Below are 57,671 nucleotides of genomic sequence, written 5' to 3'. Positions count from 1 at the left end.
CCAGGCGCTGCTCCAGCTCGTTCACGGTGCCGATCACATCAAACTCCTGACGCGAGCAGGTCGGACAGGCAATAAAGTTGATACCGCGAGAACGAATGCGCAAAGACTTGAGGATATCAAAACCGACCTTGATCTCTTCAACCGGATCGGCAGCCAGTGAGACACGCAATGTATCACCGATGCCCTCGGACAACAGCATACCCAGGCCAACCGCAGACTTCACGGCTCCGGCACGCAGGCCACCGGCTTCGGTGATCCCCAGGTGCAGCGGCTGCTTAATTTGTGCCGCCAGCTTACGGTAGGATTCAACGGCCAGGAAAACATCCGAGGCCTTGACGCTGACCTTGAACTGATCAAAATTCATGCGATCAAGAATATCGACATGACGCATCGCCGATTCTACCAGAGCATCCGGCGTCGGCTCACCGTATTTCTGCTGGATGTCTTTTTCCAGCGAACCGCCATTGATCCCGATACGGATCGGAATGTTCTTGTCGCGTGCACAGTCAACCACGGCACGGATACGGTCTTCACGACCGATATTGCCCGGGTTAATACGAAGACAGTCAACACCATATTCCGCCACTTTCAGGGCGATACGGTAGTCAAAATGGATATCGGCGACCAGCGGGATATTAACCTGCTGTTTGATCTGCTTGAATGCTTCGGCCGCATCCATGGTCGGCACCGAGACACGGACGATGTCCGCACCAACGTTTTCCAGGGATTTGATCTGCGCAACAGTGGCTTCAACATCAGTTGTACGCGTGTTGGTCATCGACTGAACAGCTATTGGGGCGCCATCACCAATTGGGACATCCCCGACATAAATCCGGGTTGACTGACGACGTTTAATTGGAGATTCGTTATGCATTACATTTACTCTGTTTACTGCGGCAGCTTCAATCGGGCTACTTTACCAACCGGGTACTTGCTTAGATCCACCGGCTCACCTTTGTAGCTTATTTTAACAGCACCCGGTGCACCTAGCACCAGTTTAAATGGCGCAGGGCCATCTAAATTCAGCACATCACCCGACTTCTTGATGCCGGTATCGAGTCGCTTGCCGTTGGCATCACGGATATCGACCCAGCAATCGGCACTGAATGTCAGGATCAAATCTGACTCAACAACCGCCACTTCAGCATCTTCTGCTGTTGTCTCGGGCGTTTGCAGTGAAGCCAGGCTATCTGCACTGTCGGTTTCTTCAACATCGATCGCCTCAGATTCGTTGCTAAAGCTATCATCAAAACTGGTTATCGGCTCTACGGATTCATTCACGACAACCGTGTCAACTGGCTCTATCGTCTCAATAACCGCCCCTTCTGCCGCAACACTGATATCGGCGGAAGAGAGCTCGGCATTGCTGATTGCCGATGAGTTTGCACTGGCAAGGGATTCATCCAGCGGCTGCCCCTGTTGTTCGGCAAGGTTCAGTGCCTCTGTCTCTTGCTCCATCTGCAAGCTCTGCCACCACCAGATGCCGGTCAGACCGACAAAGATGACCGCCAGCGCCCAGGTCAGGCGCATGATGCGGTTATCATGGGCTTCCCGTTTGGTGCGGCGGGAAAAGCTCTGCATCTCATGGTCTTGGTGCTGAGCATGGCCATGCTGATCAAGCTTGGCTAGCACCTCGGCTTCATCCAGTCCGACAAACTTGGCGTAGGAGCGAACATAACCACGCGTGAACGTGGCAAGCTGTGACTGTTCAAAATTATTGTCTTCGATGTCATTGATCACCGAGAGGCGAAGCCTCAACCGGTTGGCAATATCCTTCTGTGAATAGCCAAGCTGTTCACGAGCTTGACGTAGCATATCCCCCGGACGAATGACTTCTTCTGTTGATAGATCTTCGTTCTGTTCAGTATTCATTGGCTAGATATTTTTGATATTGCTGTGAGTTTGGGTAGTGCTCTTTGAGCAGACTGGCATACTTCTCGACATAAGTTAAGCGTCCGGCCTCACTTTCAAGCTGAAGCAGCAGCAACAGGCTGTCTGCATTGTACCCATACCTCTTATTAAATTTAAAAAGCATGGCGCGCGCATCATTCAAATTGTGGGAGTCTATTTCAAGCTGCGCCAGCTGTAACATTGATTTCGGTTGAAAAGGCTCATAAGCCAGAGCCTTTTCAAAGTACCCTTTGGCTTGCAGTTTATCGCCGCCTTTAAGACTGCAAAAAGCGGCATTTTCATAACTGGCCGAAGTTTGGTAGTAATTAGGTTGTTCGATGGCTTTCTCAAAGACAGCGATAGCGTCATCGTAACGCTGCTGACTACACAAGAATACACCATAGTTATTCAGTACATCGCCATTTTTCGGCGAATCACGCAGTGCCTGCCTATACATTTTCTCAGCGGCAGCCGGTTCATCAACTTGCTGATAATAATAGGCCATTGCATTTTGTGCACGATAATACCGCGGCGCGTAGTCAAGCGCCAGCTCAAGGTTATCACGAGCACGCTGCCATTGCCCAGATTCCAGATAGCTAAGGCCAAGAGAGATCCTGGCCTCAGACACTTCAATTTTATCTATCTCATTTCTATTGCCGGCTTCATCGACTGTGACACAGCCTATTAACAAGCTACACAATAGAGGGGACATCGTCCACCGTACCATATTTTCCCCAAGCTAACGTCCATGTTGCACCGATACGCGAGGCGAGCGAGTAGCCACCGGGTATCGGCCTTTGCAATTAGACTGCTTTTACAGGGATTTGTTCACCATTTTGTTGCTTGGCTTTTGTTCGTTTCGTGCGGTCAATCACATCACCAACCAATTGTCCGCATGCCGCGTCGATATCATCACCGCGGGTTTTACGTACGGTCACGGTAAAGTCATACTCCATCAGGGTTTTCATGAAGCGATCAATGCGCGAGTTGCTTGGTTTCTTGTATGGCGAACCCGGGTACGGGTTGAACGGGATCAGGTTAATTTTCGCCGGGGTGTCTTTCAGTGTTTCGGCCAGCTGACGCGCGTGGTCCATATCGTCATTGACATGATCCAACAGCACATATTCAACGGTGACACGGCCACGGTTTGCATTCGTTGAATCAACATAACGACGCACCGACTCAAGAAACGTCTCGATGTTCCAACGATCATTAACCGGCATGATTTCCGAGCGCAGCTCATCAGTCGGGGCGTGCAGCGAAATGGCCAGTGCCACATCAATGTTACCCGTCATCTGGTCTAGACCAGAAACAACACCGGAGGTCGACACTGTTACGCGACGCTTGGACAAACCAAAGCCCAGGTCATCGAGCATGATTTCCAATGCCGGGATCAGGTTCTTCATATTAAGCAGCGGCTCGCCCATCCCCATCATAACGACGTTGGTAATTGGGCGGCGACCGGTTTCCTTCTCGACCCCGATCTCTTTGGCTGCACGCCAAACCTGGCCAATAATTTCTGACACACGCAGGTTACGGTTAAAGCCTTGCTGCGCCGTTGAACAGAATTTACATTCCAGGGCACAGCCTACCTGAGAAGAAACGCACAGCGTTGCACGGTCTTCGTCCGGGATATAAACCGTTTCGACATCCTGATCACCCACACGCATCGCCCACTTGATCGTACCGTCAGACGAGTGCTGGGCCTCAGAGACATAAGGCGCACGGATTTCGGCGACACGCTTTAGCTTTTCGCGCAGCTTCTTGTTGATGTTTGTCATTTGATCGAAGTCATCACAACCGAAATGGTAGATCCACTTCATGATCTGATCAGCACGGAATGGTTTTTCACCAAGCTCGTCAGCGAAATACTTACGCAGACCCTTGCGATCGAAATCCAGCAGATTAGTTTTGACTGTTGTCATCGGTTGTTGCCTCACTAAAAAATGACTGATTCTGCGCCTTGGCAACCTAAAGTAGGGAGGTTGCATGTAACAGGACAATTCAAGGCGCGAAATTGTACAGCCTTTACTGCTTAGTTTCCACTTGTTACCCATAGGGATATCTTAGCAGTTCCCCTGTCCCGCAGCCTAAAAACACCAACGGGAAGCCTAGGCTTCCCGTTAATAATCTGTTTTGATTAAAATTTAACCGCGCATATTAATCACGAGGGCAAATTTCATCCTCGGCAAAGAAATAAGCAATTTCGCGCGCGGCGGATTCAGGGCTGTCAGAACCATGCACCGAGTTATGGCGCAGGCTAAGAGCAAAGTCAGAACGGATTGTCCCGCATGCAGCCTCTTCAGGGTTGGTCTTACCCATTAACTCACGGTAACGCACAATCGCATCTTCTCCTTCCAGTACCTGTACCAGCACCGGACCCGATGTCATAAATGCGACCAAATCATCAAAGAAAGGCTTGCCTTCATGCTCGGCATAAAAACCCTGGGCTTTTTCTGCATTGAGACGCACCATCTTGGCAGCAACAATTTTCAACCCGGCATTTTCAAAACGCTGATAAATCGCCCCAATCAAGTTACGCTTTACCGCATCAGGCTTAACGATGGAAAACGTTCTTTCAATTGTCATTATTATTCTTCCTTTTGAATCTGTTCATCAATGTGACGTGAATCTTGGGGGGAGACACGAACAACTCCCCCTTCACAATACCGCTATAGCAGCAAGGCTGCAATGTTAGCAACCCCGAGACCCGTTGCTCCGGCCGCCCAGCGACTGTCGGCACTATCCCGGAAACACGCAGCCAAATCAAAATGGATCCAGCGGCTTGAACCGGTATCAACAAAACGTGACAGGAAGGCGGCAGCATTCGATGCCCCTCCCATACCGCCGCCCTTCTGTGCCCGGCTGTTGGCCGTATCGGCATAGTAAGACGGGCAGTTTGCCTGATGCCACTTTTCCAGCGGAAGTGGCCAGGCCGGTTCGCTAACTAGCTCTGACAACTGCTGCGCATGTTGCAACAAGTCCTTATCAAGGCCGAACAATGCATTGTAATCGGTTCCGACTGCCATCATCGCCGCACCGGTGAGTGTTGCGGCATCGATAATCAGCGGCGCCTTGGTCTCGCTGGCTGCTATCAACCCGTCGGCCAATACCAAACGTCCTTCAGCATCGGTATTGACCACTTCTACGGTCAGCCCATTCTTGTACGTTAACACATCCCCCAGCTTATAGGCGTTACCCGCGACCATGTTTTCTGCGCAACACAGGATCAACCTCACACGTTGGCGCAAACCTTGCTCAATCGCGTAACCAAGTGCCGCTGTGACGGTAGCTGCACCGCCCATATCGCACTTCATGGTCACCATGCCGGCACTCGATTTCAGGCTGTAACCGCCTGAGTCGAAAGTGATCCCCTTGCCCACCAGGCACGCTGCAACCGGCGCGTCAGGATCGCTTGTCGGGTTGAAATCCAGCGTCAGCATCACCGGCGGACGGCTGCTGGCACGACCGACGCTGTGCGTGCCAACCCAACCGTGATCCAATAGCTGATCACCGACCAGCAGCTCATGGCTGATTTTGTCTCCGGCAATGGAAGTAAGAAACTCAACCGCATCCGCAGCCAATTTTTCCGGGTACATATCTTCCGGGGTCGCATTAACCACCTGGCGCACCCAGTCGCTACATTGGCGACGAGCATTGAGCAACTCAAGCTCGTCTTCATCAATGGATGCCCACTTCAGCTCTACAGGCTTCATCGTGGCAGCAAAACCGCAATAGAAGGCCCATTGGCGCTCGTAGCTCCAGCCATCACCTTCAAGGCTTGCCTGAATAGCTCCCTGCGATTGCAGCTGGCGAGCGGCCTGCTGAATACGACGCAGCGGGTAGTCGCCGCTAAAGTGGATCACGGCACCGTCTTCTTGATACGACAGCAGCGCTTTCTCGCCCCACGCACCTGCGCTTGGCTCTGCCGAAAGTGAAATCCTTAACATAAACTCTCTTTCCGTTATAAGTAACAAATCACCGCCACGAGCTACGTAGCGGTGATTTGCCAACAAGTTAATGTAACGACGCTATGGCTTATTCTTCGTCGCTGAGGATGTTTGCCAGGGTGCGTACGCCCATACCTGTGGCACCAGCCCCCCACTTGTCATTGGCCGTTTTGCGGTATGTACCGCTGGCATCAATGTGCATCCAGCCGTTTTTGTAATCTTCTACGAAATACGACAAGAATGCGGCCGCGGTGCTTGCTCCCGGCAGAAAATCCCCCATCGACACATTCGACAAATCGGCAAAGTTCGACGGCATCATGGCACGATGATGATCGGCCAGCGGCAGCGGCCATAACCCTTCCAGCTCATCACTGGCTGCCATCAAGGCACGCTGTGCCAAATCGTGGTCAAAGCTGAACAATGCATGATAGTCGTTACCCAACGCATTTTTCGCCGACCCGGTCAGGGTCGCGCAGTCGATGATCACTTCAGGGTTCTGCGAGCTGGCGTAAATCAGACCGTCAGCCAGTACCAGTCGCCCTTCGGCATCGGTATTGAGGATCTCTACCGTTTTACCGTTCTTATAGGTAATGATATCGCCCAGCTTGAAGGCTCGGCCAGATACCATGTTCTCGGCACAGCACAGAATTAGCTTAATACGTTTTTGGGTGCCGCGGGCAATCGCCAGAGCCAAACCGCCGGTTGCCATGGCAGAGCCGCCCATATCGGCCTTCATTGCCGTCATGCCGCCAGATGGTTTCAGGCTGTAGCCGCCAGAGTCAAAAGTAATCCCTTTACCCACCAGGCAAGTGTGTACCGGCGCATCGGCATCACCTGTCGGATTATAGTCGAGGCGCAGCATCGCCGAAGAGCGCTCGGAGCCGCGGCCCACGGTATGGATACCGTTCCACCCCTCGTCGAGCAAATCATTGCCCTTGATGATTTTGTAGGTCACATGCTCCGGTGCCAGCGACTTAATAAATTCACCCGCACGTGCGGCCAGCTGCGAAGGGCGAACGATTTCAGCCGGCTGGTTGATAATTTCACGTACCCAGTTCGTCGCTGTCAGGCGAGCCTGAAGTTCTGCCTCTTCTTCCTCGCCCAGTCCGCTCCATACCACTTCGTTGCCCGACTTGGCATTGCGGTGCCCCTGAATAAATGCCCAGATACTCTCCAGATCCCATTCATCCCCTGCCAACGTAACCTGCTTGATACCCTGTGCATCCAGCTTCCGTCCTGCGCGCTGAATCGCGGCCAACGGGTTCTCAGCCGTCAAATGAACCATTGCCCCTTTGGCTTCAAAGGTCACAAGTGCATTTTTGCCCCACTTCTCATCGGCAACTTCCTGGGATAAAAATACGAACATATTGGCAGACATGAATTACTCCTTGAGTTCTGCTATTCACCGCAATGACCGGGCCACTGCTCAATGAATACCAATTATAGGGTATAGCCGACTCCGAAAACCGACTCAGCCCCAGCTTCTGTATCGTGTTCAGGCAACAAAATGATGACATCGCTGTTACCACACCTAGAGAAGTTATGGGGGCATAGTCTTGTATTGCAAGGGAGTTATCGGCTGTAAAATAACAAAGCAGGCCATTAAGCCCGTCAATTCTCGATATCATGGTTAATCATTTTGTGAAAAACCAAATATTCAGAAATTTTCGTTACTTTGCCTTGGCATATCGAAATAAACAAGGTGTTTACATCAAGAGTAAGAGCGAGATCGTGTTGCAGATGGGACTTGTTGAATAATGGGCCGGGTAAGAAACAATATTAAAAAAGGCGGGAGCTATCGAATGGTCAGTTTGCTTCTTCAATCCAGCACATCTGCACCGCCTCGAGAATACGCTCGTTGCAATGCTCAGGGTCGTCATCAAAGTCTTCCAGTGCCAATATCCACTCCCTGAGATCGGTAAACCGGACGGTCACCGGGTCAATATCCGGGAACTGTTCAGCTAGCTCAATGGCCAGCTCTTGCGAGTCAATCCATTTCAAACCCATCACATTCACCTGCTATCAACCAAGAAGGAATACTATATTGTAGCCTGTCTGCCCACTGATGAAGTATCAATGAACAGACAGGCAGGCCGAGGCCTTAGTGGTTTTCCGACGCCAGATTCAGGGTGTATTTCGGAATTTCCACCACCAAATCTTCATCAGCCACCACCGCCTGGCAACCCAGGCGTGACTCTGGCTCAAGGCCCCATGCCTTGTCCAGCATATCGTCTTCGAGCTCTTCACTCTCTTCCAGAGAGTCAAAACCTTCACGAATAATCACATGGCAAGTAGTGCAGGCACAGGATTTCTCACATGCGTGCTCAATGCCGATACCATTTTTCAGCGCAACATCCAAGACGGTTTGGCCGCTCTCTGCTTCCAGTACTGCGCCCTCCGGGCAAAGTTCTTCGTGGGGTAGTACAACAATTTTAGGCATGCCTAAACCTCATCAATCGAATGACCGGCCAGTGCCTGACGAATAGATTTGTCCATTCGGCGAGAGGCGAATTCCTGGCTAGCTTTATCTGTTTTCTTAATACCTTGCTCAATCGCATACGGATCGGTGCCCTGACGCAATTGAACCAGCTCCATCATGACAGCTTCTAACTCGTCACGTTCTTCTTTTGTCAGCAGGGTATCACCGTCTGCTGCCAGCGCTGTGATCAATCCTTCGAGAACGCGGTCCGCTTCAACCTGCTGCTCGGCAAGCGTGCGGGCATCTTTGTCTTCCTGCGCATGGGTCATCGACTCACGGATCATAGTGGCGATTTCATCATCCGTCAGACCGTATGACGGCTTCACCTGAATGGATGACTGCACTTCGCTGCTCTTTTCCATTGCCGTTACCGATAGCAGGCCATCAGCGTCAACCTGGTAGGTCACACGAATATGCGCCGCACCCGCCGCCATGGCAGGAATACCACGCAGGGTAAAACGAGCCAGCGAGCGGCAGTCGCTCACCATTTCACGTTCACCCTGGACAATGTGCACTGACATTGCGGTCTGACCATCTTTGAAAGTGGTAAACTCTTGCGCCCGGGCAACAGGGATAGTGGTGTTGCGAGGAATAATTTTCTCGACCATTCCCCCCATGGTTTCGATACCCAGTGACAGCGGGATAACATCCAGCAGCAACATATCGGAGTCCGGTTTGTTGCCGGCCAGAATATCCGCCTGGATAGAAGCACCAATTGCAACCACCTGATCCGGGTCAATCGAGGTCAACGGATCTTTGCCGAAGTAGCTGCCGACCATTTCACGGACCAGCGGCACGCGCGTCGACCCGCCGACCATAACCGTTTCAATCACTTCGTCGATTTCAATCGATGCATCCTTGATTGCACGGCGGCAAGCCATCAGGGTTTTCTTCACCAACGGCTGGATGAGCGCATTGAACTGCTCGCGGCTAACCGTTCCCTGCCAGTCCAGTACATCAATCTCGGCTTCATCGGCATCGCTCAGTGCAATCTTGGCCGCCGTTGCCGCATCATGCAGAGCACGTGACTGCTGCGCAGAAAGCTGGCCGTCAAACCCGGCCTGCTCGGCAATCCACTCAGCCAATAGATGGTCGAAATCATCGCCGCCCAGTGCCGAATCACCGCCTGTCGCCATCACTTCGAAAACACCTTTCGACAGGCGAAGGATAGAAATATCAAACGTACCGCCGCCAAGATCGTAGACCGCAATGACACCTTCCTGGCCGGAGTCCAGGCCATAGGCAATCGCAGCCGCTGTCGGCTCGTTAAGCAGGCGCAGAACGTTCAGGTTCGCCAGCTTGGCCGCATCTTTGGTACCGGCACGCTGGGCATCATCAAAATAGGCAGGAACCGTGATCACCACCCCTTCCAGATCACCGCCCAGGGTCTCCTTGGCACGCTCACTGAGCGTCTTCAGGATCTCTGCCGAGACCTGGACTGGGTTCACAACCCCGTTACGGGTAACGAGCTGAGGCAGGCCATTATCGGTAGCCTGATACTGGTAAGGTAGCTGCGGATAGCGCTGCTGAATATCAGCCAGAGAACGGCCCATCATACGTTTTACGGAGAAAATCGTATTTTCAGGGTCCTGCTGAGCCAACGCCCTTGCTTCCTGGCCAATCAGTACTGCATCGTCTTCGCCGTAATGCACCACCGACGGCAAAATAGCCCGGCCCTGCGCATCCTGTAACGTTTCCGGAACGCCGCTGCGAACCGCAGCCACGAGAGAATTTGTGGTACCCAGATCAATACCCACCGCCAGTTTGTGTTGGTGCGGTGCTGCACTTTGACCTGGTTCAGCAATCTGTAACAGTGCCATTATCGTTCCTGTGGAGTTAGTGCTGGAATCGGGAAAGGATCAGTCGAACAACGTTTCTTCAAGGCGCTCAACTTCGTTACGCAGCTTATCAATAAACTTCAGCTTGCGCACGGCATCCGCTGCTTGTTCCCAGCTTTCATTATTTAATAATTGCTCTAGATCCGCCAACTGCGACTTGTACATCGCCGACGCCTGCTGCTCAAAGTCAAACAGCGCCGACTCAGGATCAGTGGCATCAGGGATTTCTTCAAGAGCTTCACGCAGTTCCATCTGCTGCATCAAAAATTCTGGGTCTTGCAATGTCTTGTTCTCGCCGCGAATATCCACATGCTTCTCAGAGAGCATATATTCTGCACGAGCAATAGGACTTTTCAGCGTTTGAAAGGCATCGTTAATTTGCGCAGCTTTCTGGACCGCCATTAAACGGTCTCGCTCAGAGGCGACTGCGAAATTGTCAGGGTGGAAACGACGTTGCAGTTCCCGGAACTGAGTTGAAAGAAGGCTACCATCCAGTTCAAACTGGAAAGGTAGCCCAAATAATTCGAAATGATTCATATAGCGTCTGATATCTATAGAGACCGAACCTGATAACTAAACAGCTAGCTATCAGGCTCAGTTGAAACAGCGATTAGACGTTGAAGCTCTCACCACAACCGCACTCGCTTGAAACGTTCGGGTTGTTGAACTGGAAGCCTTCATTTAGCCCTTCTTTGGCAAAATCCAGCTCGGTTCCGTCGAGATAAACAAGGCTCTTGGCATCAATAATGATTTTAACGCCTTTCTCTTCGAATACCGTATCCTCTTCATTCAGTTCATCAACGAACTCAAGGACATAAGCCATTCCTGAACACCCTGAAGTACGGACACCTAAGCGCAGGCCAATGCCTTTGCCTCGGTTCTCTAGGAAAGTAGCTACGCGACTTGCCGCCGCTTCAGTAATAGTAATGGCCATACAACAACCCTCAGGAGATTAATTTTCTTCGTGTTTCTTCTTGTAATCGCTAACTGCGGCTTTGATTGCATCTTCAGCAAGAATCGAGCAGTGAACTTTTACCGGTGGCAGCTCAAGCTCTTCTGCGATCGCCGAGTTTTTGATTGAAGCCGCCTCGTCCAGGCTCTTTCCTTTCACCCACTCGGTGATCAGAGAGCTTGACGCAATCGCCGAACCACAACCGTATGTTTTAAACTTCGCATCTTCGATAATGCCTTCTTCAGTCACTTTGATCTGAAGTTTCATCACATCGCCACACGCTGGTGCACCCACCATGCCGCTACCGATGCTCTTGTCGTTTTTGTCAAATGAGCCCACGTTACGCGGGTTCTCGTAATGATCGATGACTTTTTCGCTATATGCCATGATATATCTCCTCGAATACGTTATGACCGCAAGATTAGTGGTGTGCCCACTCGACTGTGTTCAGGTCAATGCCTTCTTTATACATATCCCACAACGGAGACATTTCACGCAATTTCTCAACCGCACCGCGGATTTGCGAAACTGCATAGTCTACTTCTTCTTCCGTCGTGAAGCGACCGAAAGAGAAACGAATTGAGCTGTGTGCCAGTTCATCGTCCAGACCCAGCGCACGCAGTACATACGAAGGTTCCAGGCTGGCAGACGTACACGCCGAACCAGAGGACACCGCAAGATCTTTCAGTGCCATCAGCAGGGATTCACCTTCAACGAAAGCAAAGCTGATATTCAGGTTGTTAGGCAGGCGTTGTTCCATATCACCATTGATGGTCATTGCTTCGATGTCTTTGACACCGTCAAGCAGACGGTTACGCAGCGCGATCGCGTGCTGGTAATCTTTGTCCATATCTTCTTTGGCAATACGGAAGGCTTCGCCCATACCCACGATTTGGTGGGTCGCAAGAGTACCTGAGCGGAAGCCACGCTCATGACCGCCACCGTGCATTTGTGCCTCTAGGCGGATACGTGGCTTACGACGCACATACAGTGCACCGATACCCTTAGGGCCGTAAATTTTGTGCGCAGACAGTGAAATCAGGTCGACTTTCATTTCCTGAACGTCGATTGGCAGTTTGCCAGCAGACTGGGCGGCATCCACGTGGAAGATAACTTTCTTCTCACGGCACATCTCGCCGATAGCCGCGATGTCCTGAATAACACCAATTTCGTTATTTACATGCATGATAGATACCAATACCGTGTCTTCACGCATTGCATCACGTAGCTTTGCCAGATCAATCAGGCCGTTTGATTCAGGCTCGAGGTAGGTGACTTCATAGCCTTCACGCTCAAGCTGACGGCATGGATCCAGAACGGCTTTGTGCTCTGTCTTGCAGGTAATAACGTGTTTACCTTTCTTACCATAGAAGTGCGCAGCACCCTTAATAGCCAGGTTGTCAGATTCAGTAGCACCTGAGGTAAAGACGATTTCACGCGGATCTGCATTGAGCAAATCAGCAATATTTTCACGTGCCGTATCGACTGCTTCCTCTGCCTGCCAACCGTAACGGTGAGAACGAGAAGCCGGGTTACCGAAGTTACCATCCATAGTCAGGCATTGCATCATCTTCTCGGCAACACGGGGATCTACTGGGCAAGTAGCGGAATAATCAAAATATATTGGCAGTTTCATCTTCTTCTCCGAAAACACGGACGTCTAGTCTCTAGGAGCGAACATCGACACCTATAGTGGCGCTGTCGTGTGTATTATTATTTACAAATGATGCTTTATGTCGACCATGATCCTGGCGATCAGAGATTTCCTGTACATCATTGTCTTTCATCAACTCGCCAAGAGTGATGTTGTTCAAAAAACCGCTGATCCGGGAGCTCAGGTCGTGCCATAGAGTATGTGTCAAGCAGCGTACACCGCCCTGACAATCCCCTTTTCCGTGGCACTTGGTGGCATCAACCGATTCATCAACAGCTGCAATGACCATACCTACTGCAATGCTGTCCGCATCTTCACCCAAGCGGTAACCGCCACCGGGACCACGAACACTGGCAACCAGGCCAGCCTTGCGCAGGCGAGAGAAAAGCTGTTCCAAATAAGACAGTGAAATTCCCTGACGCTCTGAAATATCAGCCAGAGGAACAGGACCATCTTGAGAATGCAGAGCCACATCTAGCATGGCTGTTACTGCGTATCTTCCTTTTGATGTCAATCTCATAACACACCGCTACCCACTTATATGTATGGGAGGAGTGTCGCATACCTGACTAAAACGGTCAAGTATTTACCTGACTGTTTTAGTCAAGCTTTTAACCATAAGGTTTATACGTCTATTTGCCGCGACTTTCTAGCGATTTTTCGACTGAGGATAAGATACCTCGCAGGATATTCAACTCCTGCTGCTCAGGGCGAGCACGGGTAAATAGTCGGCGCAGCTTCGCCATCACCATTCCCGGATGTTTCTTATTAATAAACTGGGTCTGCGTAGTGACTTTTTCAAGGTGCTCATAGAACATTTCCAGTTCTTTGGCTCGTGGATATTCTTCTACCTTGCTATCACCATCGTATTTTTGCTGCTCGAGGTACGCCATACGGATCTCGTAGCTAACCGTCTGCACGGCCATCGCCAGATTCAGCGAACTGTAGTCCGGGTTAGCCGGAATATAGACATGACAATGACATTTTTGCAGCTCTTCATTGGTCAGCCCCGTCCGTTCACGACCGAACAAAATAGCGACATTGTGGCTGCCGGCCTCGGCAATCGACTTGATCCCACATTCACGCGGGTCGAGCTGCGGCCACTCCAGGGTACGAGAACGTGCGCTCGAACCGACAACCAGGCCGCAATCAGCAATCGCTTCATCCAGGGTCGGGACAATTTTCGCATTTTCGACAATATCAGCTGCACCGGCAGCCAGCGCATACGATTTTTCGTCGATTTCACAAGCAGGATCGACCAACACCAAATTGGTCAGGCCCATCACTTTCATCGCTCGGGCAGCCGAACCGATATTACCCGGATGAGAGGTACCCACTAAAACAACACTGATTTTATCTAACATGAAAAAGCTATATCCGACGAATTCTTAAAGCGGGAGGATTTTAACACACCCTCTCCAAAAATGGAGAAAACATGTAAAAACATTATATCTATGACCGGTATTTTATTCCTTTTAGTGCTAACGCAGAAAGGAAAAACCGTTCCGGGCAAAAAATAACCACTTCCTTTTTGCCCTAGCTCTGATATACTCGCCGCCGCTTTTTAGTTCTTTAACATCCGTTGGGAAGATCCTATGCATCCGATGCTTAATATCGCCATTCGCGCTGCGCGAAAGGCTGGTGACCATGTCATTAAATCTCTAGAAAAACCTCAGTCAATTGAAGTTGCCAATAAAGGTAATGATGTTGTTACCAATATCGATCAAGAAGCAGAAGCTATCATCATCGATACTATCCTTAAGTCTTACCCTGATCACTGCATCATCGGTGCAGAGACTGGTAACAAAGAAGGTAAAGACAAAGAGTGTCAGTGGATCATCGACCCAGTGGATGGCACCAAAAACTTCGTTCGCGGTTTACCTCACTTCGCAATCTCTGTAGCACTACGCATGCGTGGTCGTACAGAAGTTGCTGCTGTTTACGACCCAGCTCGTAACGAACTATTCACCGCAACTCGCGGCTCTGGCGCTCAGCTTAACAGCCAACGCGTTCGTGCTTCCCAGCCACGAGATCTGAGCGGAACAACACTGGCAACAGGCCTTCCTTTTGCAGCCAAGCAACACGCCGAAAGCTACATGAAGATCCAAAACGCATTGTTCATCGAATGTGACGACATGCGCCAGTGTGGTTCAACAGCACTGGATCTTTGCTACCTGGCAGCTGGCCGCGTTGACGGTGTATTCAAGCTAGGCCAGAAACCTTGGGAACTGGCAGCAGGTGAACTAATCGCACGTGAAGCAGGTGCTATCTGTACTGACTTTACCGGTAATACTAACTACCTGACGTCTGGCAACATCGTTGCTGGTAACGCTCGCGTAGTGAAGCCAATGCTTGCTAAGATCCGTGAACATGGCAGCGATGCACTGACTAAGTAATTTTTGGTTACTGACCAAAAACAAGCCCCGCCAGCGACGCTGACGGGGCTTTTTCTTTATCTGGAACTAAGTGCTTTCATTTTATACAGTTAGATATACAGTATAACGAACTCTTTATGATACTCTGCACCTATTTAGAAAACTGTATTCTATTAGGTGATATTGATGCCCGCACTCAACGCACGCCCCCTGCTAATCAGCAGCCTATTGGCCTGTTCGCTACCCTTGCTGCTAACTGGCTGTGAACAACACTATGACACGCTCGAAGCAATTCCCTTCGCCGACCAAAACTTCCGTGCCTGCGTACTGGAAACTGGCGAGAGCTACCCTGACGATATCACCGAGCTGAATTGTGAAGACCTTAACATCCGCTCGGCTGCCGAGGTGAAGTACTTCGAAAACCTTCGTAAACTGTCACTCGATGACAACCAGATCAATTCTCTGGATCTGTCTGATAATCCCGAGCTACGCTACCTCGACCTCAGCGATAACCAGCTCAACGCCCTGGATCTTTCAGAAAACCATGCCCTGCGTGAAATACGGCTAAGCGATAATGACATTGATAACCTCATACTCCCTCAGTCCGAGCGCCTGGAAAAGCTGTTCCTGAATGACAATGAACTCGACACATTGACTGTTTCCCAGCTTCCCAAGCTACGTGCGCTGCTTGTTGCTGACAACGAGCTGCAAACATTGGACTTATCGAACAATCCTGCGTTGACTGAACTCAATGTCAGAAACAACGCCCTGACCGCCCTGGATCTCTCCCACAATACAAAGCTCAACCAGTTGCTAGAGCAAGGGAATCCAATGAACGGTGGCAAGCAACGTCCGGTCAGCGAGTGGCAGGCCAAATAAGGATTTGCAAAGACTGAGCCGCAGATACAAAAACGGAGCCTTGCGGCTCCGTTTTCCATTCAGTGTGTTTCACACAATACCTTACGGCATCGCGTCAAACTCTTCACCTTCTTTGTCTACCTGCGGTGGCATCAGGTGCTCACGGGTAATACCCAGTTTAAGCGCCAGCGCCGAAGCAACGTAGATAGAGGAATACGTACCGACAGTGATACCGATCAGCAACGCCGCGGCAAAGCCGTGGATCATGCTACCGCCTTTCAGGAACAGGGCAATAACCACGAATAGCGTTGTTGCCGAGGTGATCAGGGTACGGCTCAGCGTCTGGGTAACCGAGCTGTTCATCACCTCGATTGGCCCGCCCTTACGCATCTTACGGAAGTTCTCACGGATACGGTCAAATACAACAATGGTATCGTTGAGCGAGTAACCGACAACCGTCAGCAAGGCCGCAACAATCGTCAGATCGATTTCAATCTGGGTGAAAGAGAAGATACCAATGGTGATGATAACGTCGTGTGCCAGTGCCATTACCGCACCTGCTGCCAGACGCCACTCAAACCGCATCGAGACATACAGCAGAATACAGATCAGCGAAACAAGAATCGCCAGACCACCGGCTTCGGCCAACTCGTCACCGACGTTCGGGCCAACAAACTCAATGCGGCGCATTTCAACGTTTTGGCCAGTGCCGACTTTCAGGGCATCGATAATCTGGTTACCCAGCTTCTCACCCTTTGCATCTTCACGCGGCTGCAGGCGGACCATCACATCACGTGCCGTACCGAAGTTCTGCACAATCGCATCACCAAAACCGGCACTTTCCAGTGAATCTCGGATTTTGACCAGATCAGCAGGCTGTTCAAAACCCACTTCGATCAGTGTACCGCCGGTAAAGTCGAGGCCCCAGTTCAGTTTCTGAGTGGTAACCGTCGCGATTGCCGCAACAATCATAAGAATCGACAGGACAAAAGTGCCTTTCGACCAGCGCATAAAGTCGATCACTTTATCCGCTTTCATTATTTGAAACATGTCAGCGTCTCCTTAGATCGACAGTTTATCGACGCGCTTACCGCCGTAAACAAGGTTGACCATCGCACGGGTTCCGACGATCGCCGTAAACATCGACGTCAGGATACCGATAGACAGGGTCACCGCGAAGCCTTTAATTGCACCTGTGCCCACGGCAAACAGAATGATTGCAGTGATCAGGGTGGTAATGTTGGCATCGGCAATCGTACTCAGTGCATTGGCATAACCTTGTTGAATGGCATGCTGAGGACTGCGGCCCTCACGAAGCTCTTCACGGATACGCTCAAAAATCAGTACGTTGGCATCGACAGCCATACCGACGGTCAGAACAATACCGGCAATACCCGGCAAGGTCATGGTTGCCCCCGGGATCATCGACATGACACCGATAATCATCACCAGGTTCATCAGCAGGGCCATATTGGCAAACAGACCGAAACGACGGTAGTACACCAGCGTAAACAGCATAACGGCAACCATACCCCAGATCATTGCCTGAATACCCATATCGATATTCTGCTGACCCATTGACGGACCGATAGTGCGCTCTTCGACAATCGAAATCGGCGCAATCAAGGCTCCGGCACGCAGTAGCAATGCCAGGTTATGCGCTTCGGACTGAGAGTCAATACCGGTAATACGGAAGTTACGACCCAGTGCCGTCTGAATGGTCGCCTGGTTGATCACTTCTTCGTGTTTCTCAAGAATCACTTTGCCGTTGGCATCGCGATCGCCGCTGTCTTTGTACTCGGTAAACACGGTCGCCATCAGCTTGCCCACATTATTACGCGAGAAAGCTGTCATCTTGCTGCCACCTTCGCTATCGAGCGAGATGTTAACCTGAGGACGGCCATATTCATCAGCACTTGAGCTTGCGTCAGTAATATGAGAACCGGATAGAATCACACGTTTTTTCAGCACAGCCGGACGTTGGTCACGGGTGTATTTCACCTCGCTGCCAGCCGGTACACGGCCAGATACAGCAGCAGCCACATCTGCAGTACTATCCACTTCGCGGAATTCCAGTGTTGCTGTCGCACCCAAAATTTCTTTCGCGCGCGCAGTATCCTGAACACCCGGTAGCTCGACAACGATGCGGTTTGCACCCTGACGCTGTACCAGTGGCTCGGCAACACCCAGCTCGTTCACACGGTTACGTAGAATAGTGATGTTCTGGTCAACGGCGTAGTTGCGAATTTCCTGAAGGCGCGCCTCAGTAAACTGAGCCGAAAGCACAAAACGGCCATTGCTGTCGCTATCGGTGAACAACATATCCGGATGAAGCTTGGACAGCTCGATTTTAGCCTGAGCCAGCTGCTCTGCATTACGCAGGCGAACTTCAACCGAGGTATCGGTCTTACTGATAGCACGGTAACGAATTTTCGCTTCGCGAAGCTCAGTACGGAAGGTTTCTTCCTGCTGACCCAGCAACTTGTCCATTGCTGCATCCATATCGACTTCCATCAGGAAATGCACACCGCCGCGCAAGTCCAGACCCAGTTTCATTGGGGTGGCGCCGATGGATTCAAGCCAGTCAGGAGTCGATGCTGCAAGGTTTAGTGCGACGACGAAGTCATCACCAAGCTGTTCATTGAGAATATCGCGGGCACTGATCTGAGTATCAGTATCGTTAAAGCGGACAAGTACAGTACCGTTTTCGAAAGCGACAGATTTGTAAGAGAGTTGATTTTGATTTAAATCTTCGGTGACTGCATCCAGCGTTGACATATCTGCCGAGGCGCCACGCGCCCCGGAGATTTGAATTGCCGGATCTTCACCGTAAACATTGGGAAGTGCATATAGCAGCCCGATGAGCAGTGTAAACACCACCATCAGGTTCTTCCACAAGGGATAACGGTTTAACACTGCTGTGATCCTTCAGAGCAAAAAATTACAGAGATTTCATTGTGCCTTTTGGCAGAACTGCAGAAACGAAATCTTTTTTGATTGTTACTTCAGTTGTGTCATTCAGCGCAATAACAATGTAGTCGTTCTCGTCGGAGACCTTAGTGATTTTACCCACCAGACCACCATTGGTTAGCACTTCGTCACCTTTGCCCATGGAAGACATCAGGTTCTTATGCTCCTTAACGCGCTTCGCCTGCGGACGGTAAATCATGAAGTAAAAAATAACTGCGAACAGACCCAGCATAATGAATAGCTGCATACCGCCGCCCTGTGGTGCACCTTCAGCCGCGGCATGTGCCTGAGAAATGAAAAGACTCATTTATTAACGTCCTCGTTTATTGTTAAGCGTTTTTCAACGGTGGAACTTCACGGTCTCGACGCGCGTAGAACTCTTCTACAAAGGCATCGAAACGATCTTCTTCAATCGCCTTACGGATACTTGCCATCAAACGCTGGTAGTAACGTAAGTTGTGGATTGTGTTAAGGCGCGCACCCAGAATTTCATTACACTTATCCAGGTGATACAGATACGCCTTCGAATAGTTGCGACAAGTGTAACAGTCACAGTGCGGATCGAGAGGGGTTGTATCTGTTTTATGTTTCGCATTGCGGATCTTGATCACACCACCGGTTACAAATAGGTGACCATTACGGGCATTTCGGGTCGGCATCACGCAATCGAACATATCGATACCGCGACGAACACCCTCGACCAGGTCTTCCGGCTTGCCAACTCCCATCAGATAGCGAGGCTTGTCTTCCGGTAGCTGAGGACACGTATGCTCAAGCACACGGTGCATATCTTCTTTTGGCTCACCAACAGCCAGGCCGCCTACGGCATAACCATCAAAACCGATGTTAGTCAGGCCTTCAACAGAAACATCACGCAAGTCTTCATATACACTACCCTGTACGATACCGAATAGCGCATTTTTGTTACCAAGTTTGTCAAAATGGTTGCGGCTACGCTGTGCCCAGCGCAGAGACATCTCCATCGACTTCTTCGCTTCGTCGTGTGTTGCCGGGTACGGCGTACACTCATCGAAGATCATCACGATGTCGGAGCCCAGATCTTTCTGGATTTCCATCGACTTCTCGGCATCCATGAAAATCTTGTCGCCGTTCACCGGGTTACGGAAGTGAACACCTTCCTCGGTAATTTTACGGATATCGCCAAGGCTGAATACCTGGAAGCCGCCTGAATCAGTCAGGATCGGGCCCTGCCACTGCATGAAGTCATGCAGATCACCATGCATTTTCATTACTTCCTGACCCGGACGCAGCCAAAGGTGGAAAGTATTACCCAGAATAATCTGAGCACCGGTATCCTGAACTTCCTCCGGTGTCATACCTTTTACCGTGCCGTACGTGCCGACAGGCATAAATGCTGGTGTTTCAACAGTACCGCGTTCAAACTGCAGGCGACCGCGACGAGCACGCCCCTGAGTTTTATCTAATTCAAATTTCACAAAGCCTCCAAAAGCCAGAGAAACAATCTGACATCAATTCCCATAGTGGGATTCAAGCACAATGGGCCATTTGCCTAATGCGCCTCTTTTGCATTTCTCGCCACGCCATAAAGCCTAGCGGAAGAAAAAATAGTGTCATGACAAATCACATCCGGATCTGCCGCGACATCTTGTCTGTGCTATAAAGCCGACAAAGGCTGCGATTTTAACAAAAGCAGCCTTAAGAGACACTGACTTAACCAATTAAGTTCAGTTATTTGTTCTTACGAGTGATAAACATCGAGTCACCGTAACTAAAGAAACGGTATTTATTTTCAACAGCCTGCAGGTAGGCATTCATCGTGTGCTCGTAACCGGCAAAGGCACTGACCAGCATGATCAGCGTCGATTCCGGCAGGTGGAAATTGGTAACAAGTACATCCACCAGCTGGAATTCATAACCAGGGAAAATGAAAATATCAGTATCACCGAAAAACGGTTTCAGCTCAGTACCGTTCTTTACTGCATCCTGTGCCGCACTTTCCAGCGAGCGAACAGACGTTGTGCCGATAGCGACGACACGGCCACCGTTAGCCTTGGTTTCGTTGATCGCCGCAACAACCTCTTCGGGTACCTCGACATATTCAGCATGCATGTGGTGGTCATTAATATTATCCACCCGTACCGGTTGGAAGGTGCCCGCACCGACATGCAGGGTAACAAACGCAAAGTTTGCCCCTTTGGCCTTTATGGCCTCAAGAATTTCATCGTCAAAGTGCAGTCCGGCAGTCGGCGCGGCTACCGCGCCAGGTTTGGCATTATAGACCGTCTGGTAGCGCTCTTTGTCTGCATCCTCATCCGGGCGGTCGATATAAGGTGGCAACGGCATGTGGCCAACCTCTTCGAGAATTTCCAGCACCGTCTTGTCACTGTCAAAACGAATTTCAAACAGCGCATCATGGCGTGCCACCATTTCAGCCTGGTAATCATCATTCTCACCCAGCAGCAGCTCGGTACCCGGCTTCGGCGACTTGGATGCACGCACATGAGCCAAAATACGCTTGTCATCCAGCATGCGTTCGACGAGGACTTCCAATTTGCCACCTGATGCCTTACGGCCAAACAGTCGGGCCGGGATCACCCGGGTATTGTTAAATACCAGTAAATCACCAGGCTGAACCAAATCCAGCACATCTTTAAAGCCTTTGTGCTGCACCTCACCGGTATCACCGGTCAGCTGAAGCAAACGGCTGGCAGTACGCTCAGGTTGTGGATAGCGAGCAATTAGCTCGTCAGGAAGGTCAAAGTGGAAATCAGATACTTGCATCATTCAGGCCCTAAATTACAGCAGGCAGCTAGTATAGGCTGCCCGACTGCAATATCAAGCAAAGATGACCACGTTCAAGAACGCAATCGTACGCTTCGCGCCTAAGCCGTGCTGAGCCGTCGTAAATACCCGACAAGCAGCAAGAACCACAATACGGTCCAACCCACACCGCCCCCGCCGCCGCCACTGTCGGCTGGAGCAGGCACCTCAATATCGGACCCAGCCCCTGTAAAGTCACTGGCAAACGGGTTGACCTCAAACACCGGCATCGTCAGGCTGCGTACCGATATTCCGGCCTCACCTTCAATCCAGCTGATATAATCGGCTACCTCGGTATAAACGCCAGGTACCGGACCGGCACAACCATTACCGAAGCTGACAAGCCCGACAAGGCGTAAGCCAAAGTCACTGTCACTGGCTGATTGCGGGTCCTGCCATACCAAAGGCCCGCCCGAATCACCGAAACAGCTGTCTCGAGCCAAATCCGGTGATGTAGAGCCCGCACAAAGAAAGATGGGGTAATCACTGGTGTTCATGTTGGCACCCCATTGAGCGTCGCAGGTTATATCGGGAACACCGGATAACAGCGTCTGCCTAAGCCGTGTCGCACCGGAGTTTGAATCCTGCGGATCAGTTGTTCCCCAACCGGAGACAAGCAAGTTCGCTTCCCGTACATTGTTGGCGACCCAGCCGTTATCAAAAGCCGTATCAGCCCTGTCCTGAGTCGTTCTATCTGCCACCTGAATCGGGATTGCCGTGCTGGGCAGCGGGCTGGCCAGTTTAAGTAGCGCAATATCATTAGTAAAACGGGAAGAGTTATAGGAAGGGTGAATAACGAACCCTGTCACCGAGGTCGCATTCGAGTTGCTCGCGGAAAAAACACTGACAATCCCACCCCATACCTTAATATTTTCAGGGGTAGCGACTGACGAACCATTTCGAAGGCAGTGAGCTGCAGTCAGCACTAAATCAGCACTGATCACCACACCGCCACAAACAAAGGTGCTCTCGCCTCCCTCCCCGTTAGGAAACGTCAGGTTCAAATATGCCTGCCAGGGAATTTCATTATCAGCAGACTCAATTCCGCCGATAATTTTGGCTGTCACCTTATTTTCATTGTCTTCGGCTTCAATGCCGACCGCCTGAAAAGGCAGCATTACAGTCCAACATAACAACAATCTTATCAATAGCATACGCATCAATTAATACCTATGTGGAATGTTGTTTAATGATTATATGACACAATTTGGCGTTTAACCCGAGAAACACATATATGAAACATCGCTATAACTTGTGAAATATTTGACTAGCGTCATAGGTAGTCAGGCAGGGATTAGCTACATTCAAAGAGCAAGCTAAGTGAAACCGGTAAGTTGACGATAAATGGATGAATAACTAGTCGCTACGGAGGCTTATATGTTTACTGTCGCAGATATGATGACACCGCACCCGCATACCCTAACCTCTGCCCATACGTTGGCCGATGCAAAAAAACTCATGGAAGAGAAAGGAATTCATCACGTCCCCGTTACGGACAAAGACAACCACCTGATAGGTCTTGTCAGCCAGCGTGATATTCTTTCTGCTCAGGAATCGAGCCTTGAGCAAATTCATCAATCAAGCTTTATCTCTGCGCTTGATATTCCTCTCGAGCAATGTATGCACAGAGATCTAAGCAATGTTGAACCGCATGCCGGGCTAAAAGAAGCCGCAATCTATATGCAAAAACATAAAATTGGCTGTTTACCGGTTTTGCACCAAAATAAACTGGTCGGGATCATCACGGATTCTGATTTTGTTGCTATTGCAATTAATTTGCTTGAGATACAGGAAGAAGTGGAACCGACAGAACAAGGTGACGCCAATTTCTATTAGGATGGTATGAATTTTCTTGCGCATCTCCACCTTGCCGATCGCTGCTGCAGCCATATGGCGGGCAATTTATTGGCTGATTTTGTCCGCGGCGATCCCTATCACCAGTATCCCCTGGCGGTAGCTGACGGCATCAAGCTCCACCGTTTTGTTGACAGTTATATCGACGCCATGCCTGAAGTGCTGCAATGCCGGCAGCTCTTCACTAAAGATACCAGGCGCGTTAGCGGTATTGCCCTCGATATTGCCTGGGATCACTTTCTGGCCAAACACTGGCCGCTCTATCATCCCCTTGCGCTACCGGATTTCGTCTCACAGGCCCGGCAACAGGTTGAACAGTATCAGGATAACCTGCCCGACAGCTATCGACTGACCATGTCGCGTATGTGGCAGCAACAATGGTTGCTGCAGTACCGGGAGCAAGACACGATCACCACAGCGCTGGAACGAATGGCTCTCCGGCGCCCCAAACTACACCAGTTAGCGAATTGCCCAGTGCTGATAGACAGGCATTACAACAGCCTTGAGCAGCAATTCCATGCCATTTACCCGCAAGTGATCCGGGCGACACACACTTACCGTTCTCAGCAATAGCCCCCAGCAGATAAAAAAAAGGAGCGCCAAAGCGCTCCCGAGGTCATAACATAAGAAGAGGTCTTTCTATTGTTATGTGTCACATCAATCTCTGCAGCAATAGCTACGGATAACCCCAAAATAACAACGAGTTGCTAGGATAAAACGAATTTAAAACTGATCTTCCTCTGTCGAGCCTGTCAGAGCCGTCACGGAAGACTGACCTCCCTGAATGGTATTGGTCATCTTATCGAAATAACCGGTGCCGACCTCCTGCTGGTGAGCAACGAAGGTGTAGCCCTTCTCAGCCGCCTCGAACTCAGGACGCTGTACTTTCTCGACGTAGTGACGCATGCCTTCACCCTGGGCATAGTCGTGAGCCAGCTCGAACATGTTGAACCACATGTTATGGATGCCTGCCAGCGTAATAAACTGGTACTTGTAACCCATATCAGCCAGTTCCTGCTGGAACTTGGCGATAGTTTCAGCGTCCAGGTTTTTCTCCCAGTTAAACGATGGCGAACAGTTGTAGGCAAGCAACTGATCCGGGTATTGCTCATGAATCGCTTCGGCGAACTTGCGCGCCTCTTCGAGACAAGGCGTTGCCGTTTCACACCAGATCAAATCTGCATACGGAGCATAGGCCAGGCCACGGGCAATCGCCTGGTCAATACCGGCGCGAACCCGGTAAAAACCTTCAGCGGTACGCTCGCCTTCAATAAAGTCCTTGTCATACGGGTCGCAGTCAGAGGTCAGCAAGTCAGCCGCATTGGCATCAGTTCGGGCAATGACCAGCGTGGTCGTGCCTGCCACATCCGCCGCCAAGCGGGCTGCCACGAGTTTCTGTACCGCCTCCTGGGTAGGGACCAGTACCTTGCCGCCCATATGACCACATTTCTTCACCGATGCCAGCTGGTCTTCGAAGTGCACCCCTGCGGCACCAGCATCAATCATATTGCGCATCAGCTCGTAGGCATTGAGAACGCCACCAAAACCGGCCTCGGCATCGGCAACAATCGGCAGGAAGTAATCAATACCGTCTTCCGGGCTACCACCGTTCGACCACTGGATCTGGTCAGCACGGCGGAAGGAATTGTTGATGCGTTTCACCACTGCCGGCACCGAGTCAACCGGATACAATGACTGATCAGGGTACATGGTCGAAGCCGTGTTGTTATCGGCAGCAACCTGCCACCCTGACAGATAAATGGCCTCTATACCGGCTTTCGCCTGCTGGACCGCCTGACCACCGGTCAGCGCCCCCAGGCAATTTACATATCCTTTCTTCGCCGAACCATTGACCAGATCCCAAAGCTTGTCAGCGCCGCGCTGAGCGATTGTGTTGGCCGGTGCAAAAGAACCACGCAGGTTAATCACCTCTTCGGCTGTATAGGTACGCTTTACGTTTTTCCAACGTGGATTCTCAGCCCAATCTTTTTCAATAGCTTCAATTTGTTGCTGGCGAGTCAATGTCATAATGATGTCCCTCGTTTCATTTGGCGATAATCCGTTTAACGTTTTCGTTATCGGTAGACTTCTTTTCTCAGGCTTGTTCAGGCACTGCCAACAACACAACAAGCAGTTGCCCGTTTTTTACTGTCATTCTGCTACTTCAGATACTCATAACCGGGCAGGGTCAGGAAGTTCACGAGCTCGTCACTGGTCGTTAACTGCGACATCAACATCGCCGCTTCCTGGTATTGCCCCTGATTGAACATGTCAGTGCCCAACTCCTGTTCGAGCACGACCATTTCTTCGCTTAGCATCTGCTCAAATAAGGACTTGGTAACCACTTCCCCATTGCTCAATGCCTTACCGTGCTTGATCCACTGCCAAATCGACGCCCGGGAGATTTCTGCCGTGGCAGCATCTTCCATCAGACCATAAATTGGCACGCAGCCGTTGCCGGAAATCCAGGCTTCAATGTATTGCACCGCGACTCGAATGTTATGGCGCATGCCCTCATCGGTCCGGTCCCCGTCACACGGTGCCAATAATTCCTCAGCAGTAATCGGCGCGTCGTCTTCGCGACTGACATCCAGCTGGTTTTGCCTTATGCCCAATGTGTCATCGAAAATGGCACGGGCCGTATCTGCCAGGCCAGGATGGGCAACCCAGGTGCCATCATGGCCGTTGTTGGCTTCCAGTGCCTTGTCGGTTTGGATCTTGTTGAGCACCCATTCATTGCGCTCCGGATCTTTCGACGGGATAAAGGCGGCCATTCCTCCCATTGCAAACGCGCCTCGGCGGTGACAGGTACGGACCAGCAACCGGGAATATGCGTTCAGAAACGGTTTCTCCATCGTCACCACCTGGCGGTCCGGCAAAATCCGATCCGGGTGGTTTCGCAGTGTTTTGATGTAGCTAAAGATATAGTCCCAGCGCCCGCAGTTCAGACCGACAATATGATCTTTCAGGCTGTATAGGATCTCATCCATCTCAAATACCGCCGGCAGCGTTTCTATCAGCACCGTGGCTTTTATCGTCCCTCGCGGCAAACCAAACTCATCTTCGGTAAAGCTAAATACATCGCTCCACCACGCTGCCTCCTGGTAGGCCTGCAGCTTGGGAAGATAAAAGTAAGGGCCGCTGCCTTTTGCCAATAACTGCTTGTAGTTATGGTAAAAGTACAAGGCAAAATCAAATAAAGATCCGGGAATTGGCTCGCCCTGCCACAACAGGTGCTTCTCCGGCAGATGAAGGCCCCGGACCCGGCAAATCAAAACAGCCGGATCATCACCGAGCTGATACTCCTTCCCTGTTTCCGAATTGGTATAGGCAATCGTGCCGTTGACGGCATCGCGCAGGTTTCGCTGGCCTTCCAATACTTCATCCCAGGCCGGTGCAAACGAGTCTTCAAAGTCAGCCATGAACACTTTGACGTTGGCATTAAGAGCATTGATCACCATCTTGCGATCAACCGGCCCGGTAATTTCAACCCGGCGATCCTGGAGATCGTCCGGGATATTACGGATGGTCCAATTCCCAGCGCGAATATCAGCGGTATCTTCGAGAAAGTCCGGTAAGCCGCCGGCATCTATAGCCAGCTGACGACGCTCTCGGGCAGCCATCAGCTCCGGGATACGTGACGCAAAGCGCTGCACCAATCGCTCCACGAACTGAAAGGCATCTTCACTTAAAATCTCTTTCTGCTGCTCAGTTAATAGCGTTTGCAGAGATAGCTTTACTTCATGGTTAGGTGGCGTTTGTGTATCCGTCATTTTTCGCTCCCTTGCAGCTGTAACTTAATCACCACTTTTATCAGCAGTCAGTATCAGGGTTATTCTGACACCCGTTGTCTTAACGCTTTATTTACGTTGCCGCAACAAATTGGCAATTGCAAATAACCCCGTTTACGAGGCTAAAGAACATTGACCATCTACCTCTTTAAAATCAACAGCTTAATCAAAATAGAGCAATAACTCAAAACACTGAATTAAAACAATTTTCAGGGAAATACTCGGTTTTTAGCAGGAAAGACAAATTGGCGGCAAAATGTAACCAGTTACGTAATTAAATTACAAAACAAGCCAATTCAAACCTCTGTGTAAAAAGGCGTTTCAAACATGGCAATGAGCTAAACACGGGCTACTATCGATTAAATAACAACCAGTTATTCAACAGTGTGAAACCATTTTTATACATTGGTGGAATAGTTGCGTAATCAATCAATTTCATTTATTCGCAAAACGAAACAGAATAAACCTACAAAACGCCTTGTTTATAAAGGAAAAAATGGGATTTAAATATATCGCTTGAAGTGCAGGATTTAGAATAAAGTGCTGACAGAACGAAAAATCTGCCAGCACATTGTCGGTAAGGCTACAAAAGCCCCTCAACAATCTCGGCAAGTCGATGGAAGGTACGACTGCGGCTCGAGGTAGGACGCCAGACAAGGCCGATTTCTCGGTAAGCCTCCTGGCCAGGCGGTTCAATGATCACCAGGTTCTGATTATCCAAAATCCCATGATCGATGGCCATCTGTGGAATGAAGGTCGTCCCCAATCCATTCGCAACCATTTGAACTAAGGTATGTAGGCTAGTGGCTGTAAACGGATTTATCTTCTCCTTACTGGTCAGCTTACAGGCAGAAACTGCGTGCTCAGTCAGGCAGTGCTCTTTCTCTAGCAAAAAGACCGACTCATCCGGTAAGTCCGCATAGCGTAACGGCACATTGACCTGCTCCGCCTGATTCTTGCTGATAACCATCTTGAAGGCATCACGCCCCACTGTCTGACTGTGCATTCCGTTGATTTCAACCGGCAGTGCCAATATCAGTACGTCCATCTCGCCATTGCGGAGGGCAGCCAGCAGGTTGGTGGTCGTATCTTCACGCAATAACAGGTTAAGGCTTGGGTGCAGGCGGTTCACTTCCTGGACAAGGTCACACAATAAGAAGGGAGCAATGGTGGGAATACAGCCGACCCGCAGCTGACCGTCCATACCGTCACCGGTACAATTTGACAGTTCCATCAAGTCCTGACTGCGGGCAAGCAGTTCCCGGCTTCGGATCACTACGTCTTCACCCATAGAGGTAAACACCAGAGACTTGTTATCACGCTCGATAAGCTGGCAACCAATGAGTTCCTCGAGGTTCTGAACCCCCGAGCTTAATGTCGACTGACTGACAAAGCACTTCTTGGCAGCTTCACCAAAATGACGGGTTTCAAATAAAGTTACTAAATAATGTAGCTGCTTGAGAGAAGGAAATTTATTCATCGCATTTTTCGATTACATCAATCTATTTATTCCGCTTTTTCCAATCTAACAGTTTCGTTATAGTTTGTCTCGTCCAAACACGGAGCCAACCAAGAAGGTCGGCAACAACCGAATATTTCAGGAGCACCATAATGGTACTAGTAGGTCGTCAAGCACCAGATTTTACTGCTGCAGCTGTTCTAGGTAACGGCGAAATCGTTGAGAACTTCAACTTTGCAGAGTTTACTAAAGGTAAAAAAGCGGTAGTTTTCTTCTACCCACTAGACTTCACTTTCGTTTGCCCATCTGAGCTAATCGCTTTCGACAAGCGTTTCGAAGATTTCCAGGCAAAAGGCGTTGAAGTAATCGGTGTTTCTATCGATTCTCAGTTCTCTCACAATGCATGGCGTAACACTGCTGTTGAAGACGGCGGCATCGGTCAGGTTAAGTACCCTCTAATCGCTGACGTTAAGCACGAAATCTGCAAAGCGTACGATGTAGAGCACCCAGAAGCAGGCGTTGCTTTCCGCGGTTCTTTCCTAATCGACGAAGACGGTCTTGTACGTCACCAGGTAGTTAACGACCTACCACTAGGACGTAACATCGATGAAATGCTACGCATGGTTGACGCACTAAACTTCCACCAGAAGAACGGTGAAGTTTGCCCGGCACAGTGGGAAGAAGGCAAAGCTGGTATGGATGCATCACCAAAAGGTGTTGCTGACTACCTATCTGAGCACACTGCAGACCTAGGTAAGTAATTACCCATTAACACCATGCTCACGGTGTTAATTAGGCAACAAACGCAATAGCGTAAAGCCAAAGTCAGCCAATAGGCAAAAATAGAATGAGGCCCGGACACACCGGGCCCTTTTTGTTTCTCTTATCCCTTATCCCTTATCCCTTATCTCTTATCTCTTATCTCTTATCTCTTATCTCTTCATATTGTTGATCTGATTAATCCTCCGGCAAGCAAAGATCCACTACACTGCTTCCATCATCTACAGCCCTGATTAACCGTCATGAAAATTCAACACCTAGAAGTTTGTATCGATAATATCGAATCGCTGCATTACGCCCAGCAAGGCGGCGCAACACGTATCGAGCTCTGCTCGTCTCTTGCACTCGGCGGCCTGACTCCAAGTACCGGTTTCATGAAACAAGCAGCCAGGCACGCCTCGATTCCCGTCTATGCCATGATTCGGCCACGCCAGGGGGATTTTTTATTTTCGAGTGATGATATAGAAATCATGCTGGCAGACACTCATGCCGCCAAACAGGCTGGCTTACAAGGCGTAGTCGTCGGTGTGCTCGATGCCCACAGCCTGGTAGACGAAGACTGTCTGCGCAGTTTGATAAAGGAAGCCGGCGGGCTGGGAGTAACCTTCCACCGTGCTATTGACCAGTGCATTGACCCGATGACCGCCCTTGATAGCATCATGAGCACAGGTTGCGAGCGAGTACTTACCTCTGGTTTGCAGGCCAATGCCCTGGATGGTGCTGAAATGCTAGCAGAGATGGTCAACTACTGTGGCTCCAATCTCAGTATTATGGCTGGTGCCGGTATCACGGCAGACAATGTTACCGAAATTGTTCGAATAAGCGGAGTAAAGGAAATACATCTGTCAGGGAAAAGCACCCGGCCAAGCCAGATGCTTCAGTATGCAAATCAGGCCCATATGGGCAGCAGCAATGTCGATGACTTTACAATCCCTGTCACTTCTGATGAAAAAATCGCTGCGGTTTATCGCTCATTAAAGTAATAACAATAAACTAAACAGCCTGCACTAAGGCAGGCTGAGTAACAACTTTGTTATCCGATTTAATTACCAACCAATAACATCTTTGGCAGGATGCGAAGTGTCAGGAGCAATCATAAATGACTTATTCTGTGAAAGTGCACTTGCATCACATGTCTCTTCAGCAACCTTGGTGTCAGGATCCAGCAGATATGCAGTTGTCTTTTGGTCAACACAGCTAATATTGCTGTAGCTGAAACCATGATCAACATAATTATCAACCATTATCTTTGAGGCCGAAGCACCAAAGCTCGCAGCCATCTCCTCAGTCCAGGTGTATGGTGTTGCCGGATCATATTGGCCACCAATAATAAGAATTTGCTTACCTCCAAGCGCCGAAGCCATATCTGTAACAGCCGGAATAGGATCGCGCTGTGCTGACCACCCCTTACATAATTCTGAAGTACTATGGTAAGTCAACGAACCGTAAAGGGATGATGCACTTTTGTAACGATATTCGGATGCGAGTAATTCACCATCTGTCAATGGAGACCTTTCATCAGTACATACCACAGCCTTAAACAAAGCACTTCCGCGTAATGAATCTTCCGAACTCGAATAGCGAGATCGTGAAGATTTAAAACCATTAGTAGATAACTCATTGAGTAAACTAGAAGCGTTGTCATAATCCAGCAAATTTTCTAGCCCATCATCAATTTTCTGCCAATCACCAAAATGTTCTCGTGCTACGGTCAAATTCATCACAGAAATGCCATCACGAAGGCTAAGCATTGCACCATCATTTGCTACATAAGACATTGTAGAAGAAAACAAGCTATCAACAACATGTTGATAACGAGTTTCCCGATTAGGATAGGTTGCATAGTCTAAACGGAAAGCCGCCACTTTATCATACCCGGCAGTATTACCGACTCTTAGCTCAACATTATTCTCAGCCATCGGCGACATCGGTGAATCAAGTACAATTGCACGCACTCTTTCAGGGAAAGTGTACGCATACAGTGAACCAAGCCGAGTACCGTATGAATAACCCAGGAACGTCAGCTTTTCATCGCCTAGCAGGTTCCGCAGCATATCCATATCTTTCACAACAGTGTTACTACCTAAAAATGGCGCAACTTGAGAATAAGTAGCAGAACAATCGCCCTGTTTATTGCTTTGCGCAACGGCACAGTCAGTTAACTCTTTGGCAAAAGCACTCTGACCGGTACCGCGAGGATCCATGCCAACAATATCAAAACGATCCAGGATTTCCTTTGGCAATTCCTTCTCGACCATGTACCCAGCCCCACCCACCGCCTCAGCACTCGGACCACCAAAGTTAAGAATCAATGAACCAATCCGGTTGGCAGGATCTAGAGCTTTGTGCACACCATAGTAAATATCAACCTGCTCACCATTAGGATTGTTATAGTCTTTAGGCGCTTTCATGAAGTCACAAGTCATATTAGAAGGGCAACTCTGTGTCGGGTAGCTATCCTTGGCAAACTGGTTATCACCTCCGCCACCACCACACCCAGCCAACAAAAGGCTAACTAATAGCCCTAGCGATTTCCTGTACATCTCTATTCCTTTTTTATTTTTTATCAATAAATTGAACATTTATTTTTTAGACTAGCATATGAGCATGATTGTGTATAAATATCAATAAAAGACCACTCAAACATCTCGAGAGCTAACGTATCAATCCTAATATTCTTCCTTTGGTCACATTTCTATAAACAAGACCCAGGCAAGCTAGCAACCGGAAACAAGTTCACTCGTCATCTTTTGAATTCAGCATTATTCTTAAGAAGTAAAACAATACAGTCACCAGCAAACGGAGTGCAGAATGACCTCTGACAGAACCGTAAAAAAGCTCAAGAAGAAAGACTATGAAAATGAACTAAAACGCCTACAGGTTGAACTCGTTAAACTGCAAGAATGGATAAAGCACAGCGGGTTAAAGGTAGTGGTTCTTTTTGAGGGCCGAGATGCAGCTGGGAAAGGCGGCGTGATCAAACGGATCACCGAAAAGCTCAACCCACGGGTTTGTCGCATTGTTGCCTTACCAGCCCCAACCGAGAAAGAGAAAACCCAGTGGTACTTTCAGCGTTATGTTGCTCACCTGCCTTCGGCCGGTGAAATGGTCCTGTTCGACCGCAGCTGGTATAACCGTGCCGGGGTCGAAAAAGTAATGGGCTTTTGCACCGACAATGAATACGAAGAATTTCTCCGTTCATGCCCGGAGTTTGAGCGTATGCTGCAGCGTTCGGGGATCATTTTACTGAAATACTGGTTCTCGGTATCAGACGAAGAACAAGAGGCCCGCTTCCTTGAGCGTATACATACGCCAATAAAACGCTGGAAGTTCAGCCCGATGGATCTTGAATCCCGCAACCGCTGGGCAGAGTATTCAGCCGCCAAAGACCGTATGTTTGCCTATACCGATACCAAACAGTGTCCATGGTGGGTTGTTGATGCCGATGACAAGAAGAAAGCGCGCATCAACTGTATTTCCCATTTGCTGTCCCACATCCCCTTTGAAGAGATCCACTACCCTCACATCGATCTCCCCGAGGTCAACAAAGAAGGGTATGTCAGGGCACCGGCAGACAGTCAGACCTTTGTCCCGAATCTGTTTAGTAAAGACTAAGCCAGGCAGCACTAGGCAACGTTATTTCAGGATGCTCTCGATCTCTTCCTGGCTGGTATGACGGATATCCTTGCCTTTGACGAAATAAATGATGTATTCGCAGATATTCTGGCATCGATCACCGACCCGTTCGATGGAACGGGCTGACCACATCACCTGCAGTACATTCGGGATTGAACGCGGATCTTCCATCATATATGTCATTAACTGACGAATAATGGCTTCGTATTCGCGGTCAATCCGGTCATCCTCCTGATAGACCTCAATGGCCGCCTTAACATCCATTCGGGCGAAGGCATCCAGCACCTCGTGCAGCATCCTGACGGCATGCTGCCCCAGCGCTTCCAGCGAGACCAGCAAGTTATATTGCTTATTGGTGAAGTTCTCCAATGCCACCTTGGCGATGCTTTCTGCGACATCACCGATCCGCTCCAGATCGGTAATGGTCTTGATGATCGCAATCACCAGGCGCAGATCACTGGCTGTCGGCTGACGCTTGGCAATGATCCGGGTGCAGGCTTCATCAATCGCCACTTCCATCGCGTTGACCTTGTGATCATCTTTGATCACCCGCTTGGCCAGCTCGGCATCCTGCTTGTGCATCGCCTTGAGTGCATCGGCCAGTTGCTGCTCGACCAAGCCACCCATTGCCAGCACATGGGTACGGATACTTTCCAGCTCCGCGTTAAACTGGCCGGAAATATGACGGCCAAGACTTAAATTATCCAACATGATTTGGTTCCTTAACCGTATCGACCAGTGATGTAGTCTTCTGTTCGTTTCTCTTTGGGCGTGGTGAAAATATCATTGGTATTGGCATATTCCACCAGCTCGCCCATATGCATAAATGCCGTGTTATCTGACACCCGCGCGGCCTGCTGCATGTTATGGGTAACAATTATCACCGTGTACTTGGTCTTGAGCTCGTTGATCAGCTCTTCGATGGTCAAAGTCGAGATCGGATCCAGTGCCGAGGTCGGTTCATCCAGCAGCAAGACTTCCGGCTCAATCGCTATCGCACGAGCAATAACCAGACGCTGTTGCTGGCCACCCGAGAGCCCAAAGGCATTCTCATGCAGGCGGTCTTTGACCTCATCCCACAATGCCGCACCACGCAGCGAGTTTTCGACAGCATCATCAAGCACACGACGCTCTTTTATCCCCTGAAGGCGCAAGCCATAAATCACATTTTCATAGATGGATTTAGGAAACGGATTCGGCCGCTGGAACACCATGCCGACCCGACGACGCAAAGAGGCCACATCCACCTTGCTGTCATAGATGTTCTGGCCGTGGAGCATGATTTTGCCTTCGACGGTGCAGCCCTCGACCAGCTCGTTCATCCGGTTGATACAACGCAACAAGGTCGACTTGCCGCAACCGGACGGACCGATAAACGAAGTAACCTGCCCCTTGGCTATCCGCATATTGATATTATACAGAGCCTGTTGCTTGCCATAATGCAGATCGAGCCCCTCAATCGACATGGCCGTTTTCTCTTCGGGTAACTTGGTTAAATCTTGAGGCTGAAACAACCCCATGGTCGAGTTAATTGAAAACATGTAAGTTACTGTATCCCCGTTATTGTTCCAAAGAGCGGTATTTTTCCCGTAAGTGATTTCGAATACCAATCGCCGTCAGGTTTAGCCCTACAATCACCGTCACCAGTAAAAACGAGGTGGCATACACCAAGGGCCGGGCAGCTTCGACATTGGGACTTTGAAAGCCGACATCATAGATATGATAGCCAAGGTGCATAAACTTACGATCCAGATGCAAATAGGGAAAAAGGTTATCAACCGGTAACGTCGGTGCCATTTTGACTACCCCGACCAACATCAAAGGGGCCACTTCACCCGCGGCTCTGGCGACCGCCAGAATAAGTCCTGTCATTATAGCCGGGCTTGCCATCGGCAACACGATTCGCCATAGGGTTTCAGCCTGGGTTGCGCCCAGCGCCAGCGAACCGTGACGTACCGAACTCGGGATCCTGGCCAGACCTTCCTCGGTCGATACAATCACAACAGGCAACGTCAGAATAGCCAGCGTTAGGGCCGACCATAAAATACCCGGTGTACCGAAAGTGGGAGCCGGCAGTTGATCAGAGAAAAAGATTTCATCAATCGTTCCGCCGACCATATAAACAAAGAAACCCAGACCAAATACGCCGTAGACAATAGACGGCACACCAGCCAGGTTGATAACGGCAACTCTGATTAGCTTGGTAAACTGGTTTTTCCCTGCGTACTCATGCAAATAGATGGCAGCCATTACCCCTAGCGGGGTGACGATAACACTCATCAGCAGCACCATAAACACAGTGCCGAAAATCGCCGGAAACACCCCGCCCTCGGTATTGGCCTCTCGGGGATCCTCACTGACAAATTTGCCAATCTGACGCCCCCAGTGGGCCACTTTTTCTATTGTCGTTAAATTGTTCGGGTACCAGATATCGAGCACCTGCTCGAGGGGCAGTTTCACCATAGTACCGGCCATATCGCGCACCAGCAGCGCATCTTGTTCCAGCAGCTTGCGCAGTGCCAGCATACGCTGCTCTATACCGGCATAGCGCTGTTCCAGCAAAAGCCGCTGAGCCGTAATAGCCGGCAGCTTACCCTGTCGACGCTCTTGCTGACGCAGCTGATCAAGCTGGTGGTTAATGGCCGCAACATCCGTTTTCAGCAGCGAGTCAATTTCACCACGAACCCGATCGGCATCCAACAGCCCTAGCTCCAACTCTGCAAGCGACTTGCTCTGGCCATCATCGATAAAACTAACCGGATAGCCATAAAACTTGCCGTTTTTGATCCGGTCGATGACGGCAATATCATCGGCCAGCGTCTTGCTGGTGATCTGCGTCTCTAGCAGGGTAATAAAATCGAGTTCAACCCTTTCACGGTTCCCGGTTTTGATCAGGTAGCGAAAGACCCGCTCCCCTTCGATAGCCGACACATCCACACCGGCTTCTGCCAGCTGGCGTACCGAAACTGATTTGGTCTCATAGATTTCGCCGATAATGGCCTGCCGGTTGCCATTGATGTCAACATCGAACTGGTACACAGGTGCCGGCCAGAAGTAGCTCAGCCCCTTCCAGCCTATCAATAGCAACAATCCCAGCACGGCAACCAGACTCAGGCTAACTGCGCCAGCCGTCAGCCATATCCATGGAGAGCCCGATTTAAACCAATTACCCATCACTTTGCATTTTCATTTTATCTATCGGTTAGTTTTATCTGTCAGTTAGTGTGCGCTTACATTACAGCGAGCTGTACTTTTCTCTTAGCCGCTGACGAACCAGTTCTGCAATCGTATTGAAAATAAAGGTAAACACAAACAGCACAAAGGCAGCCAGGAACAATACCCGGTAGTGCGAACTGCCTACCTCGGTCTCCGGCATCTCAATCGCAATGGTTGCCGACAACGTCCGCAAACCTTCCAGTATGTTCCAGTCCATGATCGGCGTATTGCCCGTTGCCATCAGGACAATCATGGTTTCACCGACCGCACGACCAAGGCCCATCATAATGGCAGAGAAAATCCCCGGACTGGCCGTTAGCAACACAACACGGGTCAATGTCTGCCAATGTGTCGCGCCCAGCGCCAAGGAACCACTGGTTAAATGCCCCGGTACCGAAAAAATCGCATCTTCGGCAATCGTAAATATTGTCGGGATCACCGCAAAGCCCATCGCGATCCCCACGACAAGCGTATTGCGCTGGTCATAACCTATACCCCACTCGTTAGTCAGGTACATACGCATATCACCATCAAACAGCCATTGCTCGACATACGGGCTGACTTCCAGGCAGGCATAAACCAGCAGCACAATCACCGGCATCAGCAATATGATATGCAGTCCGTTTGGCAAGCGGTGACGCCACGGCCCCGGAAGCAAGGACCAGCCGATCCCGACCAGCATCATCATCAAAGGAAAAGCCACAATAATCATTGCAATGCCGGGCAGGTACTCTTCAACGATAGGGGCCAGCCAAATGCCGGCCAGAAAGCCCAGAATCACCGTCGGCAATGCCTCCATAATCTCGACCGTGGGCTTGATCACCCGGCGCATTTTGGAAGACATGAAATAAGCGGTATAGATTGCCCCGGCCAAAGCCACCGGAATCGCGAAAAACATCGCATAGACGGCAGCTTTAAGAGTACCGAATACGACAGGTACCAAACTGAGTTTCGGCTCAAACTCATCACTGGCGGATGTCGATTGCCAGACGTATTCAGGCTCGGGATAGCCTTCATACCAAATTTTCTGCCACAGGGATGAAAAACCGATTTCAGGGTGGCGGTTATCCACCTTGTAGAGCTGCCAGCTGTCACCGTTCACGGTCAGCAAACGGTCTGCCCGAGGAGAGATAGCAACCCAGTCGGGTACCTCAGCCAGCAACGGCTCGTTGTAGATATGCCCTTTGATTGTCGTGTAGTAAGCCGAGAGTTCGCCGTTTTGGTGTACCGCAAAAAAACCTTTACGGGCATACTCGGGAACAAGCTGCACCACCGGGCTCTCTGGCAGTGCAAAATGCCGCGCCTTCACCAGTGTTCGCTTGCCCTCGCGAAGCACTTCGAACCACTGCGATACTGCATTGTCACTGGTTGTGATCAACAAGGAATTCGCGCCCGACAGTAACGTCAACTGCTGCGACTCTCCCTGAGCCGAACTCACATCGACAACATCGCGGATCGCCGAGTTGTCCCCGTCCAGCGCCACCACATACAAATTATTACCGCTCAGCGCATACAGCGTGCGGGCATCCGGTGTTACGGCCAGCGCACTGATGGTGTCAGGCAGCCCCTCAATCCCGAACGATACCACCTGCCAATCCGATACCTGACCGGGCAGCGCATCCTGGTGGCTGAAAGTCATCACCCTGACCCGGTGATCAGCCGTTACTCCAGCCACGACGGCCTGCTCGGCGCGCACCGATACCGCCAGTTGGCTAACTGCGTGACCATCAGGGTCCAGTTGCAGCGGACTCGCTCCCAGCGGATAGGCAATATCCGGTGTCGTCTGCTTCAAATCTCCTGTAAACGAGATCCTGAAAGTGGGTTTAAATACCACCACTTCGCCAGAGCGGCCGCCATAGGCAAACACTTCTTCACTCGGCAGGGTACGGGCAAAACTGACAGGACTTGCCATAAGCTGATGCTCACCCATAAGCTCACCGACATTCTTCGGAGCGAGGTTTATGAAGCTCAAATTGCCCTGCTGGGACATCCTATAGGCGATGTTGTTCTGCTCGTTGAGATAAATAGCGGCAGGGTTGTCTGAAAAATCTATGGAGAATGCCTGCTTTGGTGTGACGTTGACCGAGGCAAAGATCGGCATGATCACATACAGCAGGTAGAAGAAAATCAGGACTAGCGTAATAAGAACAGAAATACCACCAGCGGTTACCCCATAGCGTGCGAGCTTGTCTTTAACTCGGCGGCCAGGGCTGTCCCCACTCAAAAATGCGCTGGCGTCTGCCATTATTACCTCATAGGATTTATACGTTTATCAATAATATTTCTTTTAGATGACAATTATATGACAGCCAGTACGAGTGAGGCCAACACTCCTTTCGTTTCCTTGGGCTAATCTATTAGAGTGACATAAAATTGCAATAAAAGGTCATTAGTCTTAATGATTTATGACTATTAACCGATTTCATTGGCCGTTCTCCCGTAGCTTCTGGACAGATATTGCACATGCTCACATAATGAACAAGCCTACTGCGAATAAGGAAGTCGTTATGAAGCATCTCGTTATTACTGTAATTGGTAAAGACCGACCAGGCCTGGTTGAAACCCTCTCAGACACGGTATACCAAAACCACGGTAACTGGCTGGCCAGCAGTCTCAGTAAACTTGCCGGGCAGTTTGCCGGTATCTTGCAGATTGAAGTCGCCGACCAATATATCCCGGTATTGAGCCAAAGCCTGTCGAAACTGGATGGGTTGCAAATCCATATTGTCGAAGATGACAGTAAGGCTATTCCGATCACAACGCTGCACAACCTCACCGTCACCGGTAACGATCGTCTCGGCATCGTCAAAGAAGTCACCGCCAAGCTCAACCAGCTTGGGATCAATATCAACAAGCTCAAAACCGATACCCAAAGCGCACCTAACTGGGGTTACCCAATTTTCTCGGCAAATTTTCAGCTTGAGCTACCGGCTGAGCTTGCCCTGGAGACCGTTCAGGACGAGCTGGAACAACTGTCCGATGATCTCAATATCGATGTCGACGACAACTGACTCGATAACAACTAACAAGAGGCATAACTTTTAGCCCACAGCTTATCTAATAGGAATACAATGAGTACGGAATCTCTCTATATAGAAAAAGAATTAAGCTGGCTATCATTTAACGAACGTGTACTTCAAGAGGCGGCAGACAAATCCGTGCCGCTGATTGAACGCGTCCGTTTTCTTGGAATCTTTTCCAGTAATACCGATGAATTTTATTCAGTCCGCTTTGCCGATGTAAAACGCCAAATCCTGATCAGCCAGGAACAAGGCGGCGATGACAGTGCCAAACAGCTACTCAGCAAAATCCAGAGCCGTGTCCTGAAGCTCAACCAGGATTTCGACAGCCTCTATAACGAGATTTTGCTGGAAATGGCACGGCGCCATATTTTTCTGGTCAATGAACAACAACTCGACGAGCATCAGCAGAACTGGCTTCGCAAATACTTCCGCAATGCGATTCTGCCCCATATCACGCCCATCCTTCTCACACCGGATATCGATCTGCTTGAATTTCTCAAAGACGAATATTCTTACCTGACCGTCGAAATGCAGCAGGGAGAGAAAAAGGGCCATGCCCTGATCGAGATTCCGACTGATCAGCTACCGCGCTTTATCCAGCTGCCCGAGGCAAAAGGTAAGAGGCGCAAAACCCTTATCCTGCTGGATAACATTATTCGTTTTTGTCTCGACGATATCTTCAGCGGCTTCTTCGAATACGACAGCCTGGCCGCCTACTCGATGAAGATGACCCGGGACGCCGAATACGATCTCAGCCTGGAAGTGGAACACAGCTTGCTGGAACAGATGTCTGAAGGCCTGAACCAGCGCCTCACAGCCATGCCGGTTCGCTTCGTCTACCAGCGCGATATGCCTGGCGATATGATTGATGTCCTCTGCGGGCTGCTGAAAGTCTCCAGCTATGACAGCATCATCCCCGGCGGGCGTTACCATAACTTCAAGGACTTTATCGGCTTTCCCAATGTCGGTCGCAACTATCTGGAAAACAAGCCCCTGCCGCCGATCCAAAGCTACCATTTCTCCTCTGCCCGCAATGCCTTTGACGCCATCAAGGCACAGGACATTCTGCTGTACTATCCGTACCATACCTTCAACCACATGACCGAGCTGGTTCGCCAGGCAGCCTACGACCCCAAAGTCCGTGGTATTAAAATCAATATCTACCGGGTGGCCAAAAACTCCCGCATCATTGAGTCGATGATAGATGCCGCCAATAACGGCAAACGGATAACCGTCGTAGTCGAGCTGCAGGCCCGTTTTGACGAAGAAGCCAATATCATCTGGGCCCGCCGCCTGACCGAAGCCGGGGTCCACGTCGTCTTTGGTGTCCCGGGGCTGAAAATTCACTCCAAACTGTGCCTGATCACCCGGCGTGAAGGTGACAAGCTCGTCCGCTATGCCCATATCGGCACCGGTAACTTCCATGAAAATACAGCACGGCTCTATACCGACTTCTCGCTGATGACCTGTGACGACGAAATTACCAATGAGGTACGGCAGGTCTTCGGGTATATCGAAAACCCTTATCGCCCGGTTAAATTCCATCATTTAATCGTCTCGCCGCGTAACTCCCGCTCACGACTGTATGATCTGATAGACCGGGAGATTGCCCATGCCAAGCAAAACTTGCCATCGGGTATTACACTTAAGGTGAACAATCTGGTCGATAAAGGCTTGATTAACATGCTTTATCAGGCCAGTAGTGCCGGTGTGACCATTAAACTGATCATTCGCGGGATGTGTTCCCTGATCCCCGGCATCAAGGGGATCAGTGAAAATATTACGGCCATCAGTATTGTCGACCGTTTCCTCGAACACCCGCGTGTAGTGGTATTTGAGAACAACGGCGATCCGGACGTGATGATTTCATCGGCCGACTGGATGACCCGTAACATCGATAATCGAATAGAAGTCGGCTGTCCGATCCGGGATCCGGCACTGAAAATGAGAATCATCGATATCCTGAATATCCAGCTAACCGATACGGTCAAGGCACGGGTTATCGATAAAGAAATGAGCAACCAATATGTGCCCCGGGGTAACCGTCGCAAGATCCGTTCACAAATTGCGATCTATGATTACCTGAAGCACTCCGAAAAACAGCTCAGAAAAAAAGCTGAGAAAGCGATGGTTAATAATGATTGATAATCCACGTCCACGCGAGATAGCGGCTATCGATATTGGCTCTAACAGCTTCCACATGGTTGTTGCCCGAGTGATCGGGCAAAGCCTGCAAATTATCAGCCGCCATAAGCAGCGGGTTCAGCTAGCCTCCGGACTCGACGAACACCACAACCTCAACCAGGCCGCGATCCAACGCGGCCTCAACTGCCTGGCCATGTTTGCCGAGCGCCTGCAGGGTTTCGAGCCGGAAAATGTCCGTATTGCTGCCACCTATACCTTGCGCCAGGCCCAAAACGTCCATGTGTTCCTCAAGCGCGCCGAAAGCCTCATCCCCTATCCTATCGAGATCATCCCGGGCACCGAGGAGGCCCGCCTGATTTATCTCGGCGTCGCCCATACTCAGCCGGAAAAAGGCCGCAAGCTGGTGATAGATATCGGCGGCGGTAGTACCGAACTGGTGATCGGCGAAGATTTCGATACCCACCTGCTCTATAGCAAACATATGGGATGTGTCAGCTACAACCAGCACTACTTTGCCAAAGGGAAAATCAGTGCCAAGAACATGGCAACAGCGAAGCTGGCTGCCCAGCAGAAAATGGAAAGCATTGCCAACCAGTACCGCAACAAAGGCTGGCAGTACGCCGTCGGTTCATCCGGCACCATCAAGGCGATCCGGGAAGTCCTGATCGGTCAGGGCTACAATGACGGCATTATCACCGGCAAGCGTCTCGGCCAGCTGACAGACAAAATACTCAGCGTCAAAAATGCCGACGAGCTAGATTTACCGGGGCTGAGCGATGATCGCAAACCGGTTTTTGCCGCCGGCGTTGCCATCCTTGATGCGGTTTTCAGTTCATTGAAAATAGACGAGATGCGTTTTTCCGATGGTGCGCTTCGTGAAGGGCTGCTGTATGAGATGGAAGACCGGTTTCGCCACAGCGATATCCGTACCCGTACCGCCGATGCGATGGCAACCCAATATAACGTCGATATGGCTCAGGCCAAGCGGGTCAAGGATACTGCCGAATATCTCTATAACCAGATCGAGCCACAGCCCGGGCTGACCAAATCCGAGCTGTTGACACTGCTGGGCTGGGGCGCCTTGCTCCATGAGGCCGGGCTTAGCATCAGTTATCCGGGGTTCCACCGCCATTCCGCCTACCTGCTGCGCTTTAGTACCATGCCGGGATTTAACCTCGAACAACAGACGGTGCTGGCGACCCTGGTTCGCTTTCAGCGCAAATCACTCAAACTGGAAGAGATGCCGGAACTCAGTATCTACAAACGTAAGCACCTCTATCCGCTGATCCGTACCTTGCGGCTTGCTGTGGCACTTAACGGCCAGCGTAACGAGGAGCCGCTACCGGATATTAAGGTCGAAGCCAATAAAGAAAGCTGGCAGCTTACGCTACCAGAAGACTGGGAAGCCAGTAACAAGCTACTGGCGGCCGATTTACGGCAGGAACAGGAGTATTGGGCCAAAGCCGGCTGGCAGCTGGCCATTAGCTCTTAAGTTCTGGAACGCTTCAGCTTGGGTTAGTCTGGCTGAGCGCTGTCGTTCAACCCAAGCTGCGCCAAATCAGCCGAAACGATGGCAGCAGAAAGCGGGACATAGCCGTCTTTTTCAACCATATCCTGGCCAAAGCGCGAAAGGATGAACTTAATGAACTCGGCCTCCAATTGCGGCATGGGCTTGTTCGGGTGCTTGTTGACATAAATGTACAGGTAACGCGCCAGCGGATAGCTGCCGTTAAGCGAGTTTTCAATCGAGGCTTCAACGTAGTCACCGCCCTCTTCCCTGGCAACAGGAATAGCCCGGATCCCTGTGGTTTTATACCCGATGCCCGAATAGCCAATAGAGTTCAGGGAACTCGATACCGACTGCACGACCGATGCCGAGCCCGGCTGTTCGTTAACATTATTGCGAAAGTCCCCCTGACACAGGGCACGCTGTTTAAAATAACCATAGGTGCCCGATACCGAGTTACGGCCAAATAGCTGAATATCACGATGAGCCCAGCTTCCTGTCAGGCCCAGCAGTCCCCAGCGGGTGATCGGCTCGGTCCCACCGCAGCGCAGTGTCCGCGAATAGATAGCATCAAGCTGGTTGAAGCTGATCCCCGCCAGCGGGTTATCTTCATGAACAAAAACCGCCAGCGCATCAATCGCCACCCTGACAGCCATCGGCTGATAGCCATACTCATGCTCAAACGCCTCGATTTCCTTGGCCTTCATCATCCGGCTCATCGGCCCGAGCTGGGCGGTCGCCTCGGTCAAGGCCGTCGGGGCCGTTGACGAGCCTGCCGCCTGTACCTGCACATTCACATTCGGATACAGCCGCTTGAACTCTTCTGACCAGTAGGTCATCAGGTTGGCAAACGTATCAGAGCCAACCGATGACAAAGTGCCGGAAACACCGCGGACCTTATGGTACTCGGCCAGTTCGTCATCGGCCGCAGCAGCTGCCAGGCTACCGAACAGAGCCAGCAGATATCCAAGTTTACGGTACAGGCTTGTCATAAGTTCAGGTATTCCCTTTCAAGATAGTGACAACGGTAGAAACAGTAACGACAAAAGCGGCCCGAGGGCCGCTATCTTCAATATTTTTGCTCGCAAAGCTAGGCCGCTTCTGCCACCAGCCTCTGCGGAAGCGTAAAGGAGAAGGTACTGCCTTCACCGACAACACTTTCAATTTCCAGCTGCGAGTCATGATGGCTCAGGGCATGTTTGACAATCGCCAGCCCCAGACCGCTACCGCCCGTCTCTCGCGAGCGGGCCTTGTCCACCCGGTAAAAACGCTCAGTCAGACGGTGAATATGCTGCGGCTCAATGCCTTCACCGCTATCTGTCACTTCCAGGCGAGGCCCGGTTGCAGATAAGTACCAGCGCACCGACACTTTGGCATTCTTTGGCGTGTGTTTCACTGCATTATAAACGAGGTTGGAAATCGCGCTGCGCAACTGGTCTTCATCGCCCAAGACCTTCAATGAGCTATCAATATCAAAGCTAAACAGATGCTCGTCACCACCGCTCAGGGAGATGGCTTCTTTTTCAAGAATATCAAGCATAGACGGTACATCAATGGTCTCTTCCAACTCAATATTCGGTGCCGCCTCGATCTTGGACAAGGTCAACAGCTGTTCAACAAGCGAGTTCATCCGAAGCAGCTGCTCCGTCATCACGCCGTGCGCCTTGTCCCACATCGGCCCAACCAGCATTTCCGGATCTTTCGACATTTCGAGGTAACCCTGCAGCACCGTCATCGGTGTTCGCAGCTCATGAGAGACATTGGCAAAGAAGTTGCGGCGCATGCCCTCAAGCTGCTTGACCTGCGAAACATCCCGCACCACCATCAGGTACTCACCCTCGGTGTAATGCATGATCCTCAGCTCCAGCGTGCGGTCATAATTAAGCGGCGAGGTGATTTCCAGCGGGGTATCAAAAGACTGTTTCGCCAGATAGCGTACAAAGTCCGGGCTTCGCAGCAAGTTACTGATAGGCTGTCCGGCATCGTCCGGCCAGCGGAACCCCAACAGGTGCTGGGCCAGCTTGTTACACCAGACGATATTGCCTTCACTGCGAAAGACCACAACCGCATCAGGAAGCGATTCGGCACCGTTACGGAAACGGCGGATCAGCGTAGCCAGCTCTTTACGGCGGCGACGGTTGCGTTGCTGCAAGCGGTAAATACCGTTGAACAAGGGCTCCCAGCTGCCCGAGCCGGAAGGGGGGGTCAGGCTGCGCTCTTTCCACAGCCAGTCGGACATTTTCAGCTGATTATGAAAATGCCAGATCAACTGGATCCAGGTCGCCACCAGCAAAAACCAGGGCATGTATCCAAAAACCAGACCCAATCCTATCCAGGGCAAGTAGAAAAAGGCCAGTTCCCAGACCAGCTTTTTCCACGACAGCCGTTCAACCATCTACCACTCCATCTCAGCGGAAGCTTTCGCTCGCTCCCGTGTATGTTCCAAGCTCAGTACTTATTCGTTAACCACGGCTTACAGACGGGTGGAGAACCGGTATCCCGCGCCACGCACCGTTTGTACCATTTTATCGTGTCCGCCGGTTTCAAGGGCTTTTCGCAGACGACGAATATGAACATCGACCGTACGGTCTTCAACGTACACATTGGTTCCCCACACATTGTTCAGCAACTGCTCGCGGCTGTAGACACGCTCCTGGTGGGTCATAAAGAAATGCAGCATCTTGAACTCGGTCGGCCCCATATCCAGCGGCTCTTCATTAGACGTCACGCGGTGAGAAACCGGATCCAGCTTCAGGCCATGTACATCAATCACATCATCCAGCGAAGTGGGTGAGACGCGGCGCATAACGGCCTTCAGGCGAGCCATCAGCTCTTTGGGCGAAAACGGCTTGGTGATGTAATCATCGGCGCCGACTTCAAGGCCGCGCACCTTGTCTTCTTCTTCACCGCGGGCCGTTAGCATGACCACCGGGATCTGGCGGGTCATTTCATCACGCTTGAGGTGTTTGATCAGGTTGATCCCCGAGCCTCCAGGCAACATCCAGTCCAGCAGCACTAACTCCGGATAAGGTTCACAGATTTTTTCCAGCGCCGTATCATAGTCCTCGGCCTCGATGGCCTCATATCCCTTTTGTTCGAGAACGAAACACAACATCTCGCGGATTGGTGCTTCGTCTTCTACTACAAGAATCCGTCTTACCATAGTGATCTATACCTAGTCGTTGTTGTCTGTCGAGCGTCATTATGTGTTCTTATTATGACACTTTTGTGACCCGACACGATAAAAGCGTCACCCTATGTTTAACATTTATGAATGCAACGACTCTCTTATCGTGTCATATCGACACTTTCTATATCAGTGCCTTATCAAACTTCCGATTAACCCCTGATAGCAATCTTGCTTCTGCCGCCACCCTGTGCCTCAACGGCAACCTGCACCCCGATGCGTTCAACCAGGGTGCCGACATGAGAGATCACCCCGATTTGACGGCCATCCGCCTGAAGGGCATCAAGGCAGGCCAGCGCCATTTCGAGACTGTCCGGATCCAGTGTACCGAAGCCCTCATCAATAAACAGCGATCCCAGTTGGCGGGTATCAGCTGCCAGCGATGCCAGTGCCAGCGCGAGGGCCAGAGATACCAGGAAGCTTTCACCGCCCGATAACGATTCTACGCTCCGGATCTCATCCCCCATATCATGGTCGATCACCTGCAGCGCCAGCGGGCTGCCCGGTACAGGCTGCAGCGCATAACGCGGGGCGAGATCCTGCAAGTGCTCGTTTGCCAGGATCACCAACTGCTGCAGGGTCAGCCCTTGGGCCAGGGTACGGAATTTATTGCCGGTGGCCGAACCGATCAGCTCGCTCATCTGTAGCCAGAGTTCCGTCTGTTTTTGCTGGGCAGCCAGTTTCTCGGTGAGCTCACCGGCTTGCCTCAAGGCATGCTCGGCTGCCGTTAACCGCTGGCGAAGCTGGAATACTTGCTCATCCAATGCCGTTTTATCCTGCTGCCATTGCTGGCGAACTTCGCTAATTGCCATCACCTCAGTATCTGCATCAACCACCTCGGACTCATCACCAGGTGTTACCGGCAGGCCGATGTGATGCGAGCTCAACCACTGACGTGCAATGCCTGCCAACTCGCTATGCTGCTCGACTGATCGCTGACGCTCACTAACAACACTCTGAGCCTGGGTGTTGGCATCATCAATGGCTTTTAGCTCGCTACGTTCTGTTGCCAGCCACGCCTCATCCTTGCTGAGCAATTGCATCAGCTCATGCTCATTCAGTCCCAGCTTTTCCTGCCAGCCGACCCAGTCGTACACCACCTTGCGGTGCGCTGCCGACGTTTCCTGCTCTTGCTGCTGCAAGCCTTTCAGCGCTGCATCCGCGGCGGCAACGGCCTCGCCCGCCTGACGCTGAGCTTGTTCGGCAGCCGTCAGTTGCTGCTGCGCCTGTGAAAGCATTGTCTGAGCCTGTTGCTCCAGCTGTTGCGTTTCCTGCTCGCCAATTAATTCAACCCGCTGCTGCCAGGTGTGCTGCAGTTGGCGTTGGAGCTGCTCGCCTTTTTGCTGCCATTCTTGCAGTTGCTTTTGGCTGGCAGCCAGGCTGGTTTCCAGCTCGGCCAGTTGCGGAGCCAGTGCTACTCGCTCTTGCTCGACCTCCTGCAAGGCTTTCTGGTTTGCCAAATATTGCTCTACCTGCTGCTTGAGCTGCTGGATATATTGTTCTGCGCCCTGCTGGTGAAGCATGTCGCGCCACTGCTCACCACCGTGCTGCTCGTTCAGTGCGGCTGCACGAGATGACAGGATCGCCTGCTGAGTCTGTTGCTGAGTATCAATCGACTGCAAGCGCTCCTTCCATTTCGTCGCTGCCTGCTCAAGTTGATGCTGGTGCTCTTTGATTTCATTTTGTGCCTGTTGCAGTTGTTGCTGCTGATGCTGCAACTGACGCCCCTGCTGTAACTGATGCTGGGCCTGTTCAATCGACTGCTGCAACTGGCGAATGTCGCGATAGGCCTGCTCGGCCTCCTGCTGCCACTGACGTAACTGTTCATTGAGCTGAGAGGCCGATGGCGTCGTCGCCATCTGCTGCTCTATCTCCAGTTGCTTGAACACGGTCAGTAATTGCTCCACCAGCTGATCGCTGTAGGCACGAAAACGTGCCTGTTCGTGTTCAATCACCGTCAGGCGCTGCTGACACTGCGGCAACTGCTGTTGCAGATGACGGCGTTCCCCTTCGCCTGACTGCAACTGTTGCTGCAACTCACGCAGGCGCTGTTGCTGACTGTGCAGCAAGCCTTCTACCACCGGGTGTTGGTCGACATACGGGTGATCCAACGAACCACAAAGCGGGCACGGAGAATCCGGCGCTAGCTGACTGCGGTATTCTGTCAGGTTCACTACCGCCATGCTTTGTTGCAGCTGCTGCTCGGCTTCTTGATAGCGGGTCTGCAACTCGCCCATTTCCGGCAGGATTTCAGTCAGGCGCTGCTCGATTTTCTGGCTGATCTCACTCAGCTCTTTGTGCTCGGCATTAAGCTTGTCCAGCTGCTCCAATAGCCCTGACCACTCTTTGGTGCCCGCCATGGCCTGGCGCAGCGTATCCAGCTCAACCTGCTTTTCGCCATAACGTTTCTGGTTATCGTTGACAGCCTGTTCAACCGCGGCCACATCCATTGCCGTGAGCTGCTGGTTGATATAACCCAGTTGCTCGTTAACTTCCGCCTGTTGCTGATTCAATACCGCGACATTTCGGTCATGGTTTTGCTGCTCAAAGTGGATCTGTTGCTGCTCGCGGGATAAACGCGTCAGGGTATGGTGGGCAGACAGGTACTGATCCAAGTTATCCAGCACCGGCTGATATTGCTCGGCCACCCCCGCCAGTTCACGGTGTTGTTCCAGCATCAACATTAACTGGTGCTGGCGACGTGCCAGCTGCTGCTGTTGCTGCTGCTTTTCAACCAGGGCCTGATGCTGTTGCTGACTTTCCTGCTGAATCGCCTGAAAATCACGCTCGAGGGCTTCAAGCTGACGCTGGCTGGCCGCTACCTGCTCATCCAGGACCACCGCCTGCTTCAGCTTAGGTGCCAATGCTTCCCAATGCTGTTGCTGCTGTTGATGGGCCAGCCTGGCTTTATCCACTTCACCATCGGCATTCAGCAATTGCTGGCTGTCATGGCTGAGCGAAGCCCTCGCTTTCTCCATCGCACTGGTCAGCTTGTTTAGCTGCAGCTGTGTCTGCTGCAGCAAAGTAAAGTCGCCCCGTGCCGGCTGCGCCTTGGCAATTTGCTCCAGTTGCTGATGACGCGGTGCCGCCTCATCCATTGCAAGCTGCGCGGCTTGCTGTGCCTGCTTTGCCTCGGCGAACTGATTATCGAGCTGCGCTTCTAAGTCCAGTGTTTGCTGGTGCCGGGTCAGCGCCGCCAATGCATCTTCTTTAGCGGTCAATGCTTCGCGGGCCTGCTCCAGTTGCTGATTCAGCTCTGCCTGCTGGGCTTCATCCAGGATCTCGATATCCCCCAGTTGGGCCTGCAGTTGTTCAAGGCGCTGCTTTTCCTCGCGGGCACGCTCATAGGCTGCCACCGACAGGCGGCCATAAATCTCGCCTCCCGTCATTCGCTCAAGCAAAGCGGCACGCTCATCGGCACCGGCTTTAAGGAACGCGGCAAACTCCCCCTGTGGCAGCATCACGGCACGGCGAAACTGCTCAAAGGTCAAGCCGACCAGATGTTCAATTTCCGCTTGCAGCTCTTGCTTCTTGCCGGCAAAGCGCTGGCCGGTTTCAAGGTTTTCCAGCCACTGTTCCGATGCCTGGATCCGTCCCTCGGCACGGCCCCGGGCACGGCGAACATGCCAATGGGCACGCCAGTGGCTACCGTCATTGGCGACGAAATCAACCTCGGCAAAGCCTTCCGCCTTGCCGCGGGACAAAATACTGCGAACATCATTGGCCTTAATACGGCTGGCATCGTCATCACGGCCAATCTCGGCATCATTTTTCTTGTTCGATTGCAACCGGGGAATGCGGTCAAAGAGAGCCAGGCATATGGCATCCAGCAAGGTGGACTTGCCGGCTCCCGTCTTGCCGGTGATGGCGAATAGCCCGGCGTCACCGAGACGCCCATGGGCAAAATCTATCTCGAATTTATGTTGTAAGCTGGCAAGGTTCTCGCCGCGTAGCGCTAGAATTTTCATCGTTATTATTATCCCACAACTCTATTCAGTTACCGTCTCGCTGTCTTCCAGCTGGCCAAGCAGGCTCTCGAAAGCTGCAACCATCGCTTCATCCGGCTCACCGTCATACTTTTTCCCCCAGCTCAAGGCAAACACCTGCTGCGGCGAAACATCTGACAGGCGGCGGTGGCGCAGATCATCCTGTCGCTCCTGCTGCTGGTAGTGCGGAGTGATTTTAGCCAGCCTAACCGCTTTTCCATCCAAAGCGGCGAGCACTTTTTCGCGCAACAATGCCCGGGGCTTATCAAGACGGACATGTACCTCGAGAAACGGCTGCTGCTCGCGAGGGAGATCATCGACCTCCAGAGCCTCAAGCTCTTCCAGCACCTGTTCCAGCGGCGCCGGAGAACGCGGTACCTTGAGCATGTCTACAGCACGTGGGATCGTGATCGGCTCAATCCCGGCCACTTGATCACCATCTAGTTCTACGACCACGACCTGATGCTTATAGTCCCGCTCAGACATCGACAAAGGCAATGGCGAGCCGCTATAGCGAACATGCTCTTTCTTCGCGACCCGCTGCGCCAGGTGTAAATGTCCCAGCGCAACATAGCTAATATCGTCGGAAAAAATGGAGGCCGGCAGCGCATGCTGGTTTCCGCCGAGCACACGACGTTCCGACATCTCGGACAACTTACCGGAGGCCATAAAGGCATGCCCCATGCCAATCAGCGCCTGCTGGCTATTTTTCAGCTCCCGGGCAGCCTGCGTCATCTCGGCGTACAGGGTTTCAACCCCCTTGATCAACCGATCATCCTCTTCACCCAGATCGTCTGTTCGCAGGTCTGCACTGCGCAGGAACGGTACCGCCAATACCCAGGCAGTCTGCTCACCCGATCTATTGGTAAGTGGTACCAACATCCGCTGGTGATCCAACTGACCGTCTTCACCACGGTGAATCCCACCCACCATGTGCAAGTCAAACGCTTTCAGCAGCTCATGCGGCGCATCAAGCTTGCTCGGCGAGTCATGGTTACCACCTATCATTACGACATTAAGCTGGGGCATAGTTTTTGCCAGTCGGGCCATAAAGCGATAGAGCATTCGCCAGGCACTTGCCGGCGGATTGGCGGTATCAAAAATATCGCCCGCAACCAACAGCGCATCTATTTGCTGTTGCTCTAGCGTTTCAGCCAGCCAGTCCAGAAAAGCCTGGTGTTCGTAGTCACGGCTATAGCCATGCAGCTGATGGCCAAGGTGCCAGTCGGAGGTGTGAAGGATCTTCATTATTGGTGTATATGCCAGTCAGGAAAACTGAATTGATTGTATCGCAATTTTCACCTTGCCCCACCCAATCGCTGATAGAAAAATTGCGACAAAGACAGTGCAATGCAATAAGATTGTCAGCCAAATGCACAACCGAGGATTTGTAACTACCATGATGTGGTTTAAAAACATACTGACCTACCGTTTTACCCGAGAGATCGACCTCAACCCTGATCAGATTGAAAAACAACTGGAAGAGTTCCGCTTTACCCCTTGTGGTAGCCAAGATGTCCAAAAGTTTGGTTGGGTACACGCGCTGGGTAAGCATGGTGATATGTTTACACACGTAGTAGGCGACAACATCCTTGTCTGCGTACGTAAAGAAGAAAAAATGCTGCCTGCATCGGTCATCAAGGAATCCCTTAATGCCAAGGTTGAAATGCAGGAACAAGAGCAGGGTCGCAAGCTGAAGAAAAGCGAAAAAGACACCATCAAAGATGAAATCGTGATGGACTTACTGCCACGCGCATTCAGCCGTCACTCGCAAACCTATGCGTTGATCATGCCGAAAGAAGGCTTCATCATCGTTGACGCGGGTAGCTACAAAAAAGCCGAAGATCTGCTGGCCCTACTACGTAAATCAATTGGTTCTCTGCCCGTTGTCCCTGTCACGCCAGAAAAGCCTGCTGAACTGACCATGACAGAATGGGTACGTTCAAACACCTCACCAGACGGTTTTACCATGGGTGAAGAAGCTGAACTTAAAGCCATTTTGGAAGACGGTGGCGTGATCCGCTGCAAACAGCAAGACCTAAGCTGTGATGAAATTCTGGCGCATATTGAAGCCGATAAGCTGGTCACTAAACTGGCCCTGAACTGGCAAGATCGTATCGACTTCGTCCTGGAAGCGGATCTTGGTATCAAGCGCCTGAAATTCTCTGATGAACTTAAAGATCAGAATGAAGATATTGACCGCGAAGAAGTCGCAGCACGTATCGATGCCGATTTATCATTGATGTGTGGTGAATTCTCGGCCTTCCTGCCGAATGTTTTCGATGTACTGGGCGGACTGGAAGCAAAAGATTAAAAAACGAGATGGTAAAGGCGAGTTCCGAGGGCCATTCTCTCGAAACTCGCCACTTCCTACTCGCTTCTCGATATTCATTCTCGCCTCTCGACACTTTAAACTTGCCTCATTAAGCCGTTTTCGTTGCCTTTGTGGTAGTGATCACAGTAAAATCCCGCCTCACATCCGTATCCCCTACTGATACGGCCTGATTTGGAATCAGACACTGGAATATAAGAGCTATGTTTAAACCTGAATTGTTATCGCCTGCCGGCAGCCTGAAAAACATGCGTTATGCATTCGCATACGGCGCAGATGCTGTCTACGCTGGCCAGCCTCGTTACAGCCTTCGTGTACGTAACAACGAGTTCAACCACGAAAACCTGAAAATCGGTATCGATGAAGCCCACGCACAAGGCAAAAAGCTTTACGTGGTCTGTAACATTCAGCCGCATAACTCTAAGCTTAAAACCTTCATTCGTGACCTGAAACCTATCGTCGACATGGGCCCTGATGCCCTGATCATGTCAGACCCAGGTCTTATCATGATGGTGCGCGAAAACTTCCCTGAAATGCCAATTCACCTGTCTGTGCAGGCCAATGCCGTTAACTGGGCAACCGTAAAATTCTGGTCAACCCAAGGTGTTGAGCGCGTTATTCTGTCTCGTGAGCTTTCTCTGGAAGAAATCGAAGAAATCCGTGAGCATTGCCCGGAAACTGAGCTTGAAATCTTTGTTCACGGCGCGCTATGCATGGCTTACTCTGGCCGTTGCCTGCTATCTGGTTACATCAACAAGCGTGACCCGAACCAGGGTACTTGTACTAACGCTTGCCGCTGGGAATACAAAACCGAAAAAGCGACCGAGAACGACGCGGGCCAGATCGTTGAAGTTCAAGATGCTACTGCGGTACAGGTTCAGGAAGTTGATGAGCGCCCTGACAATACGCTAGGTCTTGGCAAACCAACTGATGAAGTCGTATTACTGAGCGAAGCTCACCGCCCGGAAGAAAAAATGGCGGCTTTTGAAGACGAGCACGGCACTTACATCATGAACTCAAAAGATCTTCGCGCGGTTCAGCACGTTGAGCGTTTGACTAAGATGGGTGTTCACTCCCTGAAAATCGAAGGCCGTACCAAGTCGTTCTACTACTGCGCCCGTACCGCACAGGTGTACCGCAAAGCGATCGACGATGCCGTTGCAGGCAAAGAGTTTGACGAGAGCCTGTTGGGTACGCTGGAAAGCCTGGCGCACCGTGGTTACACCGAAGGCTTCCTACGTCGCCACACTCATGATACTTACCAAAACTATGACTACGGTTATTCTATCTCTGACTCCCAGCAGTTTGTTGGTGAGTTCACCGGTAAACGTCGCGGCGATCTGGCCGAAGTCGAAGTGAAGAACAAATTCGTTGTCGGTGACAGTCTTGAGGTCATGACACCGAAAGGCAACGTGATCTTCAATCTTGAGATGATGGAAAACCGCAAGTCTGAGTCGATTGATGATGCGAAAGGCAACGGTCACTTCGTCTTTATCCCGGTACCTCAGGATATGGATCTGGATTACGGTCTGCTAATGCGCAACCTCAATACCGGTGAGAATACCCGTAACCCTCACGCACCAAAAGACAGTAAGTAATCGTTATGGCACTACTTATTACCAGTAAGTGCATTAACTGCGACATGTGTGATCCCGAGTGCCCTAACGAGGCGATCACCATGGGCGCAGAGATCTACGAGATCGACCCGGATCGATGCACTGAATGTAAAGGGCACTACGACAAACCGACTTGCCAGTCAGTTTGCCCGATCACCAACTGCATTATTACCGATCCGGAGCATGTCGAGACCGATGACGAACTACTCGAAAAGTTTGTCACCCTCCAGGGACTCGCTTAACAGCTCGGGGAAACGATATAGAAAAAGCGCCATACGGCGCTTTTTTGTTTTTCAGAACCAACAATTATCTCAGAGCAGCTACTTTCGCAGCAGGGCAAGACATTGATCCGGTGGTTTTGGTGGCTGTTTTTTCTTCTTGGCTACCTTCTTCTTTTTTGCCTTGTCTGGCTCAGGCTTGGGTTTCCACGAAGCCAGCTCTGCACCGCAACCATCACCGGCAGGTGGCGCTTTTTGCGGCTTACAGTTCGTGTCACCATTCGGGCAGTGTAATCTGACATGAAAATGGTAGTAATGTCCCCACCAGGGGCGCACTTTTTGCAACCAGCCTCGATCAGTCCATTCGCGTTTGCAGAGTTGCTCCTTGATAACAGGGTGAACGAATATTCGCGCAACCCGTTCATCAACAGCAGCCAGCTGCACCAGCATAGCTTGCTCTTGCCCCCAGTTATCCTGATTAATTTTATAGTCCTTGATATGGACCATCGGCAGCGGCTGAACATCAATGAGCTGCTCTTCAGATAAAGGCCCGTCACTCAGCTTGAGCCAGATATCTGCATCCAGACCCGTTTGATGACTCGCGTGACCAGAGGAAAAACGCCCACCACGTGGCATCGCGATATCACCCACCAGTAACTGGCCGAGCTCAAGCTGCCGTGTTTTTTTCGAAAGATCATGAAGAAACTGAATCATGTCCTGATGGCCATAATAACGCCCGCGATGAGATCGCATGACCTGATAGCCATCTCCCTGCAACGGCAGGTTCTCACCACCTGCCAGGCAACCGTTATTATAGGTACCAATAGATTCCGACTTACCCGTACTAGGGGAGCTGATACTCTCCCAGGGGCTAGCCACAACAGACTGAAGTGGTATCAGCCACAGCAACAATAACCATACAACTCTCAACGCCATACCCTTAAATTAGAAGTGGTGGAAAAAGCTAGCCTCATGCCATTAGAAAAGCATAGCAACCAATTTTCAGCCACGCCTAAACAACAAAGGCTGCAATAATGCAGCCCTTGTCAAAACAACGGATTACCCTGAAATTACTTCATCTGCTGATCAAGGTTCAGAATTGTTAGTGCGTTACTTACACTGGTTGCCAGTACATCCACAACCCCGGAACGCAGTGCACCGAGCAAGGCCAGCGCCTTACTGTTTTCAGCGGCAGTAACGACGACCGTCGGAATATGGCGCAGCTCTTCCATACTCAAGCCAATCACCCGATCACTCATCATGGTATCGGCTTTCTGCCCCTGGCTATCAAAGAAGTCATAACCTGCAATATCACCGACAACCCCACGGCGAATACGGGCCTCAACAATCTCCTGTGGTGTAAACCAGCCCAGCTTAACCATATGGCTGTTCTCGTTCATATCCCCCACCCCGACCAAAGCAACATCCGCCCGGCGGGCACGGTCGAGTGTTTCCTTAACCGTACCGTTTTTCATGAAAGCTTCTTTTACCTTAATGTCTTCAACATACGCTGGCGCATACAAGGTTTCACTGATGCCATCATACTTCTTGGCTAGCTGGCGACAGATATGGTCGGCATTAATGGCATTTCCCGAGCGGTGAGTACCACCAATCCCACACACAAAACGACATTTGCGATGCGGTACAACCCCAACATGGTTAGCAATCGTGGCAATGTTTCTGCCCTGTCCCACCGTCACAACCATGTCATCAGTCAGGGTGGATGCCAAATAGCTAGAGACTAAACTCGCGACTTGCTGGCGCTGGGTTTCATCATCCGGCTGATCCAAAGCAATCAGAGCACGCTTAAGGTTGAATCTTTCTATCAGCTGCTGCTCAAGCTTTTCGCTAAAAACCGGGTGATACTTAACGGTGATCTCAACCACCCCTTCATCGCGAGCCCTTCGCAGTAAACGCCCGACCTTAGCACGAGACATCCCGAACTTTTTCGAGATCTCCTCCTGCGTCGCTCCGTCCTGATAGTAAGCAATGGCAATCTCCGTCAGCAGATCGCTATCAACATGTGTATTGTCATTGGTGGCTACTGTCATCACCTTTCCCTTCATGCTCTGCATGCTTTAACCATACCGGGATCTTACCCTGAAGCTTCTCTTGGTGCGAGCTGCAACCTGCGTTTTGCCGTACAACTTTAAGTAACTTGGCAAGCCAAAAGCTGATCATTTTTTATTATCGACTTCCCAGCCAAAACACAAGCGCTTAAGTTATTGATAAATATTACATAAAATCACGTACAGCTTTTTACCTATTATGTTCCATAAGCTCTATAACCTGTACAGCGTTATAGCAATATCGTCTTGAAGGCTTGCTAGCACTTTTTAACCATCAAACATGACATGCAAACCAAGTGCTATGGCAACAGGTATTGAAAGCATGGTAGGAAACTAGAATGATATCGCAGAGTATTCTTGAGTGTCAGGCGCCTAGGAGCCTTGCACACAAGCGGACTCATTCGACCGCAGGTTGAACAAAACCTTTAAACGTAAAAAAGCCCAAGTACTTCCGACTTGGGCTTAGTATAAGTGGCGGAACGGCCGGGCTTGCGCACAAGCGGGACTCATTCGACCGCAAGGCGAACATATTGGACAGATGGAAAAAAGCCCCGTCTTTCGACGAGGTTTCTTAATAAGTGGCGGAGCGGATGGGACTCAACGCGCACGGCCAGTGCCGCGACCTAGAGGCCGCAGGACTCTTGGGAGCGGTATATAACAAAAAAACCCTGCCGTTACCGACAGGGTTTCTTAATAAGTGGCGGAGCGGACGGGACTCGAACCCGCGAATGCCTTCGGCAGCGTGACAGGCCGCTGCTTTCAAGGTAAATAGGCTAACCAACTGAACTACCGCTCTTGTACTGCACATACAAAAAATCCCCAGCATTCCTGCTAGGGACTTAATGATTGGCGGAGTGGACGGGACTCGAACCCGCGACCCCCGGCGTGACAGGCCGGTATTCTAACCAACTGAACTACCACTCCGCACTAAATTGGAAGCCTGGCGATGTCCTACTCTCACATGGGGAGACCCCACACTACCATCGGCGCTATTACGTTTCACTACTGAGTTCGGCATGGGATCAGGTGGGTCCATAATGCTATGGTCGCCAAGCAAATTCGACGTGAAGGGATTCACTAATAT

The 57,671-nt window shown here is 50.9% G+C and carries 50 protein-coding genes, 1 tRNA gene and 1 rRNA gene (1 of these 52 running past the window's edge); 13 read left to right on the top strand and 39 right to left on the bottom strand.

All coding sequences use genetic code 11. The features are described 5' to 3' along the window. The 16 genes from ispG to trmJ all read right to left on the bottom strand — a co-directional run. A protein-coding gene (ispG, locus tag EIZ48_RS18295) for a flavodoxin-dependent (E)-4-hydroxy-3-methylbut-2-enyl-diphosphate synthase (RefSeq protein WP_160654417.1) crosses the window boundary here: on the bottom strand, positions 1 to 874 show its 5' portion. The gene continues 242 nt to the left of window position 1, outside the view; the window shows 874 of its 1,116 coding nt (coding positions 1-874); its start codon is at positions 872 to 874; its stop codon lies beyond the left edge, outside the window. Positions 875 to 888: 14 nt separating this feature from the next. Beyond that, positions 889 to 1,872: a cytoskeleton protein RodZ gene (gene rodZ / locus EIZ48_RS18290; RefSeq protein ID WP_160654414.1), complete on the bottom strand. Its 984-nt coding sequence runs from the start codon at positions 1,870 to 1,872 to the stop codon at positions 889 to 891. Beyond that, positions 1,862 to 2,617: a type IV pilus biogenesis/stability protein PilW gene (gene pilW, locus EIZ48_RS18285; RefSeq protein ID WP_160654411.1), complete on the bottom strand. Its 756-nt coding sequence runs from the start codon at positions 2,615 to 2,617 to the stop codon at positions 1,862 to 1,864. Before pilW ends, rodZ begins: the two co-directional genes overlap by 11 nt. A gap of 76 nt (positions 2,618 to 2,693) precedes the next feature. Continuing rightward, on the bottom strand, positions 2,694 to 3,815 hold the full coding sequence (gene rlmN / locus EIZ48_RS18280; RefSeq protein WP_160654409.1) for a dual-specificity RNA methyltransferase RlmN: 1,122 nt from the start codon (positions 3,813 to 3,815) through the stop codon (positions 2,694 to 2,696). A gap of 235 nt (positions 3,816 to 4,050) precedes the next feature. Then, positions 4,051 to 4,479 carry a nucleoside-diphosphate kinase gene (gene ndk / locus EIZ48_RS18275; protein ID WP_160654406.1) on the bottom strand — a complete coding sequence of 143 codons (429 nt, stop codon included), beginning with the start codon at positions 4,477 to 4,479 and terminating at the stop codon, positions 4,051 to 4,053. Positions 4,480 to 4,562: 83 nt separating this feature from the next. Continuing rightward, complete coding sequence (gene pepB, locus EIZ48_RS18270; protein ID WP_160654403.1) at positions 4,563 to 5,840, bottom strand: aminopeptidase PepB; 1,278 nt, start codon at positions 5,838 to 5,840, stop codon at positions 4,563 to 4,565. 88 nt (positions 5,841 to 5,928) lie between these two features. After that, a complete protein-coding gene (pepB, locus tag EIZ48_RS18265) occupies positions 5,929 to 7,218 on the bottom strand; it encodes an aminopeptidase PepB (protein ID WP_160654401.1) in 1,290 nt (429 codons plus the stop codon). Positions 7,219 to 7,646: 428 nt separating this feature from the next. After that, the gene (gene iscX, locus EIZ48_RS18260; RefSeq protein ID WP_160654399.1) at positions 7,647 to 7,847 is read right to left on the bottom strand and encodes a Fe-S cluster assembly protein IscX; all 201 of its coding nucleotides are present in this window, start codon (positions 7,845 to 7,847) and stop codon (positions 7,647 to 7,649) included. Between the two features lie 94 nt (positions 7,848 to 7,941). Next, complete coding sequence (fdx, locus tag EIZ48_RS18255) at positions 7,942 to 8,280, bottom strand: ISC system 2Fe-2S type ferredoxin (RefSeq protein WP_075763646.1); 339 nt, start codon at positions 8,278 to 8,280, stop codon at positions 7,942 to 7,944. 2 nt (positions 8,281 to 8,282) lie between these two features. Continuing rightward, the gene (gene hscA, locus EIZ48_RS18250; protein ID WP_160654396.1) at positions 8,283 to 10,139 is read right to left on the bottom strand and encodes a Fe-S protein assembly chaperone HscA; all 1,857 of its coding nucleotides are present in this window, start codon (positions 10,137 to 10,139) and stop codon (positions 8,283 to 8,285) included. Positions 10,140 to 10,178: 39 nt separating this feature from the next. Beyond that, complete coding sequence (gene hscB / locus EIZ48_RS18245) at positions 10,179 to 10,694, bottom strand: co-chaperone HscB (RefSeq protein ID WP_075763644.1); 516 nt, start codon at positions 10,692 to 10,694, stop codon at positions 10,179 to 10,181. Between the two features lie 73 nt (positions 10,695 to 10,767). After that, positions 10,768 to 11,091, bottom strand: a complete 324-nt coding sequence (iscA, locus tag EIZ48_RS18240) for an iron-sulfur cluster assembly protein IscA (RefSeq protein ID WP_075763643.1) — start codon at positions 11,089 to 11,091, stop codon at positions 10,768 to 10,770. An 18-nt stretch (positions 11,092 to 11,109) separates the two neighbouring features. Next, positions 11,110 to 11,496, bottom strand: a complete 387-nt coding sequence (gene iscU, locus EIZ48_RS18235; RefSeq protein ID WP_075763642.1) for a Fe-S cluster assembly scaffold IscU — start codon at positions 11,494 to 11,496, stop codon at positions 11,110 to 11,112. Positions 11,497 to 11,530: 34 nt separating this feature from the next. Continuing rightward, on the bottom strand, positions 11,531 to 12,745 hold the full coding sequence (locus EIZ48_RS18230) for an IscS subfamily cysteine desulfurase (protein ID WP_160654393.1): 1,215 nt from the start codon (positions 12,743 to 12,745) through the stop codon (positions 11,531 to 11,533). Positions 12,746 to 12,776: 31 nt separating this feature from the next. Next, entirely contained in the window at positions 12,777 to 13,283 is a 507-nt protein-coding gene (gene iscR, locus EIZ48_RS18225) for a Fe-S cluster assembly transcriptional regulator IscR (RefSeq protein WP_075763640.1), read from the bottom strand. Positions 13,284 to 13,395: 112 nt separating this feature from the next. Then, positions 13,396 to 14,127 carry a tRNA (cytosine(32)/uridine(32)-2'-O)-methyltransferase TrmJ gene (gene trmJ / locus EIZ48_RS18220; protein ID WP_160654390.1) on the bottom strand — a complete coding sequence of 244 codons (732 nt, stop codon included), beginning with the start codon at positions 14,125 to 14,127 and terminating at the stop codon, positions 13,396 to 13,398. 231 nt (positions 14,128 to 14,358) lie between these two features. Between trmJ and suhB the strand changes: the two genes are divergently transcribed. Together suhB and EIZ48_RS18210 are read left to right on the top strand one after the other, a co-directional pair. Further along, positions 14,359 to 15,159, top strand: coding sequence for an inositol-1-monophosphatase (suhB, locus tag EIZ48_RS18215; RefSeq protein ID WP_160654387.1), 801 nt, complete (start codon positions 14,359 to 14,361; stop codon positions 15,157 to 15,159). A 165-nt stretch (positions 15,160 to 15,324) separates the two neighbouring features. Then, positions 15,325 to 16,017: a leucine-rich repeat domain-containing protein gene (locus tag EIZ48_RS18210; RefSeq protein ID WP_160654384.1), complete on the top strand. Its 693-nt coding sequence runs from the start codon at positions 15,325 to 15,327 to the stop codon at positions 16,015 to 16,017. A gap of 81 nt (positions 16,018 to 16,098) precedes the next feature. On the opposite strand, the gene secF is transcribed toward EIZ48_RS18210, so the two are convergent. The 6 genes from secF to EIZ48_RS18180 form a co-directional block, all read right to left on the bottom strand. Next, positions 16,099 to 17,046: a protein translocase subunit SecF gene (gene secF / locus EIZ48_RS18205; protein WP_160654381.1), complete on the bottom strand. Its 948-nt coding sequence runs from the start codon at positions 17,044 to 17,046 to the stop codon at positions 16,099 to 16,101. A gap of 12 nt (positions 17,047 to 17,058) precedes the next feature. Continuing rightward, on the bottom strand, positions 17,059 to 18,912 hold the full coding sequence (secD, locus tag EIZ48_RS18200) for a protein translocase subunit SecD (protein WP_160654379.1): 1,854 nt from the start codon (positions 18,910 to 18,912) through the stop codon (positions 17,059 to 17,061). A gap of 25 nt (positions 18,913 to 18,937) precedes the next feature. Next, entirely contained in the window at positions 18,938 to 19,273 is a 336-nt protein-coding gene (gene yajC, locus EIZ48_RS18195) for a preprotein translocase subunit YajC (RefSeq protein WP_075763634.1), read from the bottom strand. A 22-nt stretch (positions 19,274 to 19,295) separates the two neighbouring features. Continuing rightward, positions 19,296 to 20,423: a tRNA guanosine(34) transglycosylase Tgt gene (gene tgt, locus EIZ48_RS18190; RefSeq protein ID WP_075763633.1), complete on the bottom strand. Its 1,128-nt coding sequence runs from the start codon at positions 20,421 to 20,423 to the stop codon at positions 19,296 to 19,298. A gap of 253 nt (positions 20,424 to 20,676) precedes the next feature. Beyond that, positions 20,677 to 21,729, bottom strand: a complete 1,053-nt coding sequence (queA, locus tag EIZ48_RS18185; protein ID WP_160654552.1) for a tRNA preQ1(34) S-adenosylmethionine ribosyltransferase-isomerase QueA — start codon at positions 21,727 to 21,729, stop codon at positions 20,677 to 20,679. A 101-nt stretch (positions 21,730 to 21,830) separates the two neighbouring features. Continuing rightward, entirely contained in the window at positions 21,831 to 22,886 is a 1,056-nt protein-coding gene (locus EIZ48_RS18180) for a S1 family serine peptidase (RefSeq protein ID WP_160654376.1), read from the bottom strand. Between the two features lie 259 nt (positions 22,887 to 23,145). On the opposite strand from EIZ48_RS18180, the gene EIZ48_RS18175 reads away from it, so the two are divergent. Together EIZ48_RS18175 and EIZ48_RS18170 are read left to right on the top strand one after the other, a co-directional pair. Further along, on the top strand, positions 23,146 to 23,604 hold the full coding sequence (locus tag EIZ48_RS18175; protein WP_160654373.1) for a CBS domain-containing protein: 459 nt from the start codon (positions 23,146 to 23,148) through the stop codon (positions 23,602 to 23,604). Positions 23,605 to 23,610: 6 nt separating this feature from the next. Next, positions 23,611 to 24,195 carry an acyl carrier protein phosphodiesterase gene (locus EIZ48_RS18170; RefSeq protein ID WP_160654369.1) on the top strand — a complete coding sequence of 195 codons (585 nt, stop codon included), beginning with the start codon at positions 23,611 to 23,613 and terminating at the stop codon, positions 24,193 to 24,195. A 150-nt stretch (positions 24,196 to 24,345) separates the two neighbouring features. Here the strand turns inward: EIZ48_RS18170 and aceA are convergent, their stop codons facing one another. From aceA to EIZ48_RS18155, 3 genes are all read right to left on the bottom strand, one after another. Next, positions 24,346 to 25,650 carry an isocitrate lyase gene (aceA, locus tag EIZ48_RS18165; protein ID WP_075763628.1) on the bottom strand — a complete coding sequence of 435 codons (1,305 nt, stop codon included), beginning with the start codon at positions 25,648 to 25,650 and terminating at the stop codon, positions 24,346 to 24,348. 131 nt (positions 25,651 to 25,781) lie between these two features. Further along, positions 25,782 to 27,395 carry a malate synthase A gene (aceB, locus tag EIZ48_RS18160; RefSeq protein WP_160654367.1) on the bottom strand — a complete coding sequence of 538 codons (1,614 nt, stop codon included), beginning with the start codon at positions 27,393 to 27,395 and terminating at the stop codon, positions 25,782 to 25,784. A 601-nt stretch (positions 27,396 to 27,996) separates the two neighbouring features. Next, positions 27,997 to 28,893: a hydrogen peroxide-inducible genes activator gene (locus tag EIZ48_RS18155; RefSeq protein ID WP_075763626.1), complete on the bottom strand. Its 897-nt coding sequence runs from the start codon at positions 28,891 to 28,893 to the stop codon at positions 27,997 to 27,999. A 131-nt stretch (positions 28,894 to 29,024) separates the two neighbouring features. Here EIZ48_RS18155 and EIZ48_RS18150 point away from each other — a divergent pair, with 131 nt between their 5' ends. Together EIZ48_RS18150 and EIZ48_RS18145 are read left to right on the top strand one after the other, a co-directional pair. Further along, positions 29,025 to 29,633, top strand: a complete 609-nt coding sequence (locus EIZ48_RS18150) for a peroxiredoxin C (RefSeq protein ID WP_160654364.1) — start codon at positions 29,025 to 29,027, stop codon at positions 29,631 to 29,633. 261 nt (positions 29,634 to 29,894) lie between these two features. Further along, positions 29,895 to 30,635, top strand: coding sequence for a copper homeostasis protein CutC (locus EIZ48_RS18145; RefSeq protein WP_160654361.1), 741 nt, complete (start codon positions 29,895 to 29,897; stop codon positions 30,633 to 30,635). 63 nt (positions 30,636 to 30,698) lie between these two features. Here the strand turns inward: EIZ48_RS18145 and EIZ48_RS18140 are convergent, their stop codons facing one another. Further along, the gene (locus tag EIZ48_RS18140; protein WP_160654358.1) at positions 30,699 to 32,195 is read right to left on the bottom strand and encodes an alpha/beta hydrolase; all 1,497 of its coding nucleotides are present in this window, start codon (positions 32,193 to 32,195) and stop codon (positions 30,699 to 30,701) included. Positions 32,196 to 32,463: 268 nt separating this feature from the next. On the opposite strand from EIZ48_RS18140, the gene ppk2 reads away from it, so the two are divergent. Next, entirely contained in the window at positions 32,464 to 33,267 is an 804-nt protein-coding gene (ppk2, locus tag EIZ48_RS18135) for a polyphosphate kinase 2 (RefSeq protein WP_160654355.1), read from the top strand. Positions 33,268 to 33,288: 21 nt separating this feature from the next. Here the strand turns inward: ppk2 and phoU are convergent, their stop codons facing one another. The 4 genes from phoU to EIZ48_RS18115 all read right to left on the bottom strand — a co-directional run bounded on the left by phoU (position 33,289) and on the right by EIZ48_RS18115 (position 38,749). After that, entirely contained in the window at positions 33,289 to 33,999 is a 711-nt protein-coding gene (gene phoU, locus EIZ48_RS18130; RefSeq protein ID WP_075763621.1) for a phosphate signaling complex protein PhoU, read from the bottom strand. An 11-nt stretch (positions 34,000 to 34,010) separates the two neighbouring features. Beyond that, entirely contained in the window at positions 34,011 to 34,829 is an 819-nt protein-coding gene (gene pstB, locus EIZ48_RS18125; RefSeq protein ID WP_075763620.1) for a phosphate ABC transporter ATP-binding protein PstB, read from the bottom strand. A gap of 19 nt (positions 34,830 to 34,848) precedes the next feature. Beyond that, complete coding sequence (pstA, locus tag EIZ48_RS18120; RefSeq protein ID WP_160654352.1) at positions 34,849 to 36,462, bottom strand: phosphate ABC transporter permease PstA; 1,614 nt, start codon at positions 36,460 to 36,462, stop codon at positions 34,849 to 34,851. 61 nt (positions 36,463 to 36,523) lie between these two features. Beyond that, positions 36,524 to 38,749 carry an ABC transporter permease subunit gene (locus EIZ48_RS18115; protein WP_160654349.1) on the bottom strand — a complete coding sequence of 742 codons (2,226 nt, stop codon included), beginning with the start codon at positions 38,747 to 38,749 and terminating at the stop codon, positions 36,524 to 36,526. A gap of 262 nt (positions 38,750 to 39,011) precedes the next feature. Here EIZ48_RS18115 and EIZ48_RS18110 point away from each other — a divergent pair, with 262 nt between their 5' ends. The 3 genes from EIZ48_RS18110 to ppx are packed head-to-tail and all read left to right on the top strand — an operon-like array spanning position 39,012 to position 43,164. Beyond that, positions 39,012 to 39,515 carry a glycine cleavage system transcriptional repressor gene (locus tag EIZ48_RS18110; protein ID WP_160654346.1) on the top strand — a complete coding sequence of 168 codons (504 nt, stop codon included), beginning with the start codon at positions 39,012 to 39,014 and terminating at the stop codon, positions 39,513 to 39,515. Positions 39,516 to 39,575: 60 nt separating this feature from the next. Beyond that, on the top strand, positions 39,576 to 41,672 hold the full coding sequence (ppk1, locus tag EIZ48_RS18105) for a polyphosphate kinase 1 (RefSeq protein ID WP_075763616.1): 2,097 nt from the start codon (positions 39,576 to 39,578) through the stop codon (positions 41,670 to 41,672). Beyond that, a complete protein-coding gene (gene ppx, locus EIZ48_RS18100) occupies positions 41,665 to 43,164 on the top strand; it encodes an exopolyphosphatase (protein WP_160654343.1) in 1,500 nt (499 codons plus the stop codon). Before ppk1 ends, ppx begins: the two co-directional genes overlap by 8 nt. A 23-nt stretch (positions 43,165 to 43,187) precedes the next feature. Here the strand turns inward: ppx and EIZ48_RS18095 are convergent, their stop codons facing one another. The 5 genes from EIZ48_RS18095 to EIZ48_RS18075 all read right to left on the bottom strand — a co-directional run bounded on the left by EIZ48_RS18095 (position 43,188) and on the right by EIZ48_RS18075 (position 51,600). Further along, positions 43,188 to 44,171 (bottom strand): PstS family phosphate ABC transporter substrate-binding protein, encoded by a 984-nt coding sequence (locus tag EIZ48_RS18095; RefSeq protein WP_160654340.1) that lies wholly within the window; start codon positions 44,169 to 44,171, stop codon positions 43,188 to 43,190. Positions 44,172 to 44,269: 98 nt separating this feature from the next. Further along, positions 44,270 to 45,574, bottom strand: coding sequence for a phosphate regulon sensor histidine kinase PhoR (gene phoR, locus EIZ48_RS18090; RefSeq protein WP_160654338.1), 1,305 nt, complete (start codon positions 45,572 to 45,574; stop codon positions 44,270 to 44,272). Between the two features lie 78 nt (positions 45,575 to 45,652). Further along, positions 45,653 to 46,342 carry a phosphate regulon transcriptional regulator PhoB gene (phoB, locus tag EIZ48_RS18085; RefSeq protein ID WP_075763612.1) on the bottom strand — a complete coding sequence of 230 codons (690 nt, stop codon included), beginning with the start codon at positions 46,340 to 46,342 and terminating at the stop codon, positions 45,653 to 45,655. 176 nt (positions 46,343 to 46,518) lie between these two features. Then, on the bottom strand, positions 46,519 to 50,334 hold the full coding sequence (locus EIZ48_RS18080) for an AAA family ATPase (RefSeq protein WP_160654336.1): 3,816 nt from the start codon (positions 50,332 to 50,334) through the stop codon (positions 46,519 to 46,521). Positions 50,335 to 50,355: 21 nt separating this feature from the next. Then, the gene (locus EIZ48_RS18075) at positions 50,356 to 51,600 is read right to left on the bottom strand and encodes an exonuclease SbcCD subunit D C-terminal domain-containing protein (protein WP_160654333.1); all 1,245 of its coding nucleotides are present in this window, start codon (positions 51,598 to 51,600) and stop codon (positions 50,356 to 50,358) included. Between the two features lie 154 nt (positions 51,601 to 51,754). On the opposite strand from EIZ48_RS18075, the gene rdgC reads away from it, so the two are divergent. From rdgC to EIZ48_RS18060, 3 genes are all read left to right on the top strand, one after another. Then, the gene (rdgC, locus tag EIZ48_RS18070) at positions 51,755 to 52,666 is read left to right on the top strand and encodes a recombination-associated protein RdgC (protein ID WP_192928627.1); all 912 of its coding nucleotides are present in this window, start codon (positions 51,755 to 51,757) and stop codon (positions 52,664 to 52,666) included. A gap of 221 nt (positions 52,667 to 52,887) precedes the next feature. Beyond that, positions 52,888 to 54,282 carry a prephenate-dependent tRNA uridine(34) hydroxylase TrhP gene (trhP, locus tag EIZ48_RS18065; protein ID WP_160654327.1) on the top strand — a complete coding sequence of 465 codons (1,395 nt, stop codon included), beginning with the start codon at positions 52,888 to 52,890 and terminating at the stop codon, positions 54,280 to 54,282. A 5-nt stretch (positions 54,283 to 54,287) separates the two neighbouring features. Continuing rightward, positions 54,288 to 54,542: a YfhL family 4Fe-4S dicluster ferredoxin gene (locus tag EIZ48_RS18060; protein ID WP_075763607.1), complete on the top strand. Its 255-nt coding sequence runs from the start codon at positions 54,288 to 54,290 to the stop codon at positions 54,540 to 54,542. 78 nt (positions 54,543 to 54,620) lie between these two features. Here EIZ48_RS18060 and mepA read toward each other — a convergent pair whose 3' ends face one another. The 4 genes from mepA to rrf form a co-directional block, all read right to left on the bottom strand. Further along, positions 54,621 to 55,454, bottom strand: coding sequence for a penicillin-insensitive murein endopeptidase (gene mepA, locus EIZ48_RS18055; RefSeq protein ID WP_160654325.1), 834 nt, complete (start codon positions 55,452 to 55,454; stop codon positions 54,621 to 54,623). 134 nt (positions 55,455 to 55,588) lie between these two features. Continuing rightward, the gene (locus tag EIZ48_RS18050) at positions 55,589 to 56,569 is read right to left on the bottom strand and encodes a sugar-binding transcriptional regulator (protein ID WP_160654549.1); all 981 of its coding nucleotides are present in this window, start codon (positions 56,567 to 56,569) and stop codon (positions 55,589 to 55,591) included. An 865-nt stretch (positions 56,570 to 57,434) separates the two neighbouring features. Continuing rightward, positions 57,435 to 57,511, bottom strand: a tRNA-Asp gene (locus EIZ48_RS18045). A gap of 14 nt (positions 57,512 to 57,525) precedes the next feature. Further along, positions 57,526 to 57,641 (bottom strand): 5S ribosomal RNA (gene rrf, locus EIZ48_RS18040). Between the last annotated feature and the right edge of the window lie 30 nt (positions 57,642 to 57,671).

The sequence above is a fragment of the Photobacterium alginatilyticum genome (assembly GCF_009910675.1).
In the GTDB taxonomy this organism is placed as follows: Bacteria; Pseudomonadota; Gammaproteobacteria; order Enterobacterales; family Vibrionaceae; genus Photobacterium; species Photobacterium alginatilyticum.
Note: the sequence above shows the minus strand (reverse complement) of the source record. Positions and strands in the feature narration are given on the sequence as shown.

Coding starts and splice junctions, on each gene's coding strand:
- mepA (WP_160654325.1), bottom strand. CDS start 55,454: ATGGCGTTGAGAGTTGTATGGTTATTGTTGCTGTGGCTGATACCACTT.
- yajC (WP_075763634.1), bottom strand. CDS start 19,273: ATGAGTCTTTTCATTTCTCAGGCACATGCCGCGGCTGAAGGTGCACCA.
- phoB (WP_075763612.1), bottom strand. CDS start 46,342: ATGGTAAGACGGATTCTTGTAGTAGAAGACGAAGCACCAATCCGCGAG.
- ppk2 (WP_160654355.1), top strand. CDS start 32,464: ATGACCTCTGACAGAACCGTAAAAAAGCTCAAGAAGAAAGACTATGAA.
- EIZ48_RS18115 (WP_160654349.1), bottom strand. CDS start 38,749: ATGGCAGACGCCAGCGCATTTTTGAGTGGGGACAGCCCTGGCCGCCGA.
- rlmN (WP_160654409.1), bottom strand. CDS start 3,815: ATGACAACAGTCAAAACTAATCTGCTGGATTTCGATCGCAAGGGTCTG.
- rodZ (WP_160654414.1), bottom strand. CDS start 1,872: ATGAATACTGAACAGAACGAAGATCTATCAACAGAAGAAGTCATTCGT.
- EIZ48_RS18155 (WP_075763626.1), bottom strand. CDS start 28,893: ATGAATAAATTTCCTTCTCTCAAGCAGCTACATTATTTAGTAACTTTA.
- phoR (WP_160654338.1), bottom strand. CDS start 45,574: ATGGTTGAACGGCTGTCGTGGAAAAAGCTGGTCTGGGAACTGGCCTTT.
- iscU (WP_075763642.1), bottom strand. CDS start 11,496: ATGGCATATAGCGAAAAAGTCATCGATCATTACGAGAACCCGCGTAAC.
- EIZ48_RS18110 (WP_160654346.1), top strand. CDS start 39,012: ATGAAGCATCTCGTTATTACTGTAATTGGTAAAGACCGACCAGGCCTG.
- queA (WP_160654552.1), bottom strand. CDS start 21,729: ATGCAAGTATCTGATTTCCACTTTGACCTTCCTGACGAGCTAATTGCT.
- aceB (WP_160654367.1), bottom strand. CDS start 27,395: ATGACGGATACACAAACGCCACCTAACCATGAAGTAAAGCTATCTCTG.
- pilW (WP_160654411.1), bottom strand. CDS start 2,617: ATGGTACGGTGGACGATGTCCCCTCTATTGTGTAGCTTGTTAATAGGC.
- EIZ48_RS18140 (WP_160654358.1), bottom strand. CDS start 32,195: ATGTACAGGAAATCGCTAGGGCTATTAGTTAGCCTTTTGTTGGCTGGG.
- EIZ48_RS18095 (WP_160654340.1), bottom strand. CDS start 44,171: ATGACAAGCCTGTACCGTAAACTTGGATATCTGCTGGCTCTGTTCGGT.
- EIZ48_RS18080 (WP_160654336.1), bottom strand. CDS start 50,334: ATGAAAATTCTAGCGCTACGCGGCGAGAACCTTGCCAGCTTACAACAT.
- aceA (WP_075763628.1), bottom strand. CDS start 25,650: ATGACATTGACTCGCCAGCAACAAATTGAAGCTATTGAAAAAGATTGG.
- EIZ48_RS18145 (WP_160654361.1), top strand. CDS start 29,895: ATGAAAATTCAACACCTAGAAGTTTGTATCGATAATATCGAATCGCTG.
- EIZ48_RS18060 (WP_075763607.1), top strand. CDS start 54,288: ATGGCACTACTTATTACCAGTAAGTGCATTAACTGCGACATGTGTGAT.
- ppk1 (WP_075763616.1), top strand. CDS start 39,576: ATGAGTACGGAATCTCTCTATATAGAAAAAGAATTAAGCTGGCTATCA.
- iscX (WP_160654399.1), bottom strand. CDS start 7,847: ATGGGTTTGAAATGGATTGACTCGCAAGAGCTGGCCATTGAGCTAGCT.
- EIZ48_RS18210 (WP_160654384.1), top strand. CDS start 15,325: ATGCCCGCACTCAACGCACGCCCCCTGCTAATCAGCAGCCTATTGGCC.
- EIZ48_RS18150 (WP_160654364.1), top strand. CDS start 29,025: ATGGTACTAGTAGGTCGTCAAGCACCAGATTTTACTGCTGCAGCTGTT.
- pstA (WP_160654352.1), bottom strand. CDS start 36,462: ATGGGTAATTGGTTTAAATCGGGCTCTCCATGGATATGGCTGACGGCT.
- suhB (WP_160654387.1), top strand. CDS start 14,359: ATGCATCCGATGCTTAATATCGCCATTCGCGCTGCGCGAAAGGCTGGT.
- ppx (WP_160654343.1), top strand. CDS start 41,665: ATGATTGATAATCCACGTCCACGCGAGATAGCGGCTATCGATATTGGC.
- EIZ48_RS18175 (WP_160654373.1), top strand. CDS start 23,146: ATGTTTACTGTCGCAGATATGATGACACCGCACCCGCATACCCTAACC.
- iscR (WP_075763640.1), bottom strand. CDS start 13,283: ATGAGATTGACATCAAAAGGAAGATACGCAGTAACAGCCATGCTAGAT.
- pepB (WP_160654403.1), bottom strand. CDS start 5,840: ATGTTAAGGATTTCACTTTCGGCAGAGCCAAGCGCAGGTGCGTGGGGC.
- fdx (WP_075763646.1), bottom strand. CDS start 8,280: ATGCCTAAAATTGTTGTACTACCCCACGAAGAACTTTGCCCGGAGGGC.
- pstB (WP_075763620.1), bottom strand. CDS start 34,829: ATGTTTTCAATTAACTCGACCATGGGGTTGTTTCAGCCTCAAGATTTA.
- trhP (WP_160654327.1), top strand. CDS start 52,888: ATGTTTAAACCTGAATTGTTATCGCCTGCCGGCAGCCTGAAAAACATG.
- iscA (WP_075763643.1), bottom strand. CDS start 11,091: ATGGCCATTACTATTACTGAAGCGGCGGCAAGTCGCGTAGCTACTTTC.
- EIZ48_RS18230 (WP_160654393.1), bottom strand. CDS start 12,745: ATGAAACTGCCAATATATTTTGATTATTCCGCTACTTGCCCAGTAGAT.
- secF (WP_160654381.1), bottom strand. CDS start 17,046: ATGTTTCAAATAATGAAAGCGGATAAAGTGATCGACTTTATGCGCTGG.
- EIZ48_RS18050 (WP_160654549.1), bottom strand. CDS start 56,569: ATGACAGTAGCCACCAATGACAATACACATGTTGATAGCGATCTGCTG.
- EIZ48_RS18170 (WP_160654369.1), top strand. CDS start 23,611: ATGAATTTTCTTGCGCATCTCCACCTTGCCGATCGCTGCTGCAGCCAT.
- phoU (WP_075763621.1), bottom strand. CDS start 33,999: ATGTTGGATAATTTAAGTCTTGGCCGTCATATTTCCGGCCAGTTTAAC.
- trmJ (WP_160654390.1), bottom strand. CDS start 14,127: ATGTTAGATAAAATCAGTGTTGTTTTAGTGGGTACCTCTCATCCGGGT.
- EIZ48_RS18075 (WP_160654333.1), bottom strand. CDS start 51,600: ATGAAGATCCTTCACACCTCCGACTGGCACCTTGGCCATCAGCTGCAT.
- hscA (WP_160654396.1), bottom strand. CDS start 10,139: ATGGCACTGTTACAGATTGCTGAACCAGGTCAAAGTGCAGCACCGCAC.
- ndk (WP_160654406.1), bottom strand. CDS start 4,479: ATGACAATTGAAAGAACGTTTTCCATCGTTAAGCCTGATGCGGTAAAG.
- hscB (WP_075763644.1), bottom strand. CDS start 10,694: ATGAATCATTTCGAATTATTTGGGCTACCTTTCCAGTTTGAACTGGAT.
- pepB (WP_160654401.1), bottom strand. CDS start 7,218: ATGTCTGCCAATATGTTCGTATTTTTATCCCAGGAAGTTGCCGATGAG.
- rdgC (WP_192928627.1), top strand. CDS start 51,755: ATGTGGTTTAAAAACATACTGACCTACCGTTTTACCCGAGAGATCGAC.
- EIZ48_RS18180 (WP_160654376.1), bottom strand. CDS start 22,886: ATGCTGCCTTTTCAGGCGGTCGGCATTGAAGCCGAAGACAATGAAAAT.